At 68.8% G+C, this 56221-nt stretch carries 55 protein-coding genes and 1 tRNA gene (2 of these 56 cut by a window edge); 19 read left to right on the top strand and 37 right to left on the bottom strand.

The window, feature by feature from the left end:
• The 13 genes from leuA to hrcA all read right to left on the bottom strand — a co-directional run.
• A protein-coding gene (gene leuA / locus ACLHIH_RS02985; RefSeq protein ID WP_411315223.1) for a 2-isopropylmalate synthase crosses the window boundary here: on the bottom strand, positions 1–1057 show its 5' portion. It extends 704 nt beyond the left edge of the window; the window shows 1057 of its 1761 coding nt (coding positions 1–1057); the start codon lies at positions 1055–1057; its stop codon lies off the left edge, out of view.
• Between the two features lie 143 nt (positions 1058–1200).
• Complete coding sequence (locus ACLHIH_RS02980; RefSeq protein ID WP_411315222.1) at positions 1201–2577, bottom strand: FtsX-like permease family protein; 1377 nt, start codon at positions 2575–2577, stop codon at positions 1201–1203.
• Positions 2574–3335, bottom strand: coding sequence for an ABC transporter ATP-binding protein (locus ACLHIH_RS02975; RefSeq protein ID WP_411315221.1), 762 nt, complete (start codon positions 3333–3335; stop codon positions 2574–2576). The genes ACLHIH_RS02980 and ACLHIH_RS02975 overlap by 4 nt, the downstream gene beginning before the upstream one ends.
• A 92-nt stretch (positions 3336–3427) precedes the next feature.
• Positions 3428–4096, bottom strand: a complete 669-nt coding sequence (locus ACLHIH_RS02970) for a response regulator (protein WP_411315220.1) — start codon at positions 4094–4096, stop codon at positions 3428–3430.
• On the bottom strand, positions 4093–5346 hold the full coding sequence (locus tag ACLHIH_RS02965; RefSeq protein ID WP_411315219.1) for a sensor histidine kinase: 1254 nt from the start codon (positions 5344–5346) through the stop codon (positions 4093–4095). The genes ACLHIH_RS02970 and ACLHIH_RS02965 overlap by 4 nt, the downstream gene beginning before the upstream one ends.
• 123 nt (positions 5347–5469) lie before the next feature.
• Complete coding sequence (gene era, locus ACLHIH_RS02960) at positions 5470–6366, bottom strand: GTPase Era (RefSeq protein ID WP_411315218.1); 897 nt, start codon at positions 6364–6366, stop codon at positions 5470–5472.
• Positions 6353–7687 carry a hemolysin family protein gene (locus ACLHIH_RS02955; RefSeq protein WP_411315217.1) on the bottom strand — a complete coding sequence of 445 codons (1335 nt, stop codon included), beginning with the start codon at positions 7685–7687 and terminating at the stop codon, positions 6353–6355. The genes era and ACLHIH_RS02955 overlap by 14 nt, the downstream gene beginning before the upstream one ends.
• A 2-nt stretch (positions 7688–7689) precedes the next feature.
• Positions 7690–8154, bottom strand: coding sequence for an rRNA maturation RNase YbeY (gene ybeY / locus ACLHIH_RS02950; protein WP_411315216.1), 465 nt, complete (start codon positions 8152–8154; stop codon positions 7690–7692).
• On the bottom strand, positions 8154–9200 hold the full coding sequence (locus ACLHIH_RS02945; RefSeq protein WP_411316297.1) for a PhoH family protein: 1047 nt from the start codon (positions 9198–9200) through the stop codon (positions 8154–8156). Before ACLHIH_RS02945 ends, ybeY begins: the two co-directional genes overlap by 1 nt.
• 133 nt (positions 9201–9333) lie before the next feature.
• Positions 9334–9690 carry a histidine triad nucleotide-binding protein gene (locus ACLHIH_RS02940; protein ID WP_411315215.1) on the bottom strand — a complete coding sequence of 119 codons (357 nt, stop codon included), beginning with the start codon at positions 9688–9690 and terminating at the stop codon, positions 9334–9336.
• 100 nt (positions 9691–9790) lie between these two features.
• Positions 9791–10519: a 16S rRNA (uracil(1498)-N(3))-methyltransferase gene (locus ACLHIH_RS02935; protein ID WP_411315214.1), complete on the bottom strand. Its 729-nt coding sequence runs from the start codon at positions 10517–10519 to the stop codon at positions 9791–9793.
• A 410-nt stretch (positions 10520–10929) separates the two neighbouring features.
• Positions 10930–12039: a molecular chaperone DnaJ gene (gene dnaJ, locus ACLHIH_RS02930; protein ID WP_411315213.1), complete on the bottom strand. Its 1110-nt coding sequence runs from the start codon at positions 12037–12039 to the stop codon at positions 10930–10932.
• A gap of 70 nt (positions 12040–12109) precedes the next feature.
• The gene (gene hrcA, locus ACLHIH_RS02925; RefSeq protein WP_411315212.1) at positions 12110–13147 is read right to left on the bottom strand and encodes a heat-inducible transcriptional repressor HrcA; all 1038 of its coding nucleotides are present in this window, start codon (positions 13145–13147) and stop codon (positions 12110–12112) included.
• 201 nt (positions 13148–13348) lie between these two features.
• On the opposite strand from hrcA, the gene ACLHIH_RS02920 reads away from it, so the two are divergent.
• Positions 13349–13708, top strand: a complete 360-nt coding sequence (locus tag ACLHIH_RS02920; RefSeq protein ID WP_411315211.1) for a DUF4870 domain-containing protein — start codon at positions 13349–13351, stop codon at positions 13706–13708.
• A 36-nt stretch (positions 13709–13744) separates the two neighbouring features.
• Positions 13745–14122 (top strand): DUF4870 domain-containing protein, encoded by a 378-nt coding sequence (locus ACLHIH_RS02915; RefSeq protein ID WP_411315210.1) that lies wholly within the window; start codon positions 13745–13747, stop codon positions 14120–14122.
• Positions 14123–14192: 70 nt separating this feature from the next.
• Here ACLHIH_RS02915 and hemW read toward each other — a convergent pair whose 3' ends face one another.
• The 4 genes from hemW to ACLHIH_RS02895 form a co-directional block, all read right to left on the bottom strand.
• Positions 14193–15419, bottom strand: coding sequence for a radical SAM family heme chaperone HemW (gene hemW, locus ACLHIH_RS02910; RefSeq protein ID WP_411315209.1), 1227 nt, complete (start codon positions 15417–15419; stop codon positions 14193–14195).
• A gap of 5 nt (positions 15420–15424) precedes the next feature.
• Entirely contained in the window at positions 15425–16090 is a 666-nt protein-coding gene (locus ACLHIH_RS02905; RefSeq protein ID WP_411315208.1) for a DUF1990 family protein, read from the bottom strand.
• A 3-nt stretch (positions 16091–16093) separates the two neighbouring features.
• Positions 16094–17941 carry a translation elongation factor 4 gene (gene lepA / locus ACLHIH_RS02900; protein WP_411315207.1) on the bottom strand — a complete coding sequence of 616 codons (1848 nt, stop codon included), beginning with the start codon at positions 17939–17941 and terminating at the stop codon, positions 16094–16096.
• Positions 17942–18034: 93 nt separating this feature from the next.
• Positions 18035–19234, bottom strand: coding sequence for a pyridoxal phosphate-dependent aminotransferase (locus ACLHIH_RS02895; protein WP_411315206.1), 1200 nt, complete (start codon positions 19232–19234; stop codon positions 18035–18037).
• Positions 19235–19281: 47 nt separating this feature from the next.
• On the opposite strand from ACLHIH_RS02895, the gene ACLHIH_RS02890 reads away from it, so the two are divergent.
• Entirely contained in the window at positions 19282–20001 is a 720-nt protein-coding gene (locus ACLHIH_RS02890; RefSeq protein ID WP_411315205.1) for an alpha/beta fold hydrolase, read from the top strand.
• A 197-nt stretch (positions 20002–20198) separates the two neighbouring features.
• Positions 20199–20465 (top strand): 30S ribosomal protein S20, encoded by a 267-nt coding sequence (gene rpsT / locus ACLHIH_RS02885; protein WP_411315204.1) that lies wholly within the window; start codon positions 20199–20201, stop codon positions 20463–20465.
• A gap of 94 nt (positions 20466–20559) precedes the next feature.
• Here rpsT and holA read toward each other — a convergent pair whose 3' ends face one another.
• From holA to leuS, 4 genes are all read right to left on the bottom strand, one after another.
• Positions 20560–21591, bottom strand: coding sequence for a DNA polymerase III subunit delta (gene holA / locus ACLHIH_RS02880; protein WP_411315203.1), 1032 nt, complete (start codon positions 21589–21591; stop codon positions 20560–20562).
• A gap of 81 nt (positions 21592–21672) precedes the next feature.
• On the bottom strand, positions 21673–24018 hold the full coding sequence (locus ACLHIH_RS02875) for a ComEC/Rec2 family competence protein (RefSeq protein ID WP_411315202.1): 2346 nt from the start codon (positions 24016–24018) through the stop codon (positions 21673–21675).
• A complete protein-coding gene (locus ACLHIH_RS02870) occupies positions 24015–24683 on the bottom strand; it encodes a ComEA family DNA-binding protein (protein ID WP_411315201.1) in 669 nt (222 codons plus the stop codon). Before ACLHIH_RS02870 ends, ACLHIH_RS02875 begins: the two co-directional genes overlap by 4 nt.
• Before the next feature lie 108 nt (positions 24684–24791).
• Positions 24792–27356: a leucine--tRNA ligase gene (gene leuS, locus ACLHIH_RS02865; protein WP_411315200.1), complete on the bottom strand. Its 2565-nt coding sequence runs from the start codon at positions 27354–27356 to the stop codon at positions 24792–24794.
• 110 nt (positions 27357–27466) lie between these two features.
• On the opposite strand from leuS, the gene ACLHIH_RS02860 reads away from it, so the two are divergent.
• Positions 27467–28309, top strand: coding sequence for an aminotransferase class IV (locus ACLHIH_RS02860; RefSeq protein WP_411315199.1), 843 nt, complete (start codon positions 27467–27469; stop codon positions 28307–28309).
• Positions 28306–28965: a DedA family protein gene (locus tag ACLHIH_RS02855; RefSeq protein WP_411315198.1), complete on the top strand. Its 660-nt coding sequence runs from the start codon at positions 28306–28308 to the stop codon at positions 28963–28965. Before ACLHIH_RS02860 ends, ACLHIH_RS02855 begins: the two co-directional genes overlap by 4 nt.
• A gap of 34 nt (positions 28966–28999) precedes the next feature.
• Here ACLHIH_RS02855 and ACLHIH_RS02850 read toward each other — a convergent pair whose 3' ends face one another.
• The 5 genes from ACLHIH_RS02850 to ACLHIH_RS02830 form a co-directional block, all read right to left on the bottom strand.
• Positions 29000–29944, bottom strand: a complete 945-nt coding sequence (locus ACLHIH_RS02850; protein WP_411315197.1) for a glycine betaine ABC transporter substrate-binding protein — start codon at positions 29942–29944, stop codon at positions 29000–29002.
• Positions 29945–30712, bottom strand: a complete 768-nt coding sequence (locus ACLHIH_RS02845) for an ABC transporter permease (RefSeq protein WP_411315196.1) — start codon at positions 30710–30712, stop codon at positions 29945–29947. It abuts the gene before it with no gap.
• Between the two features lie 8 nt (positions 30713–30720).
• A complete protein-coding gene (locus ACLHIH_RS02840; RefSeq protein WP_411315195.1) occupies positions 30721–31470 on the bottom strand; it encodes an ABC transporter permease in 750 nt (249 codons plus the stop codon).
• The gene (locus ACLHIH_RS02835; protein WP_411316296.1) at positions 31467–32351 is read right to left on the bottom strand and encodes an ABC transporter ATP-binding protein; all 885 of its coding nucleotides are present in this window, start codon (positions 32349–32351) and stop codon (positions 31467–31469) included. The genes ACLHIH_RS02840 and ACLHIH_RS02835 overlap by 4 nt, the downstream gene beginning before the upstream one ends.
• Positions 32352–32546: 195 nt before the next feature.
• Positions 32547–33191, bottom strand: coding sequence for a TetR/AcrR family transcriptional regulator (locus tag ACLHIH_RS02830; protein WP_411315194.1), 645 nt, complete (start codon positions 33189–33191; stop codon positions 32547–32549).
• A 154-nt stretch (positions 33192–33345) separates the two neighbouring features.
• Between ACLHIH_RS02830 and ACLHIH_RS02825 the strand changes: the two genes are divergently transcribed.
• Positions 33346–34392, top strand: coding sequence for an App1 family protein (locus ACLHIH_RS02825; RefSeq protein ID WP_411315193.1), 1047 nt, complete (start codon positions 33346–33348; stop codon positions 34390–34392).
• A gap of 46 nt (positions 34393–34438) precedes the next feature.
• Here ACLHIH_RS02825 and ACLHIH_RS02820 read toward each other — a convergent pair whose 3' ends face one another.
• Positions 34439–34942 carry a DUF427 domain-containing protein gene (locus tag ACLHIH_RS02820; RefSeq protein WP_411315192.1) on the bottom strand — a complete coding sequence of 168 codons (504 nt, stop codon included), beginning with the start codon at positions 34940–34942 and terminating at the stop codon, positions 34439–34441.
• A gap of 9 nt (positions 34943–34951) precedes the next feature.
• The gene (locus tag ACLHIH_RS02815; RefSeq protein ID WP_411315191.1) at positions 34952–36388 is read right to left on the bottom strand and encodes a glucose-6-phosphate dehydrogenase; all 1437 of its coding nucleotides are present in this window, start codon (positions 36386–36388) and stop codon (positions 34952–34954) included.
• Here ACLHIH_RS02815 and ACLHIH_RS02810 point away from each other — a divergent pair.
• Positions 36373–38223 carry a glycoside hydrolase family 15 protein gene (locus ACLHIH_RS02810; protein WP_411315190.1) on the top strand — a complete coding sequence of 617 codons (1851 nt, stop codon included), beginning with the start codon at positions 36373–36375 and terminating at the stop codon, positions 38221–38223. The genes ACLHIH_RS02815 and ACLHIH_RS02810 overlap by 16 nt on opposite strands.
• Positions 38224–38242: 19 nt before the next feature.
• Here the strand turns inward: ACLHIH_RS02810 and ACLHIH_RS02805 are convergent, their stop codons facing one another.
• Positions 38243–39280, bottom strand: a complete 1038-nt coding sequence (locus ACLHIH_RS02805) for a zinc-binding dehydrogenase (RefSeq protein WP_411315189.1) — start codon at positions 39278–39280, stop codon at positions 38243–38245.
• Positions 39281–39314: 34 nt separating this feature from the next.
• Between ACLHIH_RS02805 and ACLHIH_RS02800 the strand changes: the two genes are divergently transcribed.
• Genes ACLHIH_RS02800 through ACLHIH_RS02790 form a run of 3 tightly spaced genes read left to right on the top strand, consistent with a single transcriptional unit; the run spans position 39315 to position 42217 of the window.
• Positions 39315–40406: an FUSC family protein gene (locus ACLHIH_RS02800; RefSeq protein WP_411315188.1), complete on the top strand. Its 1092-nt coding sequence runs from the start codon at positions 39315–39317 to the stop codon at positions 40404–40406.
• Between the two features lies 1 nt (position 40407).
• Positions 40408–41379, top strand: coding sequence for an alpha/beta fold hydrolase (locus ACLHIH_RS02795; protein WP_411315187.1), 972 nt, complete (start codon positions 40408–40410; stop codon positions 41377–41379).
• A 4-nt stretch (positions 41380–41383) separates the two neighbouring features.
• A complete protein-coding gene (locus tag ACLHIH_RS02790) occupies positions 41384–42217 on the top strand; it encodes a UbiA family prenyltransferase (RefSeq protein ID WP_411315186.1) in 834 nt (277 codons plus the stop codon).
• A 48-nt stretch (positions 42218–42265) separates the two neighbouring features.
• Here the strand turns inward: ACLHIH_RS02790 and ACLHIH_RS02785 are convergent, their stop codons facing one another.
• Positions 42266–43663 (bottom strand): MFS transporter, encoded by a 1398-nt coding sequence (locus ACLHIH_RS02785; protein WP_411315185.1) that lies wholly within the window; start codon positions 43661–43663, stop codon positions 42266–42268.
• Positions 43664–43754: 91 nt separating this feature from the next.
• Between ACLHIH_RS02785 and ACLHIH_RS02780 the strand changes: the two genes are divergently transcribed.
• Genes ACLHIH_RS02780 through ACLHIH_RS02770 form a run of 3 tightly spaced genes read left to right on the top strand, consistent with a single transcriptional unit; the run spans position 43755 to position 46804 of the window.
• Positions 43755–44348, top strand: a complete 594-nt coding sequence (locus ACLHIH_RS02780; RefSeq protein ID WP_411315184.1) for a sulfite oxidase-like oxidoreductase — start codon at positions 43755–43757, stop codon at positions 44346–44348.
• Positions 44345–45067: a ferredoxin reductase gene (locus ACLHIH_RS02775; RefSeq protein ID WP_411315183.1), complete on the top strand. Its 723-nt coding sequence runs from the start codon at positions 44345–44347 to the stop codon at positions 45065–45067. Before ACLHIH_RS02780 ends, ACLHIH_RS02775 begins: the two co-directional genes overlap by 4 nt.
• A gap of 9 nt (positions 45068–45076) precedes the next feature.
• Positions 45077–46804: a glycosyltransferase family 39 protein gene (locus ACLHIH_RS02770; protein ID WP_411315182.1), complete on the top strand. Its 1728-nt coding sequence runs from the start codon at positions 45077–45079 to the stop codon at positions 46802–46804.
• Here the strand turns inward: ACLHIH_RS02770 and ACLHIH_RS02765 are convergent.
• The 3 genes from ACLHIH_RS02765 to ACLHIH_RS02755 are packed head-to-tail and all read right to left on the bottom strand — an operon-like array spanning position 46779 to position 50942.
• Positions 46779–47387, bottom strand: coding sequence for a flavin reductase family protein (locus ACLHIH_RS02765; protein ID WP_411315181.1), 609 nt, complete (start codon positions 47385–47387; stop codon positions 46779–46781). The genes ACLHIH_RS02770 and ACLHIH_RS02765 overlap by 26 nt on opposite strands.
• 26 nt (positions 47388–47413) lie before the next feature.
• Positions 47414–49990, bottom strand: a complete 2577-nt coding sequence (locus tag ACLHIH_RS02760) for a DEAD/DEAH box helicase (RefSeq protein WP_411315180.1) — start codon at positions 49988–49990, stop codon at positions 47414–47416.
• A complete protein-coding gene (locus tag ACLHIH_RS02755) occupies positions 49983–50942 on the bottom strand; it encodes a nucleoside hydrolase (protein ID WP_411315179.1) in 960 nt (319 codons plus the stop codon). Before ACLHIH_RS02755 ends, ACLHIH_RS02760 begins: the two co-directional genes overlap by 8 nt.
• A 61-nt stretch (positions 50943–51003) precedes the next feature.
• Between ACLHIH_RS02755 and ACLHIH_RS02750 the strand changes: the two genes are divergently transcribed.
• The gene (locus ACLHIH_RS02750) at positions 51004–52482 is read left to right on the top strand and encodes an SDR family NAD(P)-dependent oxidoreductase (RefSeq protein ID WP_411315178.1); all 1479 of its coding nucleotides are present in this window, start codon (positions 51004–51006) and stop codon (positions 52480–52482) included.
• A 12-nt stretch (positions 52483–52494) separates the two neighbouring features.
• Here ACLHIH_RS02750 and ACLHIH_RS02745 read toward each other — a convergent pair whose 3' ends face one another.
• Entirely contained in the window at positions 52495–52878 is a 384-nt protein-coding gene (locus ACLHIH_RS02745; protein ID WP_411315177.1) for a hypothetical protein, read from the bottom strand.
• A gap of 199 nt (positions 52879–53077) precedes the next feature.
• Here ACLHIH_RS02745 and ACLHIH_RS02740 point away from each other — a divergent pair, with 199 nt between their 5' ends.
• From ACLHIH_RS02740 to ACLHIH_RS02730, 3 genes are all read left to right on the top strand, one after another.
• On the top strand, positions 53078–53395 hold the full coding sequence (locus tag ACLHIH_RS02740; RefSeq protein ID WP_411315176.1) for an ATP-dependent DNA ligase: 318 nt from the start codon (positions 53078–53080) through the stop codon (positions 53393–53395).
• A gap of 103 nt (positions 53396–53498) precedes the next feature.
• The gene (locus ACLHIH_RS02735; protein WP_411315175.1) at positions 53499–53801 is read left to right on the top strand and encodes a hypothetical protein; all 303 of its coding nucleotides are present in this window, start codon (positions 53499–53501) and stop codon (positions 53799–53801) included.
• A gap of 77 nt (positions 53802–53878) precedes the next feature.
• Positions 53879–54040: a hypothetical protein gene (locus ACLHIH_RS02730; protein WP_411315174.1), complete on the top strand. Its 162-nt coding sequence runs from the start codon at positions 53879–53881 to the stop codon at positions 54038–54040.
• Positions 54041–54158: 118 nt separating this feature from the next.
• Here the strand turns inward: ACLHIH_RS02730 and ACLHIH_RS02725 are convergent.
• Positions 54159–54235: transfer RNA gene (locus tag ACLHIH_RS02725), tRNA-Ala, on the bottom strand.
• 92 nt (positions 54236–54327) lie between these two features.
• Between ACLHIH_RS02725 and ACLHIH_RS02720 the strand changes: the two genes are divergently transcribed.
• On the top strand, positions 54328–54915 hold the full coding sequence (locus ACLHIH_RS02720) for an antibiotic biosynthesis monooxygenase (protein ID WP_411315173.1): 588 nt from the start codon (positions 54328–54330) through the stop codon (positions 54913–54915).
• On the opposite strand, the gene ACLHIH_RS02715 is transcribed toward ACLHIH_RS02720, so the two are convergent.
• Both ACLHIH_RS02715 and ACLHIH_RS02710 read right to left on the bottom strand, forming a co-directional pair.
• Positions 54872–55705 (bottom strand): MetQ/NlpA family ABC transporter substrate-binding protein, encoded by an 834-nt coding sequence (locus tag ACLHIH_RS02715; RefSeq protein ID WP_411315172.1) that lies wholly within the window; start codon positions 55703–55705, stop codon positions 54872–54874. The two genes, ACLHIH_RS02720 and ACLHIH_RS02715, sit on opposite strands and share 44 nt — an antisense overlap.
• Positions 55680–56221, bottom strand: the 3' portion of a protein-coding gene (locus ACLHIH_RS02710; protein WP_411315171.1) for a methionine ABC transporter permease. The gene runs 265 nt beyond the window's last position; the window shows 542 of its 807 coding nt (coding positions 266–807); the start codon falls outside the window, past its right edge; its stop codon occupies positions 55680–55682. The genes ACLHIH_RS02715 and ACLHIH_RS02710 overlap by 26 nt, the downstream gene beginning before the upstream one ends.

The raw sequence follows: 56221 nt of genomic DNA, 5'->3' as shown, positions 1-56221 counted from the left end.
TCTTGATGGCGTCCTGGTGTGAGCCGCTGAACGCCGTGTAGACGAGGTCGCCCGCCCACGGGCTGCGTTCGGGCACGGGCAACTGGTTGCAGTACTCGGCGGTGCGCTTGACCTCGTCGAGGTCGGAGAAGTCGATCTGCGGGTCGATTCCCTGCGTGAAGAGGTTGATGCCGAGGGCGATGAGGTCTACGTTGCCCGTGCGCTCGCCGTTTCCGAAGAGGCACCCCTCGATGCGGTCGGCGCCCGCGAGATAGCCGAGCTCGGCGGCGGCGACGGCCGTGCCGCGGTCGTTGTGTGGATGCAGGCTGAGCAGCACGTTCTCGCGGTGGGCGAGGCGCCGCGACATCCACTCGATCGAGTCCGCGTAGACGTTGGGGGTCGCCATCTCGACGGTCGCGGGGAGGTTGATGATGACCTTGCGCTCGGGGGTGGGTTCGAAGACCTCGATCACCTGGTTGCACACGTCGAGGGCGAACTCGAGTTCGGTGCCGGTGTAGCTCTCGGGCGAGTACTCGTAGAAGACCTCGGTGCCGGGGATGCTCGCTTCCGCGGCCCTGCACAGCCGCGCGCCCTCGAGCGCGATGTCGATGATCCCCTGCTTGTCGGTGCGGAAGACGACGTCGCGCTGCAGCACACTCGTCGAGTTGTAGAGGTGCACGATCGCCCGTTTCGCTCCCGCGATCGATTCGTATGTGCGGTTGATGAGCGATTCGCGGGCTTGCGTGAGCACCTGGATCGTCACGTCGTCGGGGATGAGGTCGCCCTCGATGAGGCTCCGCACGAAGTCGAAGTCGGTCTGGCTGGCGCTCGGAAATCCGACCTCGATCTCCTTGTAGCCCATGCGCACGAGCAGGTCGAACATGACCCTCTTGCGCTCGGGGCTCATCGGGTCGATGAGGGCCTGGTTTCCGTCGCGCAGGTCGACGGCGCACCAGCGGGGCGCTTCGGTGATGCGCTTCGACGGCCAGGTGCGATCGGGCAGATCGACGGGGAGCATCTCGTGGTACGGGCGGTACTTGTGGATCGGCATCGTCGACGCCGTCTGCGTGTTCTTCATGGGCTCTCTACCTCTTCGCTCGATTGGGTCAGCCGACGACGGACTCCGCGACGAGGTGGGCCTGGGCTAGGACTCGTCGCGGCAGCTAAGGAGAAGCAGACCGAACAACACGGTCACACGTTACCACCGCGACGAGTCGGAGATCACAGCGTCTGTAGGGCCCGCACCGGCGAGACGCTCGTCGCCCGACGGGAGGGGGCGAGCGAGGCGACGACGGCGAGCACAGCCGCTCCCCCGACGATTCCGACGACGACCTGCCACGGCACGCTCGGCGCGACCAGTTCGCTGCCGAAGATGGAGCCGAGCAGCGATTGTGCGCCCGCCCAACCGTAGAGAACCCCGAGCCCGAGCCCGAGGCCCACGGAGGCGATGACCATCTGCGCGGACTCGGCCACGATCATCCGACGCACCTGGCGGGAGGTGAAACCGAGGGCGCGAAGCAACCCGAGCTCCCGAGTGCGCTGCAGTACCCCGAGCGACAGGTTGTTGACGAGGCCGACCGCCGCGATCACGGCCGAGAAACCGATGAGCGCGGAGAGCACCCCGAAGGTCACCCCGAGAACCTGGTTCGCTTCGGCCAGCTGGTCAGCGTCCAGGCCGGTATCGTCGAGGATCATCTGCTGGTACGACGCCGCGGCGACCGTGAAGGTCATGACGAGGGTCACGCCGATGACGAGCCCGATCGTGGCCCGCGTGCTTCGGGCCGGGTAGCGCAAAGCGTTGAGCGCGGCGAGTCTGCCCGCCGCCCCGCGGCCGAACAGCGCACCGACCGCTTTGAGCACGAGCGGCATGACGACGTGAGCACCGAGGATGATCCCGGTGAACGACCCGACGCCCCCGAAGAACGCGATGAACATGCCCAGCGGCGAGACGAGACCGACGACGACCCCCACGACGAGCAGGACGACACCTGACGCGATGAGGAGGAGCGCGATGACGTTTCGCCCCGTGCGGCGGCGGTTCTCACTGAAGTCCGGTTCGCCGGCACTCGCGGTCGCCTGGATCGGCGTCACGCTGAGCACCTTGCGCGAACCGACGAGGGATGCCGACCACGTGGTGACGACGACGGCCACGACGGGCAGGAGCACGAGCGGGTCGATGAGGCGGTACGCGATGTCGGGGAGGTCGCCGGTGCTCACGAAGTACCTCGCGGCCCCGTTCGTGGTGACGAGGGCGAGCACGGCGCCGATGAGCGATCCGACGGCACCGACCACGAGACCCTCGCGGCCGATGGATGCGCGCAACTGGCGGGTGCTCGCACCGACGAGCCTCATGAGCGCGATCGTGCGAACCCGACCCGCCACGATGGTGCCGAAGGTGTTCGCCGTGACGACGGCTCCCGTGTACATCGCGAGCAGGATGAACACGCCCGCGACGGTCACGAGTGCCAACTGGATGGCGCCGTCGCCCATCGGGCCGACGACGTCGGTGATGAGACCCGTGGCCTGGATGAGGGAGACGCCGAAGAAGGAGCTCAGGGCCGAGACGACGATGGATGAGGTGTGCTCGCGCGGATTCACGATGCACCCTCGAGGCTGAGCATGAGGCTGCTGATCTCGTCGGGGGTGGACCGACCGAGCTCTTCGACGACGCGGCCGTCGGCGAGGATGATGATGCGGTCGGCGTAGCTCGCGGCGACCGGGTCGTGGGTGACCATCGCGATGCTCTGCCCGTAGGTCGAGCTCGCGGTGCGCAGGAGGGTGAGCACCTCGCGCCCCGTGCGGGAGTCGAGGTTTCCTGTCGGCTCGTCGGCGAAGACGAGGTCGGGGCGCATACCGAGCGCCCGGGCGATCGCGACCCGTTGCTGCTGGCCGCCCGAGAGTTCGTGCGGGCGGTGCGAGAGTCGCTCGCGCAACCCGAGCGATTCGATCAGCTGGTCGATCCAGGCTCGCTCGTCGCCCGTCGGTCGGCGGCCGTCGAGTTCGAACGGCAGCAGGATGTTGCCTTCGACGTCGAGCGTCGGCACGAGGTTGAACGCCTGGAAGACGAACCCGATTCGGCGACGCCGCAAGACGGTGAGCTCGGAGTCGTTCATGCTCGTGATCTCGGTGTCTCCGACCCAGACGCGACCGGTCGTCGGGCTGTCGAGGCCCGCCGAGATGTGCATGAGGGTGGATTTGCCCGACCCGCTCGGGCCCATGATGGCGGTGAACTCGCCCGCGGTGATGCCGAGCGAGACGCCGTCGAGGGCCGTGACGAGGTTGGATCCGGATCCGTAGGACTTGGTGAGGTTCTCGACGCGGGCGACGAGCCCTTTGTCGGTGCGGTTGTGTGTCATGTCTTCGACGCTACGGAGGCCGCGGCGGTGGCGGATCGGGCGGGAGGTGCGCCTCGATACACCGGGAGGATGATCGCGCGTCGTCCGCTCGGTTATCCGACGAGCGAGTGTTCGAAGGCGAAGACGACGAGCTGCACGCGGTCGCGAAGGCCGAGCTTCGAGAGGATGCGGCTGATGTGCGTCTTGACGGTCGCCTCGCTCAGGAATTCGGCGCGCGCGATCTCGGCGTTGCTGAGCCCGCGGGCGGCGTGCGCGAAGATGCCTTTCTCGCGCTCGGTGAGCGATCGGAACGACGCGGGCTCGCTCGGCTTGGCGGAGCGCCCGTCGAAGTGCTCGAAGAGTTCGCGAGTGGCGGATGCCGCGATCACGGCGCTGCCCGCGTGCACCGTGCGGATCGCCGCGAGGAGGAACTCGGGGTCGGCGTCTTTGAGCACGAAACCGCTCGCCCCCGCGCGGATGGCACGCGTCGCCGCCTCGTCGAGGTCGAAGGTCGTGAGCACGATGATGCGCGGAGGACGCGCGCCCCGCGACTCGGCCGCCGCCACGATGCGCGCGGTCGCCTCGATGCCGTCGAGCACTGGCATCCGGATGTCCATGAGCACGACATCGGGCGAGTGCTCCTCGACGATCGCGACGCCCTCGAGGCCGTTGCTCGCTTCGCCGACGAAGTCGAGGTCGGGCTGGCTCGACACGACCATGCGGATTCCGGCACGGAAGAGGGCCTGGTCGTCGACGAGGGCGACGCGGATGGCGGGGGTCATGGGGTCTCCGGAGTTCGCGGGGTGGTCAGCGCCGTCGGCGCGGTCGATCGTGTCGTGGAGGGAGAGGTCACCGTCGACCCCGTGTCGAGGTGCGACGCCTGCACGGGGATGATCGCGGCGACGGTGAACCGGGCGTCGTCGTGCGTCACCTCGAGGTCGCCGCCCGCGAGGGCGGCGCGCTCCCGCATGCCCGCGAGTCCGTGCCCGAGGTCGAGCGCGTGCACGAGGGGCTCCCGCAGCGCGCTCACGATCGTGAGGCGCACGGAGTCGGGCGTCCACTCGAACGAGAGGCGGGCCGCCGTCGACGTGTCGGCGTGCCGGAGGGCGTTCGTGAGGGCCTCCTGCACGATGCGGTAGACCGCGAGTTGGGCGCCCGTGCTCATGACGTGCTGCTCCCCCGTCGACGAGACCTCGACATCGAGCCCCGACGAGCGCACCTGGGCGATGAGTCGGTCGAGGTCGTCGAGCACGGGCTGCGGGCCCGCCTGCTGGTCGTCACGCAATTGCCCGAGCAGCACGCGCACGTCGGCGAGGGCCTCGCGCGCCGTCGTCGAGATCGCGGTGAGCGAGGAGTCGACCGCGGCGGGATCGGCATGCCGCGCGTATCGTGCCCCGTCGGCCTGAGCGATCACGACGGCGAGAGAGTGGGCCACGACGTCGTGCATGTCTCTCGCGATGCGCGTGCGCTCCTGCTCGACGACGACATCGACGCGAGCCCGCGCGCGCTCCAGCTCGGCGACGGCACGAGCGAGGGTGTTCGCGCGAGACTGCGAGAAGGTCTTCGACAGCAGCCCGGCACCCCACGCGACGAGGAAGAGCGCGAGGAACGCGACGAAGATGAACGCGATCGGCACGAGGATGGGGAACGTCGGGTCGAGAGTCTGATCGGAGAGCCCGAGACGCATGGCCGTGTAGACCGCCACGGTGGCCGCGCCGACGAACGTCGACGCGAAACCGAGCCACTTCGTGACCCGGTTGCCGTGAGCCGACGTCGCGTAGAGCACGATGAGGATCGCGAGGTTGGCCACCTCGGGAAAGCCGCCCGCGAGCATCTGCGCGATCGCCGCGACCCAGGCGAGGCCGAGGGCGAGACCGGCGTTGAGCCGCCAGAAGAACAGCGGCACGATCATGCCGATGAGCACGAAGGGCGACTGGTAGACGAGCGAGTACGGCACGACCATGATGACGAACGCGACCGCTGGTGCCACGAGATCGAAGACCAGCTGCCCGCGGGTGAGTGAGCGGAACATCCGACTACCGTACGGCCGAGACGGCACGTGGAGGCCGCTCGAGCCCCTCGAGACGACTTGCGGCGGGCGGAATCATCCTCGCGATGTAGAGGGCGTCAGCCGTGTGCCCCGAGCGTCGCTCGATCAGAAGCCGAGACGGCCGAGCTGCTTCGGGTCGCGCTGCCACTCCTTGGCGACCTTCACCCGCAGCGAGAGGAAGACCTGCTTGCCGACGAGGGGCTCGATCTGCGCCCGGGCCCGCGCACCGACATCGGCGAGCCTCGAACCCTGGTGGCCGATGATGATGCCCTTCTGGCTGTCGCGCTCGACGAAGAGGTTCGCGAAGATCTCGACGAGGTCTTTGTCGTCGCGTTCGATCATGTCGTCGATCGTCACGGCGATCGAGTGCGGCAGCTCGTCGGACACCCCCTCGAGCACGGCCTCGCGGATGAGCTCGGCGATGCGGTCGACCACGGCCTCCTCGGTCACGGTCTCCGCGGGGTAGAGGGCCTGCGACTTCGGCAGAAGGGCGATGAGCTCGGTCGCGAGGGTGTCGAGTTGGATGCTGTCGACCGCCGAGACCGGGATGATCGCGTCCCACTCGCGCAGACCCGACACCGCGAGGAGCTGCTCCGCGACGGCGGGCCTCGAGGTCGAATCGATCTTCGTGACGATCGCGACCTTCTTGGCGCGCGGAAACGACTCGAGCTGCTCGTTGATGAAGCGGTCGCCGGGGCCGATCTTCTCGTCGGCGGGAACGCAGAACCCGATGACGTCGACGTCGCCGAGGGTCTCCTGCACGATCGCGTTGAGTCGCTCGCCCAGGAGCGTGCGCGGGCGGTGCATCCCGGGGGTGTCGACGAGGATGAGCTGGCCGCCCTCCGCGTGCGCGATGCCCCGGATCGCGCGGCGCGTCGTCTGCGGCTTCGAACTCGTGATGGCGACCTTCTCGCCGACGAGAGCGTTGGTGAGCGTGGACTTGCCCACGTTGGGGCGCCCCACGAACGTGACGAAGCCCGCCCGGAAGTCAGTGTCGGTCATCGTGTTCCCCGTTCGTGGAGTGTGAAGTGGATGTCTGCAGCGAGCCGAACGCCGCCTGGGCGTCGTGGAGGGCCGGATCGCGCTCGACGACGACAGTGCTCAAGCGCTTGCGGCGCCCCTCGGTGCGGTCGGCGATGAGCACGAGACCCGAGACATCCGCTCGCGAACCCGGGAGGGGAAGGCGACCGAGCGCTTTCGTCAGGAGCCCGCCGACCGAATCGACGTCGTCGTCGTCGAGCTCGATCTGGAACAGTTCGCCGAGCTCGTCGACCGGAAGCCGCGCGCTCACACGATACCGGCCGGGCTCGAGCTCCTCGATCTCGACGACCTCGCGGTCGTACTCGTCGGAGATGTCGCCCACGAGCTCCTCGATGAGGTCCTCCATCGTCACGAGCCCCGCGATGCCGCCGTACTCGTCGACGACCATCGCGAGGTGGTTCGACTCGAGCTGCATCTGACGCAGCATGTCGTCGGCCTTCTTCGACTCGGGCACGAAGACAGCCGGGCGGGCGAGCGCCGTCACGAGGGTCGCATCCATCTCGGTGGGCTTCTCGTAGCCGAGGCGCGCGACATCCCGCAGGTAGAGGATTCCGAGCACGTCGTCGATGTCGGTGCCGATCACGGGCATGCGCGAGTTGCCCTTCGCGAGGAAGAGCGCCATGGCGGTGCTGATCGTCTCGTCGGAATCGATCGTGACCATGTCGGTGCGCGGGATCATGACCGCGCGCACGACCGTGTCGCTGAACTCGAAGATCGAGTGGATGAGCTCGCGGTCCTCCTCCTCGAGCACATCGAGTTCGGTCGCCTCGTCGACCATGCTCAAGAGCTGTTCCTCCGACGAGAACGAGGTCGTCTTGGGTCGGCCGGGGGTGACCCTGTTGCCGAGCGCGACGAGGGCGGCCGCGACCGGACCGAGCAGCAGCCGGAAGAACCTCACGAGCGGAGCGGCGAACGTCAACAGGGCTCGCGAGTGCTCCCGCCCGACGCTGCGCGGACTCGAACCCACGAGCACGAACGAGACGATCGTCATGACGAGCGCCGACCACAGCAGGGCGAGCCACGGCTCGTCGAAGAGCGAGGCGAGCACGAGCGTCACGAGAACCGCCGCGGTCGTCTCGGCGACGACACGCATGAAGTTGATCGCGTTGACGTGGGCGCTCACGTCGCCGGCGATCGCCGTGAGCGAGCGCGTCGTGCGCGACGTCGACGCGAGATCGAGCAGATCGGAGCGCGACGTCACCGACAGAGCGGAGTCGACAGCGGCGAGAAGGCCACCGAGGCCCACGAGGAGTATCGCCGCGATGATGAAGAGGGTGTCCACGCTCAGCCGTTTCGGGACTCGGTGTCGGCGAAGGCGGCGAGGATCTCGCGCTGCAGGCCGAACATCTCCTTCTCCTCGTCGGGCTCGGCGTGATCGAAGCCGAGCAAGTGCAAGACGCCGTGGGTCGTCAGGAGCAGCAACTCGTCGAGAACGGAGTGCCCCGCCGTCTCCGCTTGCGCCGCGGCAACGGTCGGGCACAGCACGATGTCGCCGAGCAATCCCGCGGGCGTCGGCGAATCATCCGTGCCGGGACGCAACTCGTCCATCGGAAAGCTCAAGACATCCGTCGGTCCCGGCTCGTCCATCCACTGGATGTGCAACTGCTCCATCGCCGCCTCGTCGACGAGCACGATCGCGAGCTCGGCGTCGCGGTGCACGTGGAGTGACTCGAGCGCGAACGCCGCGACCTGCTGGAGGGCGGACTCGTCGACCTCGATCGCCGACTCGTTGTTGACCTCGATCGACATCAGCCGCGCCATCCCCTCGGACGACGGTCGCTCGCCGGCGGACGGCGATCGCGCGAACCCGGTTGCGTCGCGCCCCGACGCTCGGCGCGGTTGGCGAACTCGGCCGCTTGCTCGCGCTCGAACTTCTGAGCCTGACGCTCGGCGTCGTACTTCGTGTAGGCATCGACGATGCGGCCCACGAGGTTGTGCCTCACGACGTCTTCGCTCGTCATGCGGGCGAAATGGATGTCGTCGATGTCGTCGAGGACGCGCGTGACGAGTTGCAGCCCGCTGGCACCGTTCGGGAGGTCGACCTGTGTGATGTCGCCCGTCACGACGATGCGCGAACCGTGCCCGAGTCGCGTGAGGAACATCTTCATCTGCTCGGGGGTCGTGTTCTGGGCCTCGTCGAGCACGATGAACGAGTTGTTGAGCGTGCGTCCGCGCATGTAGGCGAGGGGCGCGACCTCGATCGTTCCCGCCGCGAGCAGCTTGGGCACGATCTCGGGGTCCATCATCTCGTTGAGCGCGTCGTAGAGGGGGCGCAGATAGGGGTCGATCTTGTCGGTGAGCGACCCCGGAAGGTAGCCGAGCCGCTCCCCCGCCTCGACGGCCGGACGCGTGAGGATGATGCGCTCGACCTCCTTGCGCTGCAGCGCCTGCACGGCCTTCGCCATCGCGAGGTAGGTCTTCCCGGTGCCCGCGGGCCCGATGCCGAAGACGATCGTGTGCTCGTCGATCGAATCGACGTACGCCTTCTGCCCGAGAGTCTTGGGGCGGATGCTCTTGCCCCTGCTCGTGAGGATCGCTTGGCTCAGCACCTCGGCGGGGCTCGACGACGCGTCATCCCGGAGCATTCTCGCCGACGTCTCGACCTCGGGCTCGCCCAGGTCGTGACCGCCACGCACCATCACGATGAGCTCATCGACGAGGCGGACTGCCGCGGCGACGGCATCAGGAGGCCCGGACAGGGTGATCTCGTTGCCACGCACGAGCACCTCGACGCCCGGATGCTGTTGCTCGACGGTCTTGAGGAGGCGGTCCTGCGGGCCGAGGAGGCGCACCATGGCGACACCGTCGACGAGGATGCGCTCGGAGATCGGTTCGGTGCGCGCCGAATCTGTGCTCGCGGGGTTCGGGCGGGGTGGGTTGGTGCTGGCCGGGGTCGTTCCTGCCGGGTTCTGGCGGTCCGGAGACTGCTCACTGCGTGCCAAGGGTGCCTTCCTCGAGAGCCCCGCTGAGAACGTGGGCGTGAACATGGAACACGGTCTGCCCGCTGGCCGGACCGGTGTTGAAGACGAGACGGAACTGGCCGTCGGAGAGATCCTCGGCGATCGAGCGAGCAACGTCGACCATGTGGGCGAGAAGCTCGGGGTCACCCGCGGCGAGCCCGACGACATCGGTGAACGCCTCGGTCTTCGGGGTGACCACGACGTGGACGGGCGCTTGCGGTGCGATGTCGTGGAACGCGATGACGCGATCGTCTTCGTAGACGATGTCTGCGGGGATCTCGCGCGCCACGATGCGGCTGAAGATCGACGGCGACTCGGGAGGCATGGTCACAGCTTAAACGCTGCCGCCGACGACGAAACCGCTGTTCTCCAGCGGCGCAACGTGTGCGGAGCGGGGCGGCACGAGGTAGCGCGGGCGGAACCGCTCACCACCGACCGAGGGCGACACACAACACCGCGATCGCCGCGGGCCCCGCGGTGCTCGTGCGCAAGACGGTGTCGCCGAGCCGCACCACCTCAGCACCCGCCGCAACGAGGGAGTCGAGTTCACCCTGCGCCACACCACCCTCGGGGCCGACCACGACGACGACGTCTCGGCCGTCCGACTCGATGGCGCTCAGCGGGGTCGACGCCGTCGGGTCGAGAACGAGAAGGCGTGCGGAGTCGGCGAGCCGAGCGAGCTGCTTCGTCGACACGACGGGCGAGACCTCGGGCAACCACGGCCGGACAGACTGCTTCGTCGCCTCGCGCACGATCGCGGTCCAGCGGTCGTGACCCTTGCGGACCTTGGCGCCCTCCCACTTGACGATCGACCGCTGAGCCGCCCACGGAACCACACCGTCGACACCGAGCTCTGTCGCCGCCTGCACGGCGGCCTCGTCACGGTCGCCCTTCGCGAGGGCCTGGGCGAGCCACAGTGCGGGGCTCGCCGCGGGGTGTTCGACGACCGTCACGACCTCGACCACGAGCTGGGTGTGTTCGGCGACGGCCACGAGCCCCGTCACGACGAGCCCCGAGCCGTTTCCGACGACGAGCGACTCCCCCACCGACACGCGACTCACCGTCACCGCGTGACGCGCTTCGGGGCCGTCGATCGTGACGCGATCGCCCGTTCGGGCCTCGACGAGATCGTCGCTCAAGTAGAAGTGCGCCATCCGACCAGCTTCGCAGATCGCGGCGCGTGCGCCCGTCGCCCGTCGCCCCCATCGCCCCCATCCCCACCCTCTCCGTCGGAAATTCAGGAGGTGGGTGCCCGCCCGCACGCCACGTCGCCCACACCGCGCGTCAGTCACGAGCGCCGCGCGGGCATCTCCTGAATTTGCGACGGATCGTGCGCAATACCGACGGATCGTGCGCGTGGCATCCGTAGTCGAGTGCAGGCGACGAGGCGCTCTCTCGACACCCCGTGATGGAAATTCAGGAGACCGCTGTCAAGCCCAGCACCGTGACGCCGCGGTGGCGAGCGGAACACCGGCCACGGGCGGCCGTCTCCTGAATTTGCGACGAGAACGGGCGGAGGCGGATGACGGGAGCGGAGCCCGCCCGAGGGCGGGCTCCGCGTGCGTCAGATGTTGAGGAAGCGGTCGCGGAGCTTCTCGAAGAGGCCCTGCTGGAACTGCGACAGGCTCGGAGCATGCGCCTTGCGCGCCTTCGCGAGCTGTTTGACGAGGTCCTGCTCCTTGTGACTGAGCTTCGTGGGGGTCATGACCTGCACGCCGATCTTCAGATCGCCCCGGCCGCCGCCGCGCAAGCGCGTGATGCCGCGATCCTTGACCGTGATGACCTCGGCGCTCTGCGTGCCGGGCTTGATGTCGACGGTCACGTCGCCGTCGAGAGTCTTCAGCGTCGTCGTCGTTCCGAGGATCGCGTCGGTCATCTGCACCTCGAGGGTCGCGAGGAGGTCGTCACCGTTGCGGCTGTAGATGTCGTGGTGCCGAACCTTGATCTCGAGGTAGAGGTCGCCGTTGGGGCCGCCGGCGGGCCCGACCTCACCCTGGGAGGGCATCTGCAGGCGGAGTCCGGTGTCGACACCGGCCGGGATGTCGACGGGGATGCTGCGACGCGCGCGCACGCGCCCCTGGCCCGAGCAGGTCGGGCACGGGTTGGGGATGACGGTGCCGTATCCGCGGCAGGTGCCGCACGGGCTCGAGGTCATGACGTTGCCGAGCAGGCTGCGCACGGCGCGCTGGATCTGGCCGGTCCCGCGGCAGATGTCGCACGTCTGGGGCTGGGTGCCGGGGGCGCAACACGTGCCGTTGCACGTCTCGCAGAGCACGGCCGTGTCGACCTCGAGGTCGCGCTGAGTTCCGAAGACGATCTCTTCGAGGTCCACCTCGACGCGGATGAGTGCGTCCTGACCCCGCTCGCTCCTGCTGCGCGGCCCCGAACGGCCCCCACCGGCACCTCCGCCACCGAAGAAGGTCTCGAAGATGTCGCCGAATCCGCCGAAGTTCTGCCCGCCGAAGCCGGCCTGCGGGCCGAGGTCGTACTGCTGGCGCTGCTGCGGGTCGGAGAGCACGTCGTAGGCGTGGGTCACCGACTTGAACTTCTCGGATGCGTCGGCGCCGGGGTTCACGTCGGGGTGCAGTTCGCGCGCGAGCCTGCGATACGCCTTCTTGATCTCCTCGGGGGTCGCCTCGCGAGAGACTCCGAGCGTTTCGTAATGGTCAGCCACGTGGTTTCCTTCTGATTGCTATCGATCGCGTCGCACTCGTCGCACCCCACCGCACGGCGGTGGACGACGGTCAGCGCGCGTCAGGGTGGTCGTCGCCGAGCAAGCGCGACAGGTATCGGGCGACCGCGCGGATCGCGGCCATGTTGTTGGAGTAGTCCATGCGGGTGGGGCCGAGCACGCCGAGCCTCGCGAGGTCGGTTCCCGTCCCGGCGTAGCCGCTCGTGAGCACCGAGGTCTCACCGAGGCCGAAGGAGGCGTTCTCGCGACCGATGCTGATCGAGAAGCCGTTCTCGTCGGGGGCCATCTCGCCGAAGAGGCGCAGGAGCGTCACTTGCTCCTCGATGGCTTCGAGCACGGGGTAGATGCTCCCGGAGAAGTCCTCTTCGGTGCGGGCGAGGTTCGCGGCGCCCGCCATGAGCAGTCGCTCGTGCCGGTTGGCCGCGACCTGCTCGATGAGGGTCGCCGTCACCCGCCCGACGACGCCCGCGCGCTCGGGAGCGAACTGGTCGTCGAACGCTTCGAGGCGCACGGCCGCTTCGGCGAGGCCGAGCCCGCCGAGGCTCGAGTTGAGCTTGGCTCGGAGCTCGCCGAGGAACGCCTCGTCGACCCCCTCGGCGACGTCGACGACGCGTTGCTCAACGCGACCGGAGTCGGTGATGAGCACCGTCATGACGCGAGTCGAGCTCAGCGGAACGAGTTCGAGGTGACGAACTCGCGAGGTGCCGAGCGTCGGGTACTGCACGAGCGCGACCTGGTTGGTGAGTTGCGAGAGCAGGCGCACGGTTCGCGCGAGAGTCTCGTCGAGGTCTGCCGATTGCCCGAGGAATGTCTCGATGGCTTGGCGCTGAGCGGCGGTGAGCGGGCGCAGGTCGGCGAGCTGGTCGACGAAGACGCGGTAGCCCTTGTCGGTCGGGATGCGTCCCGACGACGTGTGGGGCGCGGTGATGAGCTCTTCCTCCTCGAGGAGGGCCATGTCGTTGCGGATGGTCGCGGCCGACACCCCGAAGGCGTGGCGCTCGACGATGGACCGGGAGCCGACGGGCTCGCGCGACTCGACGTAGTCCTGCACGATGACCCGGAGAACTTCGAGGCTGCGGTCGGACGCCATGTGCTCTCCCCTTCTCCCGACTGGCACTCACTGCAAAGGACTGCCAATTGTATCGCGACCTGCCGGGCGGGAGCGTTGCACGCAGGCTTTCCGCAGCACTACCGTATGACGTAGTCCATGGCGGGACCCGCCTGTTGGCGCGGCACCGCATGACCGCACGCCCATCGGGGCGAGCGGTCCCTCCGCCTCGAAAGGCCCACCGTGTCGAATCCCTCACCGCAGCCGCAGCCTTCGGCTCCGCTGAGCGCCGCCGACGACAGGCAGTGGGGGTCTCTCGCGCACATCCTCGGCATTCTCGGCATCGTGCCAGCCCTCGTCATCTGGCTCATCTTCAAGGATCGCGGTTCCTTCACCGACACCGAGGGCAAAGAGGCTCTGAACTTCCAGATCACACTCCTCGCCGCCGATCTGCTGGGCTACATCCTGGTCGTCGTCGGCATCGGGTTTCTCATCCTGCCGGTCGTCTTCGTGGTCCGCATCGTGTTCTCGATCATCGCCTTCCTCAAGGCCAAAGACGGACACAACTACCGCTATCCGTTCGCCGTCCGTCTCATCAAATAACAGCTTCTCACCACACCAACCGCACTCGGAGGAACCATGAGCGACAACTATCCGCCCAACGCCAACCCCTACTCGTCGGCTCCGCAGCCGATGAGCCCGGCAGACGAGAAGCTCTGGGCCACGCTCACGCACGTCGGAGGGATCTTCTTCAGCTTCCTCCCCGCGCTCATCGTCTACCTCGTGCTCAAGGACCGCGGCCCGTTCGTGCGCCAGCACAGCGCCACGGCGCTCAACTTCCAGCTCACGATGCTCATCGCGTCGTTCATCGGTGGCATCCTGACCGTCATCGTCGTCGGGCTCTTCGTGCTCCTCGCCGTGGCCGTCGTCGTCATCGTCTTCAGCATCATCGCGGCGATCGCGGCGAACAAGGGTGAGGCATACGCCTACCCGCTGACGATCCCGTTCCTCAAGTAGCCCGCAAGCTGCACCCGAACGAAGGCCCCGCCGCGAGGTGGGGCCTTCGTGCTGTCGTCGGGAGGCGCGCTCAGTCGTCGAGCAGGGCGCGCACGACGGCGTCGGCGAGCAGACGGCCACGCAGCGTCAAGACGACGGTGCCGCGCAGGGCGGCCGCCGGGTCGACGAGGCCGTCGGCGATGAGGGAGGCGACGGATGTGCGCCCCCGCGGCTCGAGCGACGAGATGGGCGTGCCGTCCCGCAAGCGCGAGGTCAGCAGAACCCGCTCGACGAATCGCGTGCGATCGTCGAGGGTCTCCCGTCCGGCCGCGGGTGATTCGCCGCGGCCGATCCGCTCGGCGTAGGCGGCCGGGTGTTTGACGTTCCACCAGCGCACGCCGCCGACGTGACTGTGCGCTCCGGGGCCGACGCCCCACCAGTCCTCGCCGGTCCAGTAGGCGAGATTGTGATGCGACCGCTGAGCGGGAGTCATCGCCCAGTTGCTCACCTCGTACCACTGATATCCCGCGTCGGCGAGCATCCGGTCGGCGAGCTCGTAGAAGTCGGCCTGCAGGTCGTCGTCGGGGGCCTCGACTTCGCCGCGGCGGATCCGACGCGCGAGGGCCGTGCCGTCTTCGATGATGAGGGCGTATGCCGAGATGTGGTCGGGCTTCTGGGCGATCGCGTGCTCGAGTGAGCGCCGCCAGTCGTCGAGGGTCTCCCCCGGTGTGCCGTAGATGAGGTCGAGACTCACGTCGAGCCCAGCCCGCCTCGCCGCGTCGACGACGAGCGGAACCCGGTCGGGATCGTGGGTGCGATCCAGGGTCGCGAGCACATGTGGCACGGCGGACTGCATGCCGAACGACACGCGCGTGAAGCCGGCCCGGGCGAGGGCTTCGAGGTAGTCGGCGTCGACCGAGTCGGGGTTCGCTTCGGTCGTCACCTCGGCGTCGGGCGCCAGACCCCACGTGTCGCGCACGGCGTCGAGCATCGCCACGAGGTCGCTCGCGGGCAGCATCGTCGGGGTCCCGCCGCCGAAGAAGACCGTCGACGCGCGACGCTCGGCCGCTCCGGACTGGTTAAGCAGGCGACCGGCGGCCTCGACCTCGGCGATCGCCTGGCCCGCGAAGTCGACGCGCTTCGCCCCGCGGAGTTCGTCGGAGGTGTAGGTGTTGAAGTCGCAGTAGCCACACCTCACGCGACAGAAGGGCACGTGGAGGTAGACGCCGAACGCTCGATCGGCCGAGCCCTCGGCGACGGAGCGCGGGAGAGCGCCGTCGAGCGGGGCAGGGTCGGCGAGAGGGAGGGCGCTCGGCATCCGCGTCAGTCGGTCGGCCCGGCGAGCACCCGCAGGTAGCGACGGGTGTAGAGGGCTTGCGCGATGCGGAGCGGAATGAAGAGGGCGCGCCAGTACCACGTGCTCGGCCGTGAGAACGCGGAGATCGCGAGCCAGACCGACCCGTCGTCGCCGCGTTCGACGATGAACGCCTCTTCGCCGCTCTCGGGGTGGCCCGCGAGCGTGCCATAGGCGAAGCCGACACGGTCGGGCTCGTTGACGACGTAGACGACCCTCACGTTCGCGGTCACGGGGATCAGGAGGAAGCGGATGGTGAGCGTCGCCGTGTCACCGGGGACGAGATACGAGGCGCCGTCGGCGTTGAACGTGTCTTCGTCCGCCTCGGCGACGGTCGCCGACACCGTGGGGATGCCCGCCGTGTCGAACCCCACGGGACTGTATGTCGCATCCGTGACGGCAGCGGGAGCGTCGGAGACTTCGACCCGGAACCCGGAGAGCCGCTGGATGCCCCACGTCATCGTCTGAGCGGATGCCCACGCGAACCTGTTGTCGCCGTGGCCGATGCGCTGGCGCTTCACGATCGATCGGAAGCCCGCGGGTGGGAACACCGCGAGATCGGGCGCCTTGGTGCCGCCGATCGCGCCGTAGGTCACCGGTCGACGCCAGAGCGGAACCGCTTCGGACTCGGTCACGCGCTACTTCGCCTTTTTCTCGACGTCGCCCGAGAGCGCGGCGATGAAGGCCTCCTGCGGAACCTCGACGCGGCCGACCATCTTCATGCGCTTCTTGCCCTCCTTCTGCTTCTCGAGCAGTTTGCGCTTGCGGGTGATGTCGCCGCCGTAGCACTTGGCGAGCACGTCTTTCCGCATCGCGCGGATGCTCTCGCGCGCGATGATGCGCGCACCGATCGCCGCCTGGATCGGAACCTCGAACTGCTGACGCGGGATGAGCTCGCGGAGCCGACCGGTCATCAGCACGCCGTACGCGTAGGCCTTGTCGCGATGCACGATCGCGCTGAAGGCGTCGACCTGCTCACCCTGGAGGAGGATGTCGACCTTGACGAGGTCGGACTCCTGGTCGCCGATGGGCTCGTAGTCGAGCGAGGCGTAGCCCGCCGTCTTGGATTTCAGGTTGTCGAAGAAGTCGAAGACGATCTCGGCGAGCGGCATCGTGTAGCGGATCTCGACGCGGTCCTCACCGAGGTACTCCATGCCGAGGAGGTTGCCTCGCCTGCTCTGGCACAGCTCCATGATGACGCCGACGTAGTCCTTGGGGGCGAGGATCGCCGCCTTGACCATGGGCTCGCTCACCGACGCGATCTTGCCGCCGGGGAACTCGCTCGGGTTCGTGACCGTCACCGTCTTCTTGTCGTCGGTCGTGACCTCGTAGATCACCGACGGCGCCGTCGCGATGAGGTCGAGACCGAATTCGCGCTCGAGACGCTCGGTGACGATCTCGAGGTGCAGGAGACCGAGGAATCCGCAACGGAAGCCGAACCCGAGAGCCACGGAGGTCTCCGGCTCGTAGACGAGCGCGGCGTCGGAGAGCTTGAGCTTGTCGAGTGCTTCACGCAGCACCGGGTAGTCGGAGCCGTCGATCGGGTAGAGCCCCGAGAAGACCATCGGGAGAGGCTCGGTGTAGCCGGGGAGCGCCTCGGTCGCGGGCTTCTGCGCCGTCGTCACCGTGTCGCCGACCTTCGACTGGCGCACGTCTTTCACACCCGTGATGAGGTAGCCGACCTCGCCGACCCCCAGACCCTGGCTCGGCGTCGGCTCAGGCGAGCTGACGCCGATCTCGAGGATCTCGTGAGTCGCGCGCGTCGACATCATCTGGATCTTCTCGCGCGGCGACAGGTGGCCGTCGATCATCCGGACGTAGGTGACGACGCCGCGGTAGGAGTCGTAGACGGAGTCGAAGATCATCGCGCGGGCCGCGGCATCCGGGTCACCGACCGGTGCCGGGATCAACGCCGTCACGCGATCGAGGAGGGCCTCGACCCCCATTCCGGTCTTGCCACTCACGCGCAAGACGTCGTCGGGCGAGCCGCCGATGAGGCTTGCGAGCTCGGCGGCGTACTTCTCGGGCTCAGCCGCGGGGAGGTCGATCTTGTTGAGCACGGGGATGATCGTGAGGTCGTTCTCGAGCGCGAGGTAGAGGTTCGCGAGAGTCTGCGCCTCGATGCCCTGAGCCGCGTCGACGAGCAGGATGGCTCCCTCGCACGCGGCGAGGCTCCGAGAGACCTCGTAGGTGAAGTCGACGTGACCGGGGGTGTCGATCATGTTGAGCGCGTAGGTCTGATCGCCGAGCTGCCACGGCATCCGCACTGCCTGGCTCTTGATCGTGATGCCGCGCTCGCGCTCGATGTCCATGCGGTCGAGGTATTGCGCGCGCATGTTGCGATCGCTCACGACCCCGGTCATCGACAGCATCCGGTCGGCGAGCGTCGACTTGCCGTGGTCGATGTGCGCGATGATGCAGAAGTTGCGGATGAAAGCGGGGTCGGTCGCCGCAGGCTGCAGGGCCTTCTTCGCTATGGGAGACACACGTTCCTCTGGTGGTGCGGGCAAACTGGACATTCGATTGTCCCATCATCCCCGCGCGCACCCGACCAGGGGCGGATGTCTGCGGTCAGCGGGTCAGACCGCTCCCCCGATGTCGCCGCGTGGCGGTGTCCGGTCGGTCGCGATCGAGCGTGCTCCCGGAGCCGGAAGCCGCCCGAGCGCTTCGACGACATCGGCGGGGTCGGCCGCGAGGCACACGCGGATCCAGCCCTCCCCCGATCGGCCGAACGCGCTCCCGGGGGCGACGGCCACACGGTCGCGCAGCAGAAACCTCTCGGCCCACCCCGCGACGTCACCGTCGGTCGCGTGCTGCATGTCGATCCAGAGGTAGAAGGCGCCGGTCGGCCGCAAGTAGGCGAAGCCGCGCTCGTCGAGAAGAGCGCACGCCGCCTCGAGGTTCGCCCGGTAGTGCTCTTTCGAGTCGGCGACGTGCTGGTGGTCGCCGAGAAGTGCCGCGATGGCCGCGAGTTGCGCCGGCGCCGTGACGCACGACACCGTGGCCTCCTGCACCGTGCGCATCGTCGACGCGAGCCCGGGAGGGGTCACGAGGTAGCCCACCCTGAGTCCCGTCATGGCGTAGGTCTTCGAGAGCGAGAACACCGAGAAGACGCGGTCGTCGGTGTCGAGACTCGCGATGCTCGTGTGCTCGGCGCCGTAGGTGAAGTACTCGTAGACCTCGTCGCTCAAGACCCACAGGTCGTGCGCGCGAGCGAACTGGAGCAGAGCGGTCAGTTGCGCGGCGTCGAGCACCGACCCGAGTGGGTTGCTCGGGCTGTTGACGACGATCGCTCTCGTGCGCGGCGACACGAGCCGCTCGAGCTCGTCGACGTCGGGAGCGAAATCGTTGGCGGCGAGGAGCGAGTACGGCACGGGGACCGCCTCGAGCATGCGCGCGCTCATGGTGAACGTCGTGTAGCCGGGGTCGGGCACGAGGATCTCGTCTCCCGCATCGAGCATGAGGCCCATCGCCTGGTGCAGGGCCTGGGTCGCACCGACGGTGACCCAGACCTGCTCGAGGTCGACCTCGATGCCGTTCTCCCGAGCGAGCTTCTCGACGATCGCCGCGCGCAGCGGGAGCATCCCGCCGTTGGGGGTGTAGTTCGTCACGTCGTCGACGAACGCGGCGGCACCCGCCGCGAGGATGTGCGGGGCCACGGCTCGATCGGGTTCGCCGACCCCGAGCGAGATGACGTCGTCGAGTTCGACGGCGAGCTCGTAGATGCGGCGGATGCCCGAGGGGGGCACCGAGGAGATGTGGGATGCGAGCGACGGCATGCTGTCACGCTAGCGCTCCCCCCAGGCGAGCCGAATACGATCGCCGGATGCGAGCCACCGTGATCTTCGTGCACGGCTTGCGCACGTCGGCCACGATGTGGCGGCACCAGCTCGCCGAACTCGAGGCCGCGGGCATCCCCGCTGTCGCCCTCGACCTCCCCGGGCACGGGTCGCGCCGCGGCGAGAGGTTCACGATGCGCGGTGCGCTCGACGCGATCGGCGAGGCCGTCGACGCCGCTCCGGGCCCCCCGCCCTACCTCGTCGGGTTCTCGCTCGGTGGCTACCTCGCGATCGAGTACCTCGCTCGAGACGCGCGACCGCAGCGCGTGAGCGGCCTGCTCGCCGCGAGTTGCGGAACCACGCCGACGCCTCTCGTCATCGGCGCGTGGCGGGTGCTCGCGAAGATGATCCGTCGGCTGCCCGATCAGGGTCTCGCTCTCAACAACCTCATGGTCCGCCGTTTCGTGCCGGAACCGGGGGCGACCGACGTCATCGCGGGAGGCGTCGCCCTCGATGTCATGGACGACGTGCTGCGCGATCTCGTGCACCTCGACCCGGTCGCCGCGCTGCCGGGGATCGCCGCGCCGATCCTCTTCGTGAACGGCAGGCTCGACCACGTGCGATGGCACGCCGCGCGCTACCTCCGCGCCGCCCGCGCCGCGCGGCTCGTGACGGTGCCGAAGGCGACGCACATGGTGTCGGTCACGCACCCGGACCGGTTCACGCGAGAACTGCTCGACGAATACCGCCGGGTCGCCGCTCCGTAGCGGCGATCGCAGGTGCGACTCGCCCCGCGTCGATTGCCGGATGTCTTCACCAACTGGTAATGTCACTGGTTGGCTTGCGCGCACCATTCGACTCGGGTGACACCCGGACCGGTGGAAGTGCGAAATGCAGCCGGACCCCGGTGTTCCAGGCCGTTCCGGGTGCCTGACAACTATTCGATACAACAGAAGGTAATCACGTGGCAAACATCAAGTCGCAGATCAAGCGCATCGGTACCAACAAGAAGTCGCAGGAGCGCAACAAGGCGGTGAAGAGCGAGGTCAAGACGGCCGTTCGTCTGACCCGCGAGGCGATCGCCACCGGTGACGCCGCCAAGGCCACCGCCGCTCTCGTCGTCGCCTCGAAGAAGCTCGACAAGGCTGCGAGCAAGGGTGTTCTGCACAAGAACCAGGCCGCGAACCGCAAGTCGGCCATCGCCAAGAAGGTCGCGTCGCTCTCCGCGTAACCCCTCAGGCCTCCGGGCCGCAGAGAGAAGGCCCCGTCATCGACGGGGCCTTCTCTCGTTGCCTCGGCCTCCGGGCGGCTCGGGAACGAAACCGTCAGTGCCGCGGGTCGACACCGCGCGAACTCATGAGCGCGACCATGACCTCGAGGGCGAAGACGGGGTCCCGCCCACCACCCTTGACGGCGGCATCCGTTTCGGCGAGGGCCGTGATGCAGCGGCCGAGACCGGTGTCGTCCCAGCCCTGGAGGTCGCGCCTCGCGCGATCCACTTGCCACGGCGCCATGCCGAACTGCGAGGCGATCTGGCCCGACCCCCCGCGTCTGCCCGAGACCTTGGCCATCGCGCGCAGCTTCATCGCGAACGCCGCGACGATCGGAACGGGGTCGGCCCCCGACGCGATCGCGTGCCGCAGCAACACGAGGGCCTCGCCGTGGCGACCGGCGATCGCCGCGTCGGCCACGGCGAAGGCCGATGTCTCCTGGTGCCCCGAGTAGTAGGTGCTCACGGTCTGTTCCGTGATCTCGTCGCTCGCGTCGGCGAGGAGCTGACGGCACGCGGAGGCGAGCTCGGCGAGGTCGCCTGAGAACGCCGACACGAGAGCGCGCACCGCACCCGTCGTGATGCGCCTGCCCGCCGCCGCGAACTCACCCGCCACGAACTGGGCCTTCTCCTGGTCGCCCTTGAGTTCGGTGCACACGATCTCGACGCCACCTCCGAGCCCTCCGCGGATGGCGTCGAGGAGCTTCTTGCCCCGCACCCCGCCCGCGTGCCTCAACACGAGGTAGGTGTCGGGCGCCGGGTCGGCGAGGTACGAGAGGGCGTCGACGATGAACGCGTCGGAACACTTCTCGACCCCCGTGACGCGGATGAATCGGGGCTCGCCGAAGAGCGACGGACTCGCGAGGGTGATGAGCTCGCCCGAGCCGTAGCCGTCGGCCTCGATGTCGTGGAGTTCGATCGTGGGGTCTTCGCTGCGCAACAGGTCGCGCAGACTGCGGATGGCACTGTCGGCGAGGTACCCCTCGGTGCCCGAGACGAGCACGACGGGCGCGGGACGGATGCGTGTCCAGTCGAGCTGCGGGATCGCGGCGGCACTCTTGGCTGTCTTCGCGGTCTTCGCGGCCACGCGTCTCCTCGGGTGTCGTCGGGTGTCGTCGGGTGTCGTCGGGTGTCGTCGGGTGGGTTCAGGTCAGCGACGCCCCCAACCCTAATCCGCATCGCCGACATCGTCCGAGCCGCTCGCGCGCTCGCTCCACACCGTGAGACGCCCGTCGCGCTGCTTGGTCACGAGCACGAGTCCGTGCCGATCCGTGCGCGCGACCGTGCCGCCGGTGCTCTCGACGATGTCGAGGGAACGCCTGCTGGGATGCCCGTAGTCGTTCTCGCCGACCCCGATGAGTGCGAGGGCGGCGGCGAGAGTGTCGTAGAGCTCGGCGCTCTGGTCGCTCGAGCCGTGGTGCGCCACCTTGACGACGTCGACGGGCGTGATCGCGTTGGCGCCCAGGAGCCTCCGCTGCGACTCTTCGCCGAGATCGCCGAGGAAGAGAGCGCTCGCACACGTAGCACAATCGCCGTTCCAGTGGATCACGAGACTCGCGTCGTTGCCCGCGGGTGTCTGCGCTCGCGAGGGGGGCCACAGCACACCCCAGGTCTGCTCCCCCAGAGTGCCCGTCTGCCCCGCACGGACCTCGTCGACGTCGGCTCCACCTCTCCGGAGGTCGAGGAGAAGCGCTTCGGCGTCGTCGTCGGGAGGACCCGTGAGCACGCGGGCTGCACGGCCGATGACCGCGGGCACCCCGCCCACGTGGTCGAGGTCGAAGTGCGTCAGCACGAGGAGGTCGATCGTATCGATCCCGAGATCCCCGAGGCACGCGTCGAGGAGGAGCGGGTCGGCACCGGTGTCGATGAGGGCGACCTCGCCCCCGTTGCGCACGACCATGGCGTCGCCCTGACCGACGTCGCACGCCGCGATCGTCCAGTCGTGAGGGCGATCGACGTGCTCGAGCACGCGCGAGGTCACGCCCGATGTCGAACCGACGACGACGCACACCGAGAGAACCGCCACGCCGGCGAAGCGGATCCGACGACGCTCCGACCGCAGCGCGAGAACGCCGAGGAGCCCGACGAGCGTGACGCCCGCGAGGGCGAGTGCGCCCGTGGGTCCCGGCGTCCACTCGACGGTCGCGAACGGTGACGCGGCGACCGCCGTCGCGACCGCCGCGATCCACGCCGCGGGCACCCAGGCGATCCACGCGAGTCCCGTCGCGACCGCGGGGATGACGGGCTCGAGAAGACACGCCGCGAGCCCGACGATGGTCGCGACGGGTGCCGCGGGAGCGGCGAGCACGTTGGCGAGGACGCCGAGCACGGGAATGGACGGTTCGAGGAGGATGAGCACGGGCTGACACGCGAGTTGAGCCGCGATGGGCACGGCGAGCACGACGGCGAGCGCGCGCGGCATGACGGTCGAGAGCACGTCGCTCACGGGCGCCGCGACGACGAGAAGACCGGCCGTGGCGAGCACCGACAGCACGAACCCGAAGTCGCGGGCGAGCCACGGATCGAGGGTGAGCAGCACGATCACCGCGAGCGCGAGCACCGGCAGGCCCCGCGAGGCCCGACCGGAGGTGATGCCGAGGAGCACGGTCACGGCCATGACCGACGCGCGGAGCACGCTGGGTTCCGGCGTGACGAGAATGACGAAACCTCCGAGCGCCACGACCGCGAGCGCGATCCGCGCGAGCATCGGAGCGCGCGCGGCCCCGGCGATCGCCATGACGAGCCCGACGACGATCGCGCAGTTCGCCCCGGAGACCGCCGTGAGGTGGCTCAGCGAGCTGGATTTCATCGCGCCGTCGAGGGTGTCGTCGACGGCCGAGGTGTCGCCGATCGAGAGGCCGGGGAGCAGCGCTCCCCCGTCTCCCGGGAGAGCGATCGCGAGATCGTGGAAACCCGCCCGCAGTGCGCTCGTCGCCGCGAGCATCCCCTCCGGTCGCGTGAGCACCCGGGACTCCCCCGGCGCGAACACGACGAACGGCGTCGCGTCGGCGGGGTCGGTCGACATGAGCGTGCCCTGGACCTCGAGGGTCGAGCCGAGCGCGACGCGGTCGCCCCCGTCGGTGCTCGGCGCGACCACGCCCCCGACGATCCGCACGGGCACCCGCACGATCGTCGACTCCGCTCCGATGTCTGCTCGCGTGGCCGTGGCGAGCCACGAGGTGCTCGCGCCGACGAGCTCTTCTTCCGAGGTCACGACGAGCGACACGAAGCGGCCCTCTCGAGCGGCGGCCTCGAGCGGTTCGGGCGACCGGTGCGGGGCGGTCGCGACAGCGCTCGTGACGATGAGGCCCGTGGCGGCCGCAGCGAGGGTGACGACAGCCAGGACTCCGCGCCGTCGGCCCGAGCGGAGTATCAGGACGGTCGCGGCACCGGCACCGGCGGCCCCGAACGCGACGACCGCCACGACCGCGAGGGCAGACGGGGCGCCGATGCTCACGGCCGTCGTGACCCACGCGACCGCCGCGGGCACCGCGAGTCGGGCATCCCCTCTCATATCGTCACGAGTGGCTCGAGGTCGGCGAAGGTCTTCTCGCCGATTCCGCTCACACTCAGGAGATCTTCGACCGACTCGAACCTGCCGTTGGTCTCCCGCCACTCGAGGATGCTCGCCGCCGTCGCCGGTCCGACACCCGGGAGAGTGTCGAGGGCCGCGGCGTCCGCCGTGTTCAGATTGACGAGAGCGTCGCCCCCGCCCGAACCGATGCCCGCGGGAGGAGAGCCTCCCGGGCCGGCGACGGGCGGGGCGTCGCCCACCGCGGGAATGACGATCTGTTCGCCGTCGGACACGAGTCGCGCGAGGTTGACACCCGCCCGGTCGGCATCGTCGGTGAACCCTCCGGCAGCGGCGACGACATCGACGGCACGAGCCCCGGACGGGAGCTCGTAGAGGCCGGGGTCGCTCACGGCCCCGAGGATGTGCACGAAGAGCGCACTCGGGGTGCCGTCGGAGCCCGTGGTGTCTCCCGACGGCGACCCGTCGGCATCCACTGCGTCCGATGGAGCCTGACCCGGCTCGATGACCGTCGTGCTGCCTCGGTGGCCGAGGGAGAACACGATGACCGCTGTCACCGCCGCGACGAGCACGAGCACGAGCACGGCACCGACGGTCGTGCGCACGCGCGACCGGGGCGCCGCGACGAGTCGGGCGGCCGAGGACATGTCGGAACGCTAGACCGGCGTGTGCCCCGGCACGCCCGCGAGTGCGACGCGGTGACTCACGCGGGCAGGATGTCGCTGGGGAGGGGCGGCTCGAGGCCGCCCCCCGGGTCAGCGGGTAACGATGTTGACGAGGCGCGGGGCGCGCACGACGACCGTGACGATCTCCCGCTCCCCTACCGCTCGCGTCACCCCGGCTGACGCGCGAGCGAGCTCCTCGAGCTCGTCCTTGCCGATCTTGGGGGTCACCTCGACGCGGTCGCGCACCTTGCCGTCGACCTGGAAGACGGCCGTCACGGCCTCCTCCACGAGCAGCACGGGGTTGGCCTTGCGCCAGCCGTAGTGCGAGACCGATGCGGGGTAGCCGAGCTTCTCCCACATCTCCTCCGCCGTGTACGGCGCGAAGAGGCTGAGTGCGAGAGCGACCGTCTCCGTCGCTTCCCGAACGGCGGGGTCGCCCGCGCCGGCCCCGGAGTCCACGACCTTGCGCGTGACGTTCACGAGCTCCATGAGGCGAGCGACGACGACGTTGAACTTGAACGACTCGACGAGCCCCGGCGCGTCGGCGAGGAACCGGTGGGTCGCACGACGCAACGCGACGTCGCCCTTCTTCCAGTCGACGTCGGGCGCGCTCGTCACATCATCGGCGAGACGCCAGGCCCGGGCGAGGAACTTCGCGGCCCCGGCGGGAGAGACGCTCTCCCAGTCGATATCGTCTTCGGGAGGGCCCGCGAAGACCATCGTGAGCCGGATGGCGTCGACGCCGTACTTCTCGATCTCGCCGCCGAGGCTCACCCCGCCCTTGCTCTTCGACATCTTCGAGCCGCCCGAGAGCACCATGCCCTGGTTGAGCAGCGAGCTGAAGGGTTCGGTGAAGCTCACGTATCCGAGGTCGAAGAGCACCTTGGTGATGAAGCGCGCGTAGAGCAAGTGCAGGATCGCGTGTTCCACTCCCCCGACGTACTGGTCGACGGGAGCCCACTTGTCGGCCTCCCTGGGGTCGAACGCCATGGAGCCGTCCTTCGGGTTCAAGAACCTCAGGAAATACCACGAACTGTCGACGAAGGTGTCCATGGTGTCGGGGTCGCGGAGGGCCTTCTCCCCCGTGACCGGATGCTCGACCTCGACCCACCCTGTGGCCGCTCCGAGGGGCGACGATCCCTTCGGCTTGAGGTCGAGACCCTCCGTCGGCGGAAGCACGACGGGCAACTGGTCTTCGGGAACGGGAACCAGCTCGCCGTCGGCACCGTGGATGATCGGGATGGGGGTGCCCCAGTAGCGCTGGCGCGAGATGAGCCAGTCGCGCAAGCGGTAGTTCTTCGCGGCGCGCCCCGTTCCGGCGGCGGTGAGCTGCTCGGTGACCCGGCGGATCGCGTTCGACTTGCTGAGCCCGTCGAGGGGCCCGGAGTTGATCATCCGTCCCTCGCCGACGAGCGCGACTCCCGTGCTCGCGGGGTCGAGTGCCGGCTGGTCGTCCGGCCAGACCGGCACACCCTCGTCGTCGAGCGGGATGACGGGGATGGCACCCGTGACGGGCGCGTTCGTGTCGAGCACGACGCGCACCGGGAGCCCGAACTTACGGGCGAAGTCGAGGTCGCGCTGATCGTGCGCGGGCACGGCCATGATGGCGCCGTGGCCGTAGTCACTCAGCACGTAGTCGGCGGCCCAGATGGGGATGCGCTCGCCGTTGAGGGGGTTGATCGCGAACCGACCGAGCGACACACCGGTCTTCTCGCGCGTGGCGTCTTGACGATCGATCTCGCTCGTCTTCTGCACCGCGGTGAGGTACTCGGCGAAAGCGTGTCTGATCTCCGGTGTCGCGTCGCGCACGAGTTCGGCGGCGAGGTCGGAGTCCGGAGCGACGACCATGAAGGTCACCCCGTGGAGGGTGTCGGGCCTCGTCGTGAAGACCGTGAGCTTCTCCTCCCGGTTCTCGATCACGAAGTCGACGTCGGCTCCCGCCGAACGACCGATCCAGTTGCGCTGCATCGTGATGACTTTCGCGGGCCACGACCCCTCGAGCTGGTTGAGGTCGTCGAGCAGACGGTCGGCGTAGTCGGTGATCTTGAAGTACCACTGCGTGAGCTTCTTCTTCTCGACCACGGCGCCCGAGCGGTCGGAGGTTCCGTCGGCGAGCACCTGCTCGTTCGCGAGCACGGTCTGGTCCACCGGGTCCCAGTTGACCCAGCTCTCCTTGCGGTAGGCGAGGCCCTTCTCGTAGAGCTTGAGGAACAGCCACTGGTTCCACTTGTAGTACTCGGGATCGCTCGTCGCGATCTCCCTGTCCCAGTCGACGGATGTCGCGTAGCGGCGCATCGAGGCCTTCTGCTCGGCGATGTTCGCATACGTCCACTCGCGGGGGTCGACTCCGCGCTTGATGGCGGCGTTCTCGGCGGGCAGTCCGAAGGAGTCCCATCCGACCGGGTGCAGCACGTTGAACCCCTGCTGGCGCCAGTAGCGCGCGACGACATCTGCGAGGGCGTAGGCCTCGCCGTGCCCCATGTGGAGGTCTCCCGAGGGGTAGGAGAACATGTCCATGATGTATTTGCGCGGGCGCTTGTCGTCGGGATCGTCGGTTGCGAACGGGCGGAGCTCTTCCCACCGTGCGAGCCACTTCTCCTGCAGGGCCGCGATGTCGTAGCCGCCCTGCTCGTCGTGCGTCTGGTCGTGTGCCATGAGTGTTTCCTTCGGTGCAAGGGGGTGTGGGCGACGCTGCGCCCGGTCAAGGCTACTAAACGCGCGGCAGCGCGTTTTCTCGTGCCCGCGAGCCGCTCTACCCTATGTTCATGGTCGCCGATCGTGATGTCGCACGCCGAACCTTCTCGTGGTCGTCCGGCGAGCTCGTCGAGCAGGCAGACGACGCCCCCGACACGCCCACCGCCGCGTGGCCCGTGGTGGCCGCGGACTCGTGGCTCGTGTCCGACGGCGCCGTCGCGGCGATAGCCGTGCACCGCGCTCGGTTCGACGCCGCGGTCGCGGCCGCGACAGGGCCCGGCGCCGGCCCTGACCTCGACCTCGACCTCGACGCGTTCTGGGGCGCGGTCATCGACCGTGTGCCCCTCGAGGGCGACTGGTTTCCCCGGGTCGAGCTGCGCGATACGGGAGGCGGCCTGCTCGCACGATTCATTCTGCGACCGGCGCCCGATCGCGCGCTCTCCGTCACGGTCGCGACACATCTCGGGCACGACCCGCGATCGACACCGACGGTCAAGGGCCCCGATCTCGAGGCTCTCGCGGCCGCGCGCGACGCGGGCAGGGCGCGCGGCGCCGAGGAGATCGTGCTGCTCTCTCCCGAGGGCCTCGTCGTCGAGGGCGGGTACTCGTCTCTCCTGTGGTGGCGCGGTGACACCCTGTGCGTCCCTCCCGCCGATCTCGAGCGCATCCCGAGCGTGACCGAGGCGTCGATCCTCGCCCTCGCGGCCGCCCTCGGGGTCGAGGTCATCCACGACCCGGCGACCCCCGCCGATCTCGACGGGCTCGAGATCTGGGCCGTCAACGCGCTGCACGGCATCCGCATCGTCGCGAGCTGGGTCGATGGACCCTCTCCCGCCGAGCTACCCGGGCGACTCGCGCTGTGGCGGGCGAGACTCGGCAGGTTGTCACGTCCGATCGGTACGGTGGCGGCGTGAATGACCTCCTCGGCACGATCCTCGATTTCGTGCAAGACGTCGATCCGGTGCTCCGCACTCTCCTCGCGGGCATCGGCATCATGCTCGAGACATCCGTGCTCATCGGCCTCGTCGTTCCGGGAGATTCGATCGTCATCGTCTCGGCGACGGCCGTCGACGGTGTGCTCGAGTACTTCGCCCTCCTCATCGCCGTCGTCGTCGGGGCCCTGTGCGGTGAGAGCATCGGTTTCGCCCTCGGGAGGTACTTCGGGCCGCGCATCCGCGCGAGCTGGCTGGGGGCTCGCATCGGCGAGAAGAACTGGGTGCGGGCCGAGAACTACCTCGGGCGACGAGGAGGCATCGCTGTCTTCATCTCGCGATTCCTGCCTGTGCTCCACTCGCTCATCCCGCTCACCGTCGGCATGAGCACGATGCGCTATCGCGTCTTCATGGCGTGGACCATCCCCGCGTGCATCCTGTGGTCCGCCGCGTACGTGTCCGTCGGTGCGGCCGCCGGGGGCACGTATCGCGAGCTCGCCGACAGCCTGCACGGGGCGGCCTACATCTTTGTCGGCATCCTCATCGCGTTCACCCTCGTGGTCGTCGTCGTCAAGAAGGTGCTCGAACGCCGCGAGGAGCGACACATGCTCGTCAACGACGAGGGGCCCGGTCGATAGTCGACCGAGCCCCTCGCGTGTTCTCATCCGATCGTCAGATGAGACCCTTCTCGTCGAGCCAGTCCGCCGCCGCGACCGACGGGGATGCCTGCTCGTCACCCTCGACCCGGTCGCGCAGCGCGATGAGGTCGTCGGTGGTGAGCTCGGCGGAGATGCCGTTGAGCACCTCGGCGAGTTCGTCGCTGTAGACGCTCGAGGCGAGGAGCGGAACGACGTTCTGCGCCGCGATGAGGTTCTCGGGGTCGTCGAGCACGACGAGATCCTCGGTGACGATCGCCGGAGACGTCGTGTAGATGTCCGCGACCTGAACCGTGCCGTCGACGAGCGCACGCACGGTGTCGGGTCCGCCGAAGTCCTCGATCGGGAGGAAGGTCACGTCGCCGGAGTCGGTGCCGACGCCGTAGACGTCGCGGAGTCCGGGGATCCCGTAGCCGAGGTCACCGAACTGCGGGTTGGCGCCGAGCGTGAACGGCACGAGCTCCGAGAGGTCGCCGATCGATTCGAGACCGAATTCGTCGGCGGTCTCCGAGGTGACGACGTAGGCGTCTTTGTCTTCGGCTTCGGCCGACTCGAGGATCTGGAGGTCGTCTTCGGCGATCGCGTCGACGAGCGCGGCATCGACGTCTTCGGTCGTGCGCTCCTCGAACTCGGTGTCGTAGTACGCGAGCAGGTTGCCGTTGTACTCCGGGATGAGGTTGATCGACCCGTCCTGGAGGGCGGGGATCGTCTGCTGGCGGGGCCCGATGTTGAACGAGGTCTCGACCTCGTATCCCTCGGCCTCGAGTGCCTGAGCGTAGATCTCACCGAGGATCTCACTCTCGGGGAAGGCGAACGATCCGACGACGATCGTGTCGCCGCTCGCGACATCGTCGGACGGGGCCGTGGGGTCGGCGCTGGAACACCCTGCGAGAGCGACGGTCGCTCCTGCCACGATCGCAACGAGCGCGACTCGGCCCTTCTTGTGTGCTGTGAACATCATTCATTTCCCTTCGTCGGTGGGCGAACCCACCTGCGCGAGCTGTCCGGTTGACTGCTCACGAAGTCTGCGTTTCTCTTCTCGCTTGTTCGGCGTGACACCGCGCGTGGCTGTCGCCCGCTGCAGCGCGGCGAAGACGGCGTCGAGCACGAGGGCGAGCGCGATCACGAGGATCGCACCGCCGAGGATGCGGTCGTAGTCGTTGAGCCCGATGCCGTTGGAGATGATGCGGCCGAGCCCCCCGAGCCCCGCGTAGGAGGCGATCGTCGCGGTCGCGACCACCTGCAACACCGCAGAGCGGATGCCGCCCACGATGAGCGGGAGCGCGAGGGGGATCTCGACCTGCACGAGGATCTGCAGCTCGGTCATCCCGTTGGCTCGGGCGGCGTCGATCGTCTGGCGGTCGACCGCTTCGAGCCCCGAGTACGCCCCGGCGAGCACCGAGGGGATGGCGAGGATGACGAACGCGAGGATCGAGCCGAGGAACGCTCCCACGGTGAACGACAGGAAGCCGCCGAGGAACATCGTCACGACGATGAGGACACCGAGCGCGGGGAGCGCCCGCGCGGCGCCGGTGACCGCGATCACGAACTGCCGCCCGCGACCGGTGTGCCCGATGTAGAAGCCGAGAGGCAGCGCGATGAGCGCGGCGATCGGCACCGAGATCGCGGTGTACGCCAGGTGCTCCAGGATGCGGTCGCCGATGGGGAAGGGGCTCTGCCCGCCCGGCGCCCAGTTCGCCGGGTCGAACAACCACTGCAGGGCGCTCATGATGAGATTCATCGGTCGACACCCCCCGAGTCACGCGCGGACGCCGAACCGGCGGGGGACGAACCGACGGGCGTGGGCGCCCGGGTGTCGGGGGCGACGACCGCGTCACCCGTCGCCGCAGCGATCTCCTTGCGGTTCCACGGGAGCAGCGCGCGCCCGACGAGCACGAGGATCACGTCGAAGACGATCGCGATGAGCGCTGTCATGACGATCCCGACGACGACCTCCTCGATGATGTCTCTCTGCCGACCGTTGAGGAACAGGTATCCGAGGTTGCGCGAACCGATGATGCTCCCCACCGACACGAGGGCGATCGTCGAGACCGAGACGACCCGGATGCCCGCGAGCAGCACGGGTCCGGCGAGGGGCAACTCGACGCGCCAGAATCGTGCCGCGGTGGAGAACCCCATCGCGCTCGCGGCGTCGACGGTCGCGGGGTTGACGGAGGCGAGCGCGTCGGCCGCGGATCGCACCATGACGGCGACGCCGTAGATCGTCAGGGCGACGATGATGTTCGTCTCGTCGAGCACACGGGTTCCGATGATGACCGGGAGGGCCACGAAGAGCGGCAGCGACGGGATCGTGTAGAGCAGGCTTCCGCTCGTGATGACGATCGAGCGCAGTGTCGCGTTGCGGTTCGCAAGCCATCCGAGGGGAATCGCGAGCACGAAGCTCAGCACGATCGGGATGACCGCGAGTCGGATGTGCGTCAGCGTCACCTCGAGGATCAGGTCGATGTTCGACAGCGCCCAGTTCACGACGCGTCCGCACCCTGCGCATTCGCACCCGGCGCCGTTCGGCCGGCCTTCGCCTCGGGGTTCGGCGCGAGGATACCCGCCGGTCTGCCGTCGCGATCCACGACGAGGGTGGTGCCGTTGTCTCCCACACGCTCCTGCAGGTGGAGCTCGCGCTTGCCCTTGTCCGCCCCGATGAAGCTCGCGACGAAATCGTCTGCGGGGTTCGCGAGGATCTCGCCGGGCGAGCCCGCTTGCGCGATGACCCCGCCCTTCTTGAGGATGACGACCTGGTCGGCGAGCGTGAATGCCTCGTCGATGTCGTGTGTCACGAAGACGACCGTCTTGCCGAGTTCGCGCTGCAGCCTGTTGAGCTCGACCTGCAGGTCGGCACGCACGATCGGGTCGACCGCGCCGAAGGGCTCGTCCATGAGCAGGATGTTCGGGTCGCTCGCAAGCGCCCGCGCGACACCCACGCGCTGTTGCTGACCGCCGGAGAGCTGCCGCGGATACTTCGTCGCGAGCGAGCGGTCGAGGCCGACCTTGTCGAGCAGGTCGAGCGCTTCGGCTCGCGCCCGGGCTTTCGGAACGCCGTTGAGCACGGGGACCGTCGCGACGTTGTCGACGACCCGGCGGTGAGGCAGGAGCCCCGCGGCCTGGAGGACATACCCGATGCTGCGTCGCAATCCGACCTTGGGCGTCTGGGAGATGTCCACGCCGTCGATGAGGATCTGCCCCGACGTCGGTTCGATCATCCGGTTGATCATGCGGAGGATCGTCGTCTTGCCGCAGCCGGACGATCCCACGAAGACCGTGGCCTTGTGCGACGGGATCACGAGGGAGAAGTCATCTACCGCGACCGTTCCGTCAGCGAACTGCTTTGTCACCGAGCGGAACTCGATCATAGGTGGGCTCATTCCTCGTGGGTTGTCACGAATCGACACGTGCCGGAGGAACAACATAACCACTTCGAGCGAGAGACCGGCAAACGACGCGAGCCTCTCGCAGCGATCTGTGATGTTTCGCAGGCTCCCGCGGCGAGGGGGTTCGCGAATCGGCCAGCGGACGCCGACGAGTCGGCATCCGGCCCCGAGGGGGGCTCAGGCTGCCGGGAACCGCGACAGCAGATAGTCGCGTGGAGCCGATCTCGCGGCGGCGACGAAGACGTCGTCTCCCTCGCCGTCGAACGCGAATGCCCGAGCGACGAGCGCGTCGCAGATCTCGATCGCGACCTCGAGCGCCGGCTCGATGTCACTCGACTCGAGTGCGGATTCGGAGCGGAGGATGTCTGCGACGCGCGACGCGATCACGGCGTTCGCCGCGACCTCCGTCTCTCGAGGGCGGAGGTCGAGGACATCGCCGAATCGCAGCGAGCGGAACCCCGGTTCGACACGGCTCTGATCGATCCAGAACTCGACGAGCGCGTCGACCGCCGCCGTCCACGATCGCCGCGCGCCCGCCTCGATCGCGGGCACGCCGTCGGACTCGAAACGCTCCATCGCTCGGGCCGCGAGTGCGTGGAGCACCGCGATGCGCTCGGGGAAATACCGGTAGACGGTTCCGATGGAGGAACCGGCGCGCTCGGCGATCATGGCCGTCGTGAGCCTCTCGTACCCCGACTCGGCGATGACCGCGGCGGCCGCGTCGAGCAGCGAGGTCAGTCGGGCATTGCTGCGCGCTTGCACGGGGGCGTTGCGCAACAGAGGCACGCTCGACGGGGTTTCGGAGCGGGCTGCAGTCGACACGGCGACTCCTTTGTTCGGGGAGCAGAATTGCTTGCGCAATACGTGTGGATGATACCGCTTCGAACTGCGTGAGACCCTCATCGGCGCCCTCCCGGCGCCCCCGTCCCGCCCCGTGCCGCCTGAATACGGGGGTGGCGCGTGAAAGACTGGCCGCATGGCGAAAACTCGACAGGGCGTGCCCACTGCGGCGGCCGCGGCGGAGCCCATCATCCACTTCGCCGCACGCATGGAGGACTCCTTCCACGACTTCCGCGAGAAGCGGGCGCGCCGTCGCGGCCTCGAGCCGACGGTCATCCCTTACACGGGGTATGGAGCGCCCGGGTGGGTGCGCGTGCTCGGTCGCGTTCTGCTCACGACCCGGTCGGTCAAGAACGGGGGTTACGCGAGCATCCGCGGCTGGCGCAGCTTCACGAGCGTGCCCGTGACGGATGTCGACGTGGTCGTGACGATCGACGGCACGGAGCACGCCGTGGTCGCCGACCGCGGCGGCGTGATCGACGCGCGCATCGAGGTCGAGCTCGCGCCGGGCTGGCACACCGCGCAGATCACGTGCGAGGGCTCCGACCCTGTCGACGCTCCCGTGTTCGTCGTGGACACGAGCGTCGACTTCGGCATCATCTCCGACATCGACGACACCGTGATGGTCACCGCCCTCCCCCGCCCGTTCCTGGCAGCGTGGAACACCTTCGTCGTCAACGAGCACGCGCGCAGACCCGTCGCGGGAATGGCCGTGCTCTACGAGCGCCTCACGCGCGAGCATCGCGGCGCTGCGGCGATCTACCTCTCGACGGGCGCGTGGAACGTCGCCCCGACCCTCACGCGCTTTCTCTCGCGCAACCTCTACCCCGCGGGTCCCCTGCTCCTGACCGACTGGGGGCCGACCCACGACCGCTGGTTCCGGAGCGGCACCGACCACAAGAGGTCGACCCTCGAGCGACTCGCCCATGAGTTTCCGAGCATGAAGTGGCTTCTCATCGGCGACGACGGCCAGCACGACGAGACGACCTACGGCAACTTCCTGGAGAGTCATCCCGAGAACGTCAAGGCCGTGTGCATCCGGCAGCTCTCGACGAGCGAGGCCGTGCTCGCCGGTGGGCGGTCGAGGGCGGAGGCCCGCACCGTCGAGGGTCACGCGCCGTGGTTCTTCGCCCCCGACGGCGCGGGGCTCGCCGAGCAGCTGGAGAAGGCCGGAATCCTCTAGCGCGCGGGCGACGTCACGGCGCATCTCCGGCGGCGAGGGTCGCGCGTCACCAGCCGAGCGTTCCGGGCGCCCCCTTGAACGGGCCGACGACGGTCGAGGTGATCCAGCCGCCGTAGAAGTCGCCGTCCTGCGCGGTGACCGTCTCGTCTCCGACGGTGCAGCGGTCCATCCGGCCGGGATAGACGGCGATGGTCCCGGCGAGCGAGGTGAACGCGGGGGTCGGCGTCGGGTAGGTCCACGCGGCGCTCTCCGCGACGACGTCTCCTCCGCGCACGCTCAGGTAGCGCGCGCGCCCCTTGAACTCGCACCACGAACTCCCCGGGGCGGGTTCGAGGCTCCCCGCAGCGAAGTCGTCCTCCGGAATGTAGAAGACGGGCGGATGACTCGTCTCGAGCACGCGCTGAGCGCGAGTGGTGTCGGCCACGAGAACACCGCCGAGGGTGATGGTCACGCGATCGTCGACCGCTTCGACTCGCGGAGGCCGCGGGTAATCCCACACCGATTCCTGGCCGGGTCCGGGTTCGGTCCGCACGATGCGCTCTCGTCTCATGCCGCGAGGTTATGCCTGTCGGCGGCGATCCCCCTGGGAGTCCGCGTCGGAACGGCGATAGGGAGCGAGGGCGAAACCGTCGTTCCAGACCTCGGGTCCTTTGGACCCCGCGGCGTAGTCGTCGAGGGCGACCGAGCCCGAACGCCAAGCGGCGAGCACGGGTTCGACGATGCGCCAGCACTCCTCGACCGCATCCGAGCGCACGGAGAGTGTCGGATCTCCCGACAGGATGCCCGCAAGCACCTCTCCATAGGGTCCGAGGTCTCCCGCGCCGAACTCCGTCGCGAGACTCACGCTGTCGAGACTGAACGGATCACCCTCGCCGTTGATGCTGATGTCGAGCTCGACGCGATCGGGCGTGAGCGCGATGCGCAAGCGCTCGGGCCCGGCTTTGCCCTCGAACCCATACGGCAGGTGCGGGACCTCTTTGAAGGTCACGATGATCTCTTTGCGCATGTCGTCGAGAGCTTTGCCGGAGCGGATCACGAAGGGCACCCCCGCCCACCGCCAGTTGTCGATCGCCACGACGATCTCCGCGAGGGTCTCGGTCTCGTTCGCGGGTTCGACGCCGTCCTCGGTCTCGTATGCCGGGAGGCCTCTGCCGTCGATCGTGCCCGCGGTGTACCGCGCGCGGCGAGAGGACGCGACGGCGTCGTCGTCCCAGACGCGCGTCGCCCGCAGGGCCTGCGCCATCGCCCCGCGCAGGTCGTCGGCGTAGACGCTCGACGGCGGCTCGATGGTCGCGAGAGCGAGCACGAGCAGCAGGTGGCTCTGAATCATGTCGACGAGGGCGCCGGCCTTGTCGTAGTAGCCCGCCCGGCCCTCGAGGGCGAGGGTCTCGTCGAAGACGATCTCGACCCGCTCGATGTGCTGGCTGCTCCACAGCGGCTCGAAGATGCGGTTGGCGAACCGCAAGCCGAGCAGGTTGAGCACGGTCGACTTACCGAGGAAGTGGTCGACGCGGTGGATGCGGCTCTCGGGAACGAGCTTGGCGAGCTGCGCGTTGAGCTGCTTGGCGCTCTCGAGGTCGGTTCCGAAGGGCTTCTCGAGAGCGAACACGGTGTCATCGGGAAGCGACACGCCCTCGAGCGCCGCGCACGACGCGATCGTCACGGCGGGCGGGAGCGCGAAATAGAGGGCGGGCACGCCCACACACTGCTCGAGCAGGGCGGCGAGGGCGGCGGCATCCGTCACGTCCGTCTGCACGTAGACGGTCGACTCGAGGGCGGCATCGACGAGGTCGCCGCTCGCACCGCTCGCCGCGAACGACGCGCTCACGCGCTCCTTCCACGCCTCGGGGCTCATCTCGTCGAGTCCGGCGCCGACGAGCTGCACGGGCAGACCGCGAGCGCTCGCGAGGTATTGCGCCACGCCCGGGAGGAGGAGGCGCGCTGTGAGGTCTCCCCCGGCGCCGAGGATGACGAACGAGCGTGTGGGAGATTCCATCCGACAACGCTAACTGGTTGGATGAGCGGATGCCTTCCCCGATCGAGGACTACGCGCTCATCGGCGATTGCCGCACCGCGGCTCTCATCGCTCGCGACGGCAGCATCGACTGGTTGTGCCTCCCGAGGTTCGACTCGGCGTCGACCTTCGGGGCTCTCCTCGGCGACGACACGCACGGTCGGTGGTTGCTCGCACCCGCGGGCGTCGTCGTCGAGACCTCGCGGCACTACCTCGATGACACCTTCGTGCTCGTGACGCGCTGGGTCACCGCGACGGGCGAGGCCGAAGTGACCGAGTTCATGCCGCGAGGCGACCACCACACCGACGTCGTGAGGCGCGTGCGGGGTGTGCGCGGAAGCGTCGAGTTCACGCACGAACTCTCCGTGCGATTCGACTACGCCGCCGCGCTCCCGTGGATGCGGCAGACCACCTCCGGGCACGGTCGACACGCGCTCGTCGCGATCGCCGGCCCCGACGCTCTGTGCGTGCGGGGCGGTCCGCGGCTGCACGCAGACGGTGACAGCCACCGCGCATCCTTCACGGTCACCGAGGGTGAAGTCGTCGATCTCGAGCTGCGGTGGTTCGCCTCGCACCGGGAGACCCCCGGCCCTGTCGACGTCGACACCGCCCTCTACGCGACCGTCGCGTGGTGGCGCGAGTGGGCGGCCCGGTGCTCCCCGACTCCCGGCTACCGCGACGAGGTGCACCGATCGCTGGTCGTCTTGCGTGCGCTCAGCCACTCCGACACGGGCGGCATCGTCGCGGCCGTCACGACGAGCCTCCCCGAGCAGTTCGGCGGATCACGCAACTGGGACTACCGCTACGTGTGGTTGCGCGATGCGGCGCTCACCCTCCACGTGCTCCTCGACCACGGGTTCACCGACGAGGCCCAATCGTGGCGGGGATGGTTGCTGCGGGCGATCGCGGGCGACCCCGAAGACGTGCAGATCATGTACGGCATCGCGGGCGAGCGTCGCCTCACCGAGCGCGAAATCGACTCCCTCCCCGGGTACGACGGAGCGAGCCCCGTGCGCGTCGGTAACGACGCCTTCGAGCAGTATCAGGCCGATGTGTTCGGTGAGGTCATGATCGCCCTGCGCGAAGCACGCAGGGTCGGCATCGAGGAGACGCGCTTCTCCTGGCCTCTGCAGCGTGCGCTCATGACGGTCGTGGAGGCGAACTGGCAGCGCCCCGACAACGGCATCTGGGAGGTGCGGGGGCCGCTGCGCCACTTCACCCACTCGCGCGTCATGCTGTGGGCCGCGGTCGATTGCGCGATAGAAGCGGTCGACGTGCACGGGCTCGACGGGCCGGTGGACCGGTGGCGACGATTGCGATCGGCGATCCGCGACGAGATCGAGGCCCACGGATTCGACGCGGAGCGCGGAACCTACACGCAGTACTACGGGAGCACCGGTGTCGACGCCTCCCTGTTGCAGCTCGCGCAAGTCGGGTACCTCGAGGCGACGGACCCGCGGATGCTCGGCACCGTCGCCGCGATCGAGAGCGAGCTCATGACCGAGGGCGTGCTCGCGCGCTACAGCACCGACGGAGGCGTCGACGGCCTCGAGGGCGGTGAGCATCCGTTTCTCTGCTGTTCGTTCTGGCTCGTCGAGCAGTACGCGCGAAGCGGACGCGTCGACGACGCCCGAACGCTCATGGAGCGCTTGCTCTCGTTCGCCAACGATGTCGGCCTCTTGAGCGAAGAGTACGACGTCGGCGCGGGCCGGCAGGCGGGCAACACCCCTCAGGCGCTCACCCATCTCACGCTCGTGCGGGCGGCCGACGCGATCGCCGCCGCGGCCGCGGGGATTCCCGCCGTCACGCACGGCTGACCCGAGACGCCGCGGGCGCTCACGTGCGCACGAGGGCCTTGACCGCGGTCCGCTCGTCCATGGCGCGGTACCCCGCCGCGATGTCGTCGAGGCTCACGGTCAGGTCGAAGATCGCCGAGACGTCGAGAGAGCCGGCGAGCACGTCGGGCATGAGCTGCCGGATGTAGCGCGCGACGGGTGCCGGGCTGCCCTTGACCCCGATGCCCGCACGGAAGAGCCGGGAGACCCCGAGGTCGCGGACGCCGTGGGGCACTCCCACGAACCCGACGTCACCGCCCTTGCGCACGGCTCCGAGGGCCGTGCCGAACGCGTCGTCGGTGCCGACGCACTCGAGCACGCTGTCGGCGCCGAGATCACCCGTGAGGTCCCGCACGCGCGCGACCGCCGCGCCACCGCGGGCCGCGACGACGTCGGTCGCACCGAAGTCACGCCCGACGGCCGCGCGATCCGCTCTCGTGCTCACGAGGATGATGCGCCCGGCACCGAGCCGCCGGCTCGCCGCGACGCCGCACAGCCCGACCGCACCGTCACCGACGACGACGACCGTCGAGCCCGGCTCGACGCGCGCACACAGAGCGGCGTGGTGGCCCGTGCTCAAAACGTCGGTGAGAGGCAGGAGGGCCGTGAGCATCGAATCGGTGAGACCGTCGTCGGGGACGGCGAAGCAATTGACGTCGGCGAACGGAACCCGGATCTTCTCGCCCTGCCCGCCGTCGTAGCCGCCGCGCCCCCACGCGACGGCGTTGCGGCACGCGACCGGGAAGCCCGCGAGACACTCGGGGCACGTGCCGTCACTCGCCGCGAAGGGCAGGAGCACGATGTCGCCGACCGCGACCGATCGCACGTCGCGGCCGACGGCCTCCACGACGCCCATGCTCTCGTGTCCGATCCGCGAGCCGCGGATGACGTCGTTGATGCCGCGATAGTTCCACAGATCGCTCCCGCAGACGCTGCTGCGCGTGATGCGCACGACGGCGTCCCGCGTGTTCGACAGCTGGGGGTCGGGGACCTCCGCGACGCGGATGTCGAACGGAGCGTGGAGGATCGCTGCCTTCATCCGCTCACCCTACCCGCGGGCTTAGCCTGAGGGGATGCGCTCCCTCGCCCTCTTCCGCCAGGCGACGAGGGGACCGCTTCTCCAGGTGCTCAAGACCTCGGTCGCCGCTGTTCTCGCGTGGATCGTCGCGAGCCTCGCGCTCGGTGAGCCGCTCCCGATCTTCGCCGCCATCGCGGCTCTCCTCGTCGTGCAACCGAGTGTCAACCAGTCTCTCGCCAAGGGGGTCGAGCGCAGCATCGGCGTCGTGCTGGGAGTGCTCCTCGCGGCGCTCGCCGGTGCCGTCTTCGGTGCCGCGACGTGGGTCATCCTCTTCGTCATCGCGGCGTCGCTGCTCATCGCGTGGGCCCTGAAACTGACGCCCGGTTCATCGAACCAGATTCCGATCAGTGCGATGCTCGTGCTCGCCCTCGGCTCGCAGACCCCCGGTTACGCCGTCGAGCGCATCGTGGAGACCATCATCGGGGCGACGCTGGGGCTCGTCGTCAACGCACTCATCGTGCCGCCCGTGCGCGTGGCCCCCGCGCGGCTCGCGGTCGAACGGCTCACCTCGGCGCTCGCGCGGGCGTTCGACGACCTCGCCGGGTCCCTCCTCCGGGCGCAGACGCGCTCGGACCTCGACGCGCAGCTCGAGCGGGCGCGGGCCCTCCGCGACCTGCTCGAGACGGCGCGCACCGCGCTCGACGACGCCGACGAGTCCCTCGCGCTCAATCCCCGGGCCGCCCGGCATCGCGAGTCGATCGCGCGCGACCGGCGCCTCACCGAACGGATGTCGCCGCTCGTGACCCGCGTGATCCTCATGACGCGCGCGGTGCACGACACATTCACCCCGCGAGACCACTCCGACCCGGTGCTCGAACGCATCGCGACCGAGCTCGAGCGCGTGGCCCACGACGTCGAGCTCGTCGCCCGACGCGACGGCGCGACGGGACCCCGCATCACGCGCACCGGTCGCGGAGCACCCGCCCCCGACGGCGCGTCGGCGACTCCCGGCCCCGCCGACATCCCGGCCCTCACGGCACCTCTCGTCGTGACGAGCCCCGACCCGGAGAACTGGATCCTCATCGGGTCGCTCATGGAAGACCTGCGGCGCGTGCGCGAAGAGATCATCGGAGCCGAGGATCGCTGACGTGTGGAACGGCCACGCCGGCGACGGTCGATCCCGGAGCGGCACTGACCCTGTCACCGAGCCCTACGCGGAGTGGGACCTCGACATCGACCCTCGCGCGTTCGATCTCGTCGCGTCGACGGTCGTGAGCGAGCTCGGATCGTGCGTGGCCCGTCATCACGCGACCCGCACGGGCGAGCACGCGACGATCTTCCTGCACGGCGCCGCGGGCACGTGGACCACGTGGACGCCGCTCCTGCGTGCGGCGGCCGCCGAGGGTGTCGCGGTCGCCGATCCCGTGCTCGTCGACCTCCCCGGGTGGGGCGATGCCGAGCTCACGCGAGACGAGAGCGTCGTGAGCATCACGGCGGTCGCCGCCCTCGTCGCGCAGGCAGCGCGGTCCCTCGGCTACACCTCGTGGACCGTCATCGGCCACTCCCTCGGTGGACTCGTCGCGATGCAGCTCGCGGCGCGATCGCCGCACGAGACCGCGGGCGTCGGCATGATCTCCGGCACGACCTTCGCGGTCATCCGCAGCGTGGAGCACCCCGTGCGCCACTTCCGCGACGTGCCCGCCTTCACGATGCTCCTCGGGGTCATGAGATCGCTCGCACGATTCGGCGTCGTCGGTCGGCGCCTCGTCGTGCTCGTCGGACGCACGGGCCTCCTCCGCGTGATCTTCGCTCCCCTGTTCCGTCACGCTCGGCGCATCCCGCGATCGCTCATCGAGGCGACGGCGCGCGACCTGCGCCCGCGCTCCTTCGTGATCGCCGCCGACGCGACGCGCGGCTACGACCCCCGCAGCGAGTGGAGCACCATCCGGTGTCCCGTGCGCGCGACCCGGGGCGACCGTGATGTCTTCGTCACGGATCGTGATCTCGCGGAACTCGAATCCGCCGTTCCCGGGAGTCGGGTCACGGTCATCGAGGATTGCGGTCACTTCGCGACCATCGAGCGCCCTCGCGCCGTGTTGCGCGCGCTCGGCCTAGCATGAGCGGATGTCGTCGACCATCGGCGCCCTCGCACGGGCGACGCACCCCGGGCCCACCGTCGTCGTCACTCTCGTCACCGTCGTGCTCGCGATCGGCGTGGGCCTCGAGCCCTGGCGGATCGGGGTGCTCGGAATCGCGATGCTCCTCGGGCAGGCATCCGTCGGGATCTCGAACGACTGGATCGACGCCGATCGCGATCGCACGGTCGGGCGCACCGACAAGCCCGTGGCGACGGGAGCCGTGTCGGCCGCGGTCGCTCGTAGCACCGCCATCGGCGCGGCCATCGTCGCCGTCGCCGCGAGCCTCCCGCTCGGAGTGCTCGCGACCGTCGCGCACACGGTGTTCATCGCCTCGGCGTGGCTCTACAACGCGGGGCTCAAGCGCACTCTCGCGTCGCTCGTTCCCTACCTCGTGAGTTTCGGTCTCCTCCCGGCGATCGTCACGCTCTCGCTCGCTCAGCCCGCGTGGCCCGGCGCATGGGCCCTCGGTGTCGGTGCGGCCCTCGGCGCGGCCGCGCACTTCGCCAACGTGCTTCCCGACCTCGACGACGATCGGCGCACGGGCGTGCGCGGTCTCCCCCACCTCCTCGGCGCGCGCACGACGGGAACCCTCACGTGGATCGCTCTCCTCGCGTCGGCGACCCTCGCTCTCGCCGGGCCATCCGACGGTGCTCCCGTCGCCGTCGTCGTGGGGTTCGGAGTGCTCGTCGGCATCGCCGCCGTGGGTCTGACCCTCGCCCTGACTCGACCGCCCTCGCGCACCCAGTTCCGCCTCATCATGCTCGCCGCCCTCGTGACCGTCGGGATGCTCGCGCTCGTGGGAGACCGCCTCGTCGCCTGACCGGGTCGGGTGCCTCCGAGCCCGCGCGCGGAACAGCGCGTCGCGCCTCTAGCGCTGCGGGTGCTCGGGCAGGGGGATCGACCCGGTCGTCGGTGCACTCCGACTCGGCGTTCGGCGGATGCCGATGGCCGACACCGTTCCGCCCGCGAACAGCAGAGCGGCCGTCCAGACGAGCCCGCGATGCAGGCCCTCCACGTCGAGTTGAGCACCGACGATGACCCCCACGACCGCGACGGCGATGAGCCCCGCGACGCGCGACACGGCGTTGTTGACCGCGGAACCGATGCCGGCTTGACGCTCGCTGATGGACCCGAGAATCGCGGCAGTGAGAGGGGCGACGGTGATGGAGAGCCCGAGACCGAACACGAGCACGCCCGGGAGCACCGTCGTGAGGTAGGGCGCATCCTCGTCGATCGCGAGCATGAGCAGGTATCCGATGCCCGCGACCATCGGCCCCACCGACATGAACAGGCGCGGACCGTATCGACCGGCGAGCGAACCGAACAGGGTCGAGAGAGCGATGTTCATGAACGTCACGGGCACGAAGGCCGCACCCGCGAGGGTCGCCGAATACCCCGCCGACTGCTGCAGGAAGACCGCGACGATGAATCCCCCGAGCGAGAGGGCGGCGTAGACGAAGAACGTCGCGATGTTGCCGACAGTGAAATTGCGGACGCGGAAAAGCGAGAGCGGCATCATGGGCTCTCGAGCGACACGCTGACGCCACACGAACGCGACGAACGAGGCGATACCGACCACGAGGGGCACGACGACGACGGGGCTCGACCACCCGAAGTTCGCCTGCTCGATGAGCGCGAAGACCGGGGCGCCGATCCCGACGACGCCGAGCACGGCTCCCCCGAGGTCGACGGACCCCGAGCGGTCCCGGGTGTCCCGGTGATCGACCATCGCGAGCAGAACGAGAGTCACGGCGATGGGCACGACGTTGATCCCGAACACGAGCCGCCACGACAGGAAGTCGACGAAGAGCCCGCCGAGGATCGGGCCCGCGATGAACGCACCGCTCGTCCACGCCGTCCAGGTGCCGATCGCCTTCGCCTGGGCGGCACCGCGGAACGCCGAGAGGATGAGGGCGAGCGAACTCGGAACGAGCAGCGCCCCCGCGACGCCCTGGAGCCCTCGCGCGACGATGAGGATCTCCGCTGTCGGCGCGACGGCGCACAGCACCGACGTGAGGCCGAAGCCCACGAGCCCCCAGCGCAAGACGAGCACGCGCCCGTAGACGTCGGAGAGCGACCCCGCGACGAGGATGAGCGAACCGAGAGTGATGAGGTAGGCGTCGACGACCCACTGCTGCGTCGTGAGCCCCCCGCCGAGGTCCTCGCCGATGGCGGGGAGGGCCACATTGATGACCGAGCCGTCGAGGAACGCGACGAAGGACGCGAGTACCGCGATCGTGAGAATGAGGCGCTGATCCCGGGTCACAGGGACAGTATGCCCCCGGCCACTCCCCGCGAGGGCGATCGCTAAGCTGAGCGTCGATCGACCGCGATCGACATCGACAGGGTGGTGCCACATGGGCTTCTTCAACTCCGGGTTCTCGGGACGACGCCGACCGGACACACCGGGTCTCCCTCCCGGCCAGTACGTCACCGAGAGCTTCCCCGTGCTCTCCGCGGGGCCGACGCCGCGCATCGACACCGACCAGTGGCAATTCACGATCACGACCGAATCGGGTGAACGCCACCGGTGGTCGTGGGACGAGATGCTCGCGCTCGGAGTCGAAGACGTGGCGACCGACATCCACTGCGTCACGAGCTGGTCGAAACTGGGCACGACGTGGCGCGGCGTTCCGCTCGACACGCTCTTCGCCGACGTCGACACGAGCGCCGAGTTCACGATGGCCTCGAGCTACGGCGGCTACACGACCAACCTGCCCCTCGCCGACCTCCTCGGCGGCAAGGCATGGATCGCCACGGAGTTCGAGGGCGAACCGCTCGAACCGGAGCACGGCGGTCCCGCGCGGCTGCTCGTTCCGCACCTCTACTTCTGGAAGAGCGCGAAGTGGGTCGCGGGCATCCGCCTGATGGAGAACGACGAACCCGGCTTCTGGGAGCAGAACGGTTACCACATGTACGGCGACCCCTTCCTCGAGCAGCGCTATTGGTGACCTGGTCCGTCGCGACGGTCGTCGCGGCGCGCATCGAGACCGACCGCTCGCGCACCCTCACGCTCGACGTCGAGGGCTGGTCGGGGCACATCCCCGGTCAGCACGTGGATGTCCGTCTCACGGCGGAAGACGGCTACACGGCGGTCCGCTCGTATTCGATCGCGACCTCCGCCCTCTCGAGCCTCCTCGAGATCACCGTCGATCGACTCGACGACGGCGAGGTCTCGCCGTACCTCGTCGACGGAGTCGAGATCGGTGACCGGCTCGAGATCCGCGGGCCGGCGGGCGGATGGTTCGTTTGGAGGCGCGATCAGCCGGGGCCCGTGCAGCTCATCGGAGGGGGCTCGGGCATCGTCCCCCTCATGGCGATGATGCGCACCCACGCCGATGTCGCGAGCTCAGCCCCGTTTCGCACGCTCTACTCCGTTCGCTCCCCCGCCGACGCGCTCTTCCGACCCGAGATCCTCGAGCTCGAGCGGCGGGATCCCGCCCTCGATGTGACCTGGGCCTTCACGAGGAGCACCCCCGAGTCGTGGCCGACGGCTCCCGCGCGACTCGATGCCGCGAGCCTCGCGTCTGCGGTGTTCCCGCCGTCGGTCGGCGCTGCGGTCTTCGTGTGCGGCTCGACGCCGTTCGTCGAGAGGATCGCGACGATCCTCGTCGACGCCGGTCACGACCCCGCCCTCGTGCGCACCGAGAGGTACGGCGGGCTCACCTAGGGTTGAAGGATGCTCGACGCGCCCGACACGACCACCTCACCCCGTCGGGGGCGTCGCAGCGCAGCGCCCGAGGGCGGCCGCGCCGGCAGGGTGGGTTTTCCCCGCCTGGTGTGGGCCGCCGTGCTCTTCATGGCGGCGACGTCACTCACCTGGTCTGTCGCGATGCCGACCCTGCGCTCCGCCGACGAGTACGACCACGTCTCGGCGGCGATCTCGTGGTCGGAGACCGGGGAGTGGCCCGGATACAAGGAACTCCCGCTGCGCGCGGCCATCCCCGAGGTGTTCTCACCCGCGGGACTCCGCTGGGGCGAAGATCCCGACGTCATCGTTCGCCCGTCGCTCACCGACGAGAACGCGACGCCACGGTCCGAGCGCGTCTCGTTCGACGAGCTCACCCCGGGAGACCACCCGACGAGGATCAACAAGGCGGGTCAGCATCCCCCCGCCTACGCGATTCTCACGGGAACGGTCTACGGCGCCCTCCCCGACGGCATCGCCTTCGACCAGGCGATCCTGGCCCTCCGGGTCATCTCCGTCACGCTCATCACTCCCCTGCCTCTCATCGCCGCCGCGATCGCGCGACGGCTCGGCGCCCGTCGAGGCGTGATCGCGGGCGCCGCGCTCGCCGTGTGCGCGGTTCCGCAGCTCGGCGCCTTCGGTGGCGCCGTCAACAACGACAACCTGCTCAACCTCGCGGCCGCACTCACCCTCCTCGGAATCGCCCACGTCGTCACGGGCGACCGCCGCTGGTGGGTCGGACTCGCCCTGGGGCTCGCGGGAGCGCTCGCGCTGCTCACGAAAGCGTGGGCGCTCCCTCTCGTCGCCGTCGCGTTCCTCGCCTACCTCGTCGCCGCGGCGCGCTCGCGGTCGCTGCGTCCGTGGCTCGTGTCGTTCTCCGCCTTCGTCGTGAGCGTGTCGCTCGGAGCGTGGTGGTGGGTGCGCAACGTCCTCGTCTACGGAACCGTGCAGCCCGCGGGTCATCGCCGCGAGCTCGAGGACGGCCCCCTCCCCGTCGGCGAGGTCCTCCCCGACATCGGTGCGGCCTTCGTCGAACTGTTCCCGTCGAGGTTCTGGGCCCAATTGAGCATCAAATACGGCTCCGAGGCGTTCCCGAACGTGCTCCTCCTCGTGCTCACGGCGATCGTCGCGATCCCCTTCATCGTCGGCCTCGTGCGGCCCCCTCGCGGCGTCCGCCCCCTCGACGTGATTCTTCTCGTCGTGCCGATGGTCATGACCCTTGCCATCCTCGTGCTCTCCGTCACGAGACTCACGATGCAGACCGGTGTCGTCGCGGGAGTGCAGGGGCGCTACCTCTATTCGACGATCACGGTGCTCGCTCTCGTCGTGGCCCTCGGACTCGGGAGGCTCTCAGGACGGCGTGCGGCGTGGATCGTGCCACTCATCCTCGGACTCGCGGCCCTCGCGCTCACCCTCGGAAGCGTGGCGCGGGGTCTGAGCTACCACTACGGCAGCCCCCGGTGGGGATCACCCCTCGCGACTATCGACGATGTCGTCGCGTGGTCGCCCGTCGAACCGTGGGTCACCATCCCCGTCTGGGGAATCCTCGCGGCGGCCGCGCTCTATCTGCTCGTCGAACTCGTCGTGAACACCGCGCGCGGCCGCGAGCTCGTCGAGCGGGAGAGTCGCGAACTCGACGTCATCGAGGCCGAACGCCGCGAGGCGCGCGTCGAGACCGCGCCAGACTCGGGGGTCAGCTCAGTTTCGAGTCGTCGCTGAGCACGTGCCACGTGCGGTTGTGGTAGACGAGCGGCCTCGAGAGGTCGGCGTCGGCCTCGGGGCTTCCGCGCTCGGGGGTCTTCGCTTCGAGAGCCTCGACGGCGAGCACGGTCGACGCACCCGCGTGCATGCGGTCGACGACCCGCCCGCGGATCCACACGGGGGCGTCGACGAAGTAGGGCTCACCCGTCTCGAGACGTGACCACAGCGACGTGTCGGCGAACCGATCGATGCCGCTCGTCGCTCCGAGCACCGCGATGGGCAATTGCGCCGCGGCCAGCAGGTGCACGACGACGGTCGACGCGCGCACGAGGGTCGGGGTGCTCGACGACTGCGCCGAGAGGGAGAACACGAGCAACGGCGGCTCGGCGCTCACGGAGAACACCGACGTCGCGGTGAGTGCGACGGGCCCCTCGCCCGCGTCGGCCGTCACGACGGCGACACCGGCGGGATGATTGCGGAAGGCCGCCTTGAACTCGTCCGCCGAGAGGACAGCTTCGCCGTCATCCAGCACGTTGATGCGGCCGGTGATCGCGGGGGCCGACTCGGAGTCGGTCGTGGCCGGGGTGTCGGAGGTCGTCATGCGTGGTCCTTCGTCGTCGCGGGGCATCAGGACATCCCGATCGATGTCACTCTGACTACTGCAACGCCCTCGGCGTCGGATTCTTCCAGGTCGACCGTCGCGGTGATCGACCAGTCGTGGTCGCCCTCCGGGTCGGCGAGGATCTGTCTCGCCTCCCACCGCCGCCCGGACTCCGTGACGACGAGCATCCGCGCACTGCGCGCGTCGGCATCGGTGCCGATGCTGTCGTGGTCGTCGAAGTAGGGGTCGAGAGCGCTCGCCCATGCCTCGGAGTCGAAGCCGACCGCCGCGTCGAGCTCGCCGAGGGCATCCCAGTCCTCTCGCGCGGCGAGCTGCACCCTGCGGAACATCTCGTTGCGCACGAGGATGCGGAACGCGCGGGCGTTGCCCGTGACACCCCGGGGCGTCGGCGGGAGGACCGACACGGTGCCGTCGGGGAGTTCCTCGGGGTGGGTGAGCTGCTCCCACTCGTCGAGGAGGCTCGAGTCGACCTGACGCACGAGCTCGCCGAGCCACTCGATGAGGTCGCGCAACTCGTCGTTCTTGATCTCCTCGGGGATCATCTGCCTCGCGGCGCGGTAGGCATCCGAGAGGTAGCGCAACACGAGTCCCTCGGATCGCGCGAGCTTGTAGAAGTTGACGTAGTCGACGAACGTCATCGCCCGCTCGTAGAGGTCGCGCACGACCGACTTGGGGCTCAGCTCGAAATCGCCGATCCAGGGCTGGGTGCTGCGATAGACCGCGAACGCCTCGTCGAGGAGGTCGCCGAGGGGCTTCGGGTGCGTGATCTGCTCGAGCAGTTCCATGCGCTCGTCGTACTCGATGCCCTCGGCCTTCATCGCCGCGACCGCTTCGCCGCGCGCGATGAACTGCTGCTGCGAGAGAACGGGCCGCGGATCGTCGAGGGTCGCTTCGAGCACCGACATCATGTCGAGCGCGTAGGTCGGGCCCCGCGAATCGGTCCCCTCGATGTCGGGACCCTCGGCCGGTTGCAGGAGGTCGAACACCGCGAGGGCGAACGGCGACAGCGGTTGGTTGAGAGCGAAGTCCCTCGGGAGGTCGACGGTCAGACGGATGCGCGCGCTCTCGCCGATCCCACCGCCGATCTGCTCCACGATCTCCGCGGTGCGCAGCGTTCGGTAGATGGCGAGAGCCTGCCTCGCGAGAGCGAGTTGGCGTGAGAAGGGCTCGTGGTTGTCGAACACGAGGTCGCGCGCGATCTGGAAGGCGTCGGCATCCGAACCGTCACCCGTGCGACCGATGATGTTGAGCAGCATCGCGTGAGTGATCTTCATGCTCGACGTGAGCTTCTCGGGCTCGGCGTCGATGAGCCGCTCGAAACTCGGGCGCCCCCACGACACGAACCCCTCGGGTGCCCTCTTGCGCACGACCCTTTTGAGCTTCTTCTGGTCGTCACCCGCCTTCGCGACGAGTCTCGCGTTCTCGATGTCGTGCTCGGGTGCCTGACAGACGACGCTCCCCGCGGTGTCGAACCCCGCGCGACCCGCCCGCCCGGCGACCTGATGGAATTCGCGAGCCGAGAGTTGACGCATGCGAGTGCCGTCGAACTTCGTGAGCGCGGTGAGGAGGACCGACCGGATCGGAACGTTGATGCCGACCCCGAGAGTGTCGGTGCCGCAGATCACGCGGAGCAGACCCTGCTGGGCGAGCTGCTCGACGAGCCTTCGATACTTCGGCAGCATTCCCGCGTGGTGCACTCCGATGCCCGCGCGCACGAGCCGACCGAGCGTTTTGCCGAAGCTCGTCGTGAAGCGGAACCCGCCGATGCGATCGGCGATGAGATCGCGCTGCTCGCGCGTGGCGACCTTGATGCTCGTGAGGGACTGCGCTCGCTCGAGGGCCGCGGCCTGCGAGAAGTGCACGATGTAGACGGGGCCCTGGCCCGTCGAGAGCAAGTCCTCGACGGTCTCCTGCGTCGGCGTCGTGACGTAGCTGTAGTGCAGCGGCACGGGCCGCTCCACACCCGTGATGACCGCGGTCTCCCTGCCGGTGCGCGCGGTCAGGTCGGTCGAGATCGTCTCGACGTCACCGAGGGTCGCCGACATGAGCACGAATTGCACGCGCGGGAGGGTCAGGAGCGGCACTTGCCACGCCCACCCGCGGTCGGGATCGGAATAGAAGTGGAACTCGTCCATGACGACCTGGTCGACGTCACTTGACGCTCCCCCGCGCAAGGCGACGTTGGCGAGGATCTCGGCGGTGCAGCAGATGATGGGGGCGTCGGGGTTCACGGCGGAGTCCCCCGTGACCATACCGACGTTCTCCGCGCCGAAGACCTCGACGAGCGCGAAGAACTTCTCCGAGACGAGCGCCTTGATGGGAGCCGTGTAATAGCTGCGCTTGCCGGCGGCGAGAGCGGCGAAGTGGGCGCCCATCGCCACGAGGGACTTGCCCGTTCCCGTCGGCGTACTGAGGATCACGTTCGAGCCCGACACGATCTCGATGAGGGCGTCGGCCTGGGCGGGGTAGAGCGGGAGGCCGCGGCCCTCGGCCCACTCCTCGAACGCCGTGTAGACGGCATCCGCGTCGTACGACTGCGCGGTGCCCCTCGCGACGAGCGAATCGAGGAGGCGATCAGGCACGGGGGTCGACCCCGCCGATCGTGCCTGCCCTGTCGACGCGACCGACCCTGCCCCACGCGCCGAGGGCGTAGTCCCAGAAGCCGTCGACGTCGAGCCGCACCGGCACGATCGCGTTCGGCTCTGCGGAGGCGAAGTCGACGACCGTCATGCCGGTCGTGTGGTGCCCCGCGGTCTCGACCTCGACTCGGGCACGCCGCGACTGGAACAGCTCGGGGTGGGTCACGTGGGCGACGGCGCAGACGTCGTGCACCGCTTGCCCGCGCCACTCGGCGTCGTCGGGATTGGTCCAGAACGTCGCGAGAGGCACGGCCAGATCGGTGCCGACGGGGCCGAGTTCGGCCATGCGCGCGAGGATCTCCGCGTCGGCGATCGCTTGCAGGGTGAGGTCGAGGCCGACCATGACGACGGTCCACCCCGCGGCGAAGACGATCTCGGCCGCCTCCGGGTCGGCGAAGATGTTGAACTCGGCCGCGGGCGTGGCGTTGCCCCGCGTGAACGAGCCGCCCATGATCACGAACGAGGCGACGCGCTCGACGATGCTCGGGTCACGGCGAATCGTGAGGGCGATGTTGGTGAGCGGGCCCGTCGCCACGAGGTGCACCTCGCCCGGTGCCGCGTCGATCTCCCGGATGATGAGGTCGACCGCAGACAGCTCGGATGCCGCGAGCTCCGCTTCGGGCAATCGCACGGTGCCGAGGCCCTCCGCTCCGTGCACGTGCTCGGCGTTCGCGGCGGGACGCGTGAGGGGTCCCTCCGCGCCCGCGGCGATCGGCACCGCGTCGAAACCGAGGTACTCGCGCAACCGCAGGGCGTTGCGCGTCGTGTTCGCGAGGCTCACGTTGCCGCCGACCGTCGTGACCGCCACGAGATCGATATCGGGGTCGCCGTGCGCAAGGAGGAGAGCGAGAGCGTCATCGAGCCCCGGATCGCAGTCGAGCAGGATTTTCGCCATGCCCCAACCGTGCCACAGTCCCCCGCTTCGATAGTCATCGCGGTGCTCGCTACACTCTGATGTGCCTTCTGAGACCCCCTCCGCCATCGACCCCGACGACCTCGAGACGACTCTCCGCGTGCTCGCGCAACTCGACACCCTCGAGGAGGACGACCCCGACTTCGTGCGGGTGCGTCAAGCGACGGCGCGCATGTTCAAGTCGGTCAAGAAGAACCGCCGCCTCGAGAAACGAGCGGTCATCGCGGATGCCGATCGCGCCGTCGTCGCGGCCACGGCGACGGGCGCCCCCGATCGCATCGACGACGAGACGCGCGGGGTCACTCTCGCCATCACGTCGGAAGAGCCGACGGCCGGCGAACTCATCAAGTCGAGGCCGTGCTACATCTGCAAGCAGCGCTACACGATCGTCGACCCGTTCTATCACCAGCTCTGCCCCGACTGCGCGCGCCGGTCGCACGCGAAACGCGACGCCCGCACCGACCTCACGGGCAAGCGGGCGCTGCTCACGGGAGGGCGCGCCAAAATCGGCATGCACATCGCGCTGCGGTTGCTGCGCGACGGCGCCCACACGACCATCACGACGCGGTTTCCCCGCGACGCCGTGCGCCGGTTCGCGGGCATGAGCGATTCGGCCGAGTGGTTGCACCGCTTGCGGGTCGTCGGCATCGACCTCCGCGACCCCGCGCAGGTGATCGGGCTCACCGACGCGATGGTCGCGGCCAGCCCGCTCGACATCCTGATCAACAACGCGGCCCAGACCGTGCGCCGGTCGGCGGGTGCCTACGCTCCTCTCGCGGATGCCGAATCCGCGCCGCTCCCCGACGGCCCGCTGCCCGAGCTCCTGACCTTCGGTCACACGAACGACACCCATCCGCACGCTCTCGCGGCCTCGGTCGCCGAGCATCCGCTCCTCGCGAGGGCCGCCGGCCCCAAGTCGCCGGGATTGAGCGGGGACGACCTCACGACGCTCGCGATGGCCGCGGGATCGTCGTCGCTCGATCGCCTCGCCGACGGCACCGCGATCGACGCGGGCGGCCTCGTGCCCGACCACGCCGACACGAACAGCTGGACCCAGGTCGTCGACGACGTCGATCCGCTCGAGATGCTCGAAGTGCAGCTCGCCAACGTCACGGCGCCGTTCCTCCTCGTCAGCCGACTCCGGCCCGCCCTCGCCGCCTCGCCCGCCCGACGGAAGTACATCGTGAACGTCTCGGCGATGGAGGGGGTCTTCTCCCGCCGCTACAAGGGTCCGGGGCATCCGCACACCAACATGGCCAAGGCCGCCCTCAACATGCTCACGCGCACGAGCGCCGGCGAGATGTTCGAGAGCGACGGCATCCTCATGACGAGCGTCGACACCGGCTGGATCACCGACGAACGACCGCACCCGACGAAGGTGCGACTCGCTCACGAGGGCTTCCACGCGCCCCTCGACCTCGTCGACGGCGCCGCCCGCGTCTACGATCCCATCGTCGTCGGGGAGGCCGGCACCGACCTCTACGGTGTCTTCCTCAAGGACTACGAGACGTCACCGTGGTGACGCGCGCGGAGGCTACGCGAGCCCCGGGATGAAGAGCGCCGCGAGGAGCAGCGCGAAGATCACGACGAAGATGATCGGGCCGACGACACGCACGATCTCGACCCACCGTCCGTGAGAGATGATCGACCGCGCGACACTCGACCCCGCCCCGAGCTGTTCGAGGTCGCGGACGACCGCGCGCCCCTCGGTCGCCGCCGCGATCTGCGTCGCGGCACCGAGCACGCCCGTCGCGAGCAGGATGCCCGCCGCAGCGAGCCGCACGACGAGCGGGGTGTCGGCGAGCCCCGCCTGCAGGAACGCGATCGTCGATGTCAGGAGAACGATCGGACCGAGCTGCGACACGATGATGTGCCAACGAGCACGCGTCCAGTGTGAGATGAGGTCGAGCTCGGTCATGGGCGGATCCGTTCTGCGCGGATGCCGTCACCCGCTGCTCACTCAGCGTACGACGGTCCACCGCCCGGTGACGGGTCCGGGCTTTGCTCCGGCCCCGCATGCGCTGAGGCCCCTCGCGTCGCAGTCGTGACGGGCCATCGGGTATTCTTCCCCACGACTGTTCTTTCACTGGGCAGACGTTCGGCGGAAGGGCCAACAATTGGGAAAGCTTCTCTACGGGATGTCGGGTGTCGAGATCGGTTTCGACGACCGGGTCCTCGCCCACTTGCAGGTCGTCATCGGTGCGAAACTCCGCCGCGGCGAGAACTTCTACTTCTCGTGGAAAGACGATCCGGCCGTGGGAGATGGGCGGAGCACCGTCTGGTTGAGCGAATCGATCCCCCTCTACTTCAAGTACAGCGGCGGCAAGATGCCCTCCCTCAACCGCGAGTGGATCGAGGCTCTCATGACGTCGGCCAACAGTGGGCAGGGACTGCAACTGAGCGAAGAGCACCGCCCGGCAGGCGAATCCTCCTGACCGCGGGGGCCCGCTACTCCACTCCGTTCGGCGGGGCAAGCCCTGGTGGGCTCGCTCGGGTGGCTGGTTGACTCGAGGGACAACGAGCTACGAAGGAGTGGCCATGTCCACGATCGCCCCGAACGAATTCCGCCGCCAGAGCGATCAGAGGGTGATCGGCGTCGCGGCGCCGTCCACTCTCACCGTCGAGTCGGTGGCATTCCACGCGCTCTCCGACACGGAATGGCGCGTGAGTGACACGCGAGTCGATCCGTCGGATGTCTCATCCCTCCTGGGCTTCGTCGCCCGTCAGGGCGACTTCTACTTCACGACGGCGATGTCCTCGCCGAGCGCGTCACTTCCGATGAGGTCCCTCGAGGAGGTCGCGCGCCACTTCTGCGAACTGCACGCACGCCGCGGCCGGTGAAATTTGGGCGGTAGCGCCGGCGACCGTTATCCTCGGTAGTGAACCGGGGGAACGGTTCGCGAAACGGGGGCTTCGCCATGAGAAGCAACACACACGACACCGAGGTGGCCGTCGACGTCGTCGTCGGACGGGCCCACCATCGCGTGACGGGCATCGTCGCCGCCGCGATCTTCTCTCTCGCCCTGTGGACCGTCATCGGTGTCGTCGTCTGGGCTGTCGTCAGCGCTCTCGGCACCTGAGATCACGACATCTGACCTCACGGCACCCGAGGCCGTTTCTCCTATCGTGGAACACCGCAGACGCCGTCGGCGACCGCAGACGCAAAACCGCCGCCGAGTGATACTCGACGGCGGTTGGTGGTGGATCCAAGGGGATTCGAACCCCTGACCCCCTGCATGCCATGCAGGTGCGCTACCAGGCTGCGCCATGGACCCATGCCGCCCCTCCGGATAGAAGCTCCGAAAAGGCAACTACAGCAGATTACTACACATCGGGAGTGGTCGTGAACGCACGGCATACTCGAACAATGACTTCCGAGCCCATCACCATCTCGATCAAGCGCACCGTTTCGCCCGATCGCGTCAAAGAGGTCGCGGCGTGGGCCCGAGCGGGCCAGGATCTGCTGAGTGCGACACCGGGATATCTCGGATCGGGATGGGTGAGGCCCGACCCGCACTCCCCCGAGTGGCACATGCTCTATCGCTTCGCCGACAGCTCGAGCCTCACCGCGTGGGAGCAGTCACCCGAGCGCGCCTGGTGGGTGTCGAGCGCCGTCGGCATCGTCGAGGACTCGACGATCGAGCGTCGCACGGGCATCGAGGGGTGGTTCGAGAACCCGTCTACCGTCGAGGTCATCCCGGCCGCACTGCCCGCTCCCCCGCGGTGGAAACAGATGGTGAGCATCTTCATCGTCTTCTTTCCGCTGAGCCTCGCCGCGAACAGCCTGCTCGCACCCCTCACCGGCGAGTGGCCGCTCATCGCCCGCGTCTTCGTGACGGTCGTGCTCGTCACGCCCGTCATGACCTACGTCGCGATGCCCCTCGTGACGAGGGCCCTGCGGCCCTGGTTGCTCAGGCGTCGACCGGAACGACGAGGCCGCCCCAGGTCTCGTTGATGAAGTCCTGGGTCTCCGGTGCCAGGAGCAGCTCGTACAGCTCGGTGATCCTCGGGTCGTCCTCGAGCTCGGGAGTCGTCGCGAGCACGTTGACGTAAGGGCTGTCGGCGTTCTCGATGAGGATCGCCTCGTCGGCGGTGAGGCCCGCGGGCAGGGCGAACGTGATGGTCACGAACGCGGCATCCGTGTCCTGCACGGCCTGGGGCAGGGTCGCGTTCTCGATCTCGATGAAATCGAGGTTGCGGGGGTTCTCGGTGATGTCGGCGAGAGTCGTGGGGTTCTCGGTCGTCTCGATGAGGCCCTCGGCGGCGAGCAGGAGCAGCGCCCTGCCCTCGTTCGTCGGGTCGTTGGGGATCGCGACACTCGCGCCGTCTTCGAGATCGTCGAGGCTCTCGAGGGTGTTGCTGTAGAACGCGGCACTCGGGAGGTAGACCTCGCCGACACTCACGAGCGATCCGCCTCCCGACTCGTTGTAGGTCTCGAGGAAATCGGTGTTCTGGAAGAGGTTGGCATCGACCGACCCGTCGCTCAGGGCGATGTTGGGGGTGTTGTAGTCGGTGAACTCGACGAATTCCACGTCGAGCCCCGCGTCCTCCGCGAGGGTGTCGGCGACGAACTCGAGGATGTCGCCGGCGGGCGTCGCGAGAGCGCCGACACGCAACGTCTCCGTCGCTCCGTCGGCGGAGCCCTCCGAGCCCGCGTCTGACGCGCAGGACGAGAGTCCGAGGATGGCGACCGCCGCGAGGGCCGTCGCAGCGAGAGGCTTACGGGCGAGGTGTCGTGATCGCATGGGTTTCCTTTGTTCGGTCGAGCTGTTCGGTGGGGGTCGATCGTGATCCGCGACGCGAGCGTCTCGAGTCGCGCGGGGCGGAGCGGCGGGCGTAGCGGCGAGCGAAGAGTGTCGCCACCTGCTGGAGCGCCATGACGATCACGAAGATGATGATGATGACGGCGATCATGTGGATGCCGCTGTAGCGCAGGTAGCCGTACCGGATGGCCACGTCTCCGAGACCACCTCCCGCGACGGTCCCGACCATCGCCGAGAAGTTGATGATCGACGTGACGGTCGTCGAGAGGCCGAGGATCATGGGGGCCACGGCCTCGGGCACGAGCACCTTCGAGACGATCTGCCAGCGCGTCGCCCCGAGGGACTCGGCCGCTTCGACGAGTCCGCCGTCGACCTCCTTGATCGCGATCTCGACCATGCGCGCGAAGAACGGGATGGCGACGAGCGAGAGGGGGACTATCGCCGCGGTCGACCCGATGAAGGTGCCGACGATGAGTCTCGTGAACGGGATGACGGCGA

The organism is Marisediminicola sp. LYQ134 (assembly GCF_046599635.1).
In the GTDB taxonomy this organism is placed as follows: Bacteria; Actinomycetota; Actinomycetes; order Actinomycetales; family Microbacteriaceae; genus Marisediminicola.
Note: the sequence above shows the minus strand (reverse complement) of the source record. Positions and strands in the feature narration are given on the sequence as shown.

What these genes read in the sequence shown, in the direction of transcription:
- ACLHIH_RS02745 (WP_411315177.1), bottom strand. Translation starts at nt 52,878, where the DNA reads ATGACCGAGCTCGACCTCATCTCACACTGGACGCGTGCTCGTTGGCAC.
- ACLHIH_RS02800 (WP_411315188.1), top strand. Translation starts at nt 39,315, where the DNA reads ATGCGCTCCCTCGCCCTCTTCCGCCAGGCGACGAGGGGACCGCTTCTC.
- ACLHIH_RS02870 (WP_411315201.1), bottom strand. Translation starts at nt 24,683, where the DNA reads ATGTCCTCGGCCGCCCGACTCGTCGCGGCGCCCCGGTCGCGCGTGCGC.
- ACLHIH_RS02780 (WP_411315184.1), top strand. Translation starts at nt 43,755, where the DNA reads ATGGGCTTCTTCAACTCCGGGTTCTCGGGACGACGCCGACCGGACACA.
- ACLHIH_RS02895 (WP_411315206.1), bottom strand. Translation starts at nt 19,234, where the DNA reads ATGCCGTCGCTCGCATCCCACATCTCCTCGGTGCCCCCCTCGGGCATC.
- ACLHIH_RS02790 (WP_411315186.1), top strand. Translation starts at nt 41,384, where the DNA reads ATGTCGTCGACCATCGGCGCCCTCGCACGGGCGACGCACCCCGGGCCC.
- ACLHIH_RS02805 (WP_411315189.1), bottom strand. Translation starts at nt 39,280, where the DNA reads ATGAAGGCAGCGATCCTCCACGCTCCGTTCGACATCCGCGTCGCGGAG.
- ACLHIH_RS02730 (WP_411315174.1), top strand. Translation starts at nt 53,879, where the DNA reads ATGAGAAGCAACACACACGACACCGAGGTGGCCGTCGACGTCGTCGTC.
- ACLHIH_RS02875 (WP_411315202.1), bottom strand. Translation starts at nt 24,018, where the DNA reads ATGAGAGGGGATGCCCGACTCGCGGTGCCCGCGGCGGTCGCGTGGGTC.
- ACLHIH_RS02820 (WP_411315192.1), bottom strand. Translation starts at nt 34,942, where the DNA reads ATGAGACGAGAGCGCATCGTGCGGACCGAACCCGGACCCGGCCAGGAA.
- ACLHIH_RS02755 (WP_411315179.1), bottom strand. Translation starts at nt 50,942, where the DNA reads ATGGCGAAAATCCTGCTCGACTGCGATCCGGGGCTCGATGACGCTCTC.
- ACLHIH_RS02965 (WP_411315219.1), bottom strand. Translation starts at nt 5,346, where the DNA reads ATGTTCCGCTCACTCACCCGCGGGCAGCTGGTCTTCGATCTCGTGGCA.
- ACLHIH_RS02945 (WP_411316297.1), bottom strand. Translation starts at nt 9,200, where the DNA reads ATGGTGCGCCTCCTCGGCCCGCAGGACCGCCTCCTCAAGACCGTCGAG.
- ybeY (WP_411315216.1), bottom strand. Translation starts at nt 8,154, where the DNA reads ATGTCGATCGAGGTCAACAACGAGTCGGCGATCGAGGTCGACGAGTCC.
- hrcA (WP_411315212.1), bottom strand. Translation starts at nt 13,147, where the DNA reads ATGGCGTCCGACCGCAGCCTCGAAGTTCTCCGGGTCATCGTGCAGGAC.
- ACLHIH_RS02975 (WP_411315221.1), bottom strand. Translation starts at nt 3,335, where the DNA reads ATGACACACAACCGCACCGACAAAGGGCTCGTCGCCCGCGTCGAGAAC.
- ACLHIH_RS02915 (WP_411315210.1), top strand. Translation starts at nt 13,745, where the DNA reads ATGAGCGACAACTATCCGCCCAACGCCAACCCCTACTCGTCGGCTCCG.
- ACLHIH_RS02940 (WP_411315215.1), bottom strand. Translation starts at nt 9,690, where the DNA reads ATGCCTCCCGAGTCGCCGTCGATCTTCAGCCGCATCGTGGCGCGCGAG.
- hemW (WP_411315209.1), bottom strand. Translation starts at nt 15,419, where the DNA reads ATGCCGAGCGCCCTCCCTCTCGCCGACCCTGCCCCGCTCGACGGCGCT.
- era (WP_411315218.1), bottom strand. Translation starts at nt 6,366, where the DNA reads ATGACCGACACTGACTTCCGGGCGGGCTTCGTCACGTTCGTGGGGCGC.
- ACLHIH_RS02860 (WP_411315199.1), top strand. Translation starts at nt 27,467, where the DNA reads ATGGTCGCCGATCGTGATGTCGCACGCCGAACCTTCTCGTGGTCGTCC.
- ACLHIH_RS02720 (WP_411315173.1), top strand. Translation starts at nt 54,328, where the DNA reads ATGACTTCCGAGCCCATCACCATCTCGATCAAGCGCACCGTTTCGCCC.
- ACLHIH_RS02970 (WP_411315220.1), bottom strand. Translation starts at nt 4,096, where the DNA reads ATGACCCCCGCCATCCGCGTCGCCCTCGTCGACGACCAGGCCCTCTTC.
- ACLHIH_RS02770 (WP_411315182.1), top strand. Translation starts at nt 45,077, where the DNA reads ATGCTCGACGCGCCCGACACGACCACCTCACCCCGTCGGGGGCGTCGC.
- ACLHIH_RS02825 (WP_411315193.1), top strand. Translation starts at nt 33,346, where the DNA reads ATGGCGAAAACTCGACAGGGCGTGCCCACTGCGGCGGCCGCGGCGGAG.
- ACLHIH_RS02815 (WP_411315191.1), bottom strand. Translation starts at nt 36,388, where the DNA reads ATGGAATCTCCCACACGCTCGTTCGTCATCCTCGGCGCCGGGGGAGAC.
- ACLHIH_RS02835 (WP_411316296.1), bottom strand. Translation starts at nt 32,351, where the DNA reads ATGATCGAGTTCCGCTCGGTGACAAAGCAGTTCGCTGACGGAACGGTC.
- ACLHIH_RS02850 (WP_411315197.1), bottom strand. Translation starts at nt 29,944, where the DNA reads ATGATGTTCACAGCACACAAGAAGGGCCGAGTCGCGCTCGTTGCGATC.
- ACLHIH_RS02935 (WP_411315214.1), bottom strand. Translation starts at nt 10,519, where the DNA reads ATGGCGCACTTCTACTTGAGCGACGATCTCGTCGAGGCCCGAACGGGC.
- ACLHIH_RS02845 (WP_411315196.1), bottom strand. Translation starts at nt 30,712, where the DNA reads ATGAGCGCCCTGCAGTGGTTGTTCGACCCGGCGAACTGGGCGCCGGGC.
- ACLHIH_RS02890 (WP_411315205.1), top strand. Translation starts at nt 19,282, where the DNA reads ATGCGAGCCACCGTGATCTTCGTGCACGGCTTGCGCACGTCGGCCACG.
- ACLHIH_RS02715 (WP_411315172.1), bottom strand. Translation starts at nt 55,705, where the DNA reads ATGCGATCACGACACCTCGCCCGTAAGCCTCTCGCTGCGACGGCCCTC.
- leuS (WP_411315200.1), bottom strand. Translation starts at nt 27,356, where the DNA reads ATGGCACACGACCAGACGCACGACGAGCAGGGCGGCTACGACATCGCG.
- ACLHIH_RS02765 (WP_411315181.1), bottom strand. Translation starts at nt 47,387, where the DNA reads ATGACGACCTCCGACACCCCGGCCACGACCGACTCCGAGTCGGCCCCC.
- ACLHIH_RS02735 (WP_411315175.1), top strand. Translation starts at nt 53,499, where the DNA reads ATGTCCACGATCGCCCCGAACGAATTCCGCCGCCAGAGCGATCAGAGG.